The sequence below is a fragment of the Prodigiosinella confusarubida genome (genome assembly GCF_002847015.1).
Lineage (GTDB): Bacteria > Pseudomonadota > Gammaproteobacteria > Enterobacterales > Enterobacteriaceae > Prodigiosinella > Prodigiosinella aquatilis.
On sequence record NZ_CP025085.1, the window covers coordinates 2,880,827 to 2,938,497 of the forward strand.

Annotated in this window: 56 protein-coding genes and 5 pseudogenes (2 of these 61 running past the window's edge); 42 read left to right on the forward strand and 19 right to left on the reverse strand. The window is 51.6% G+C overall.

All coding sequences use genetic code 11. The annotated features are described in order from the left end of the window. Positions 1-257: pseudogene (locus tag CWC46_RS23660) on the forward strand (hypothetical protein); its annotated part reaches 145 nt to the left of the window's first position; the annotation flags it as partial. A gap of 5 nt (positions 258-262) precedes the next feature. Next, the gene (locus CWC46_RS12980; protein WP_021016146.1) at positions 263-643 is read left to right on the forward strand and encodes a CDI toxin immunity protein; all 381 of its coding nucleotides are present in this window, start codon (positions 263-265) and stop codon (positions 641-643) included. Between the two features lie 42 nt (positions 644-685). On the opposite strand, the gene CWC46_RS12985 is transcribed toward CWC46_RS12980, so the two are convergent. Both CWC46_RS12985 and CWC46_RS12990 read right to left on the reverse strand, forming a co-directional pair. Further along, positions 686-775 (reverse strand): SymE family type I addiction module toxin, encoded by a 90-nt coding sequence (locus CWC46_RS12985; protein WP_071790893.1) that lies wholly within the window; start codon positions 773-775, stop codon positions 686-688. Positions 776-936: 161 nt separating this feature from the next. Beyond that, positions 937-1,272 (reverse strand): SymE family type I addiction module toxin, encoded by a 336-nt coding sequence (locus tag CWC46_RS12990; protein WP_416354402.1) that lies wholly within the window; start codon positions 1,270-1,272, stop codon positions 937-939. On the opposite strand from CWC46_RS12990, the pseudogene CWC46_RS12995 reads away from it, so the two are divergent. From CWC46_RS12995 to CWC46_RS13005, 3 genes and pseudogenes are all read left to right on the forward strand, one after another. After that, positions 1,171-1,517, forward strand: a pseudogene (locus CWC46_RS12995) (tyrosine-type recombinase/integrase); the annotation flags it as partial. The gene CWC46_RS12990 and the pseudogene CWC46_RS12995 overlap by 102 nt on opposite strands. Positions 1,518-1,569: 52 nt before the next feature. Next, entirely contained in the window at positions 1,570-1,830 is a 261-nt protein-coding gene (locus CWC46_RS13000; protein WP_021016144.1) for a type II toxin-antitoxin system ParD family antitoxin, read from the forward strand. Then, complete coding sequence (locus CWC46_RS13005) at positions 1,830-2,153, forward strand: type II toxin-antitoxin system RelE/ParE family toxin (protein WP_021016143.1); 324 nt, start codon at positions 1,830-1,832, stop codon at positions 2,151-2,153. Before CWC46_RS13000 ends, CWC46_RS13005 begins: the two co-directional genes overlap by 1 nt. 373 nt (positions 2,154-2,526) lie before the next feature. On the opposite strand, the gene CWC46_RS23545 is transcribed toward CWC46_RS13005, so the two are convergent. Further along, complete coding sequence (locus tag CWC46_RS23545) at positions 2,527-2,691, reverse strand: type I toxin-antitoxin system SymE family toxin (RefSeq protein WP_237160183.1); 165 nt, start codon at positions 2,689-2,691, stop codon at positions 2,527-2,529. Positions 2,692-2,700: 9 nt separating this feature from the next. Then, a pseudogene (locus tag CWC46_RS23550) lies at positions 2,701-2,781 on the reverse strand (SymE family type I addiction module toxin); the annotation flags it as partial. Here CWC46_RS23550 and CWC46_RS13015 point away from each other — a divergent pair. Both CWC46_RS13015 and yqfB read left to right on the forward strand, forming a co-directional pair. Continuing rightward, a pseudogene (locus CWC46_RS13015) lies at positions 2,761-2,964 on the forward strand (site-specific tyrosine recombinase XerC); the annotation flags it as partial. The pseudogenes CWC46_RS23550 and CWC46_RS13015 sit on opposite strands and share 21 nt — an antisense overlap. A 234-nt stretch (positions 2,965-3,198) precedes the next feature. Next, positions 3,199-3,540: a N(4)-acetylcytidine aminohydrolase gene (gene yqfB, locus CWC46_RS13020; protein WP_416354403.1), complete on the forward strand. Its 342-nt coding sequence runs from the start codon at positions 3,199-3,201 to the stop codon at positions 3,538-3,540. Positions 3,541-3,627: 87 nt separating this feature from the next. Here the strand turns inward: yqfB and CWC46_RS13025 are convergent, their stop codons facing one another. After that, positions 3,628-4,725, reverse strand: a complete 1,098-nt coding sequence (locus CWC46_RS13025) for an NAD(P)/FAD-dependent oxidoreductase (protein WP_021016140.1) — start codon at positions 4,723-4,725, stop codon at positions 3,628-3,630. A 292-nt stretch (positions 4,726-5,017) separates the two neighbouring features. Here CWC46_RS13025 and CWC46_RS13030 point away from each other — a divergent pair, with 292 nt between their 5' ends. The 3 genes from CWC46_RS13030 (at position 5,018) to CWC46_RS13040 (ending at position 8,488) form a co-directional block, all read left to right on the forward strand. Next, complete coding sequence (locus CWC46_RS13030) at positions 5,018-5,743, forward strand: ABC transporter ATP-binding protein (protein WP_037381776.1); 726 nt, start codon at positions 5,018-5,020, stop codon at positions 5,741-5,743. An 82-nt stretch (positions 5,744-5,825) separates the two neighbouring features. Continuing rightward, positions 5,826-6,758: an extracellular solute-binding protein gene (locus tag CWC46_RS13035; protein WP_173861228.1), complete on the forward strand. Its 933-nt coding sequence runs from the start codon at positions 5,826-5,828 to the stop codon at positions 6,756-6,758. A 74-nt stretch (positions 6,759-6,832) separates the two neighbouring features. Next, complete coding sequence (locus CWC46_RS13040; RefSeq protein WP_021016136.1) at positions 6,833-8,488, forward strand: ABC transporter permease; 1,656 nt, start codon at positions 6,833-6,835, stop codon at positions 8,486-8,488. A 368-nt stretch (positions 8,489-8,856) separates the two neighbouring features. On the opposite strand, the gene CWC46_RS13045 is transcribed toward CWC46_RS13040, so the two are convergent. Further along, positions 8,857-9,135 carry a YrhK family protein gene (locus tag CWC46_RS13045; RefSeq protein WP_021016135.1) on the reverse strand — a complete coding sequence of 93 codons (279 nt, stop codon included), beginning with the start codon at positions 9,133-9,135 and terminating at the stop codon, positions 8,857-8,859. A gap of 297 nt (positions 9,136-9,432) precedes the next feature. Between CWC46_RS13045 and CWC46_RS23665 the strand changes: the two genes are divergently transcribed. The 11 genes from CWC46_RS23665 (at position 9,433) to CWC46_RS13095 (ending at position 18,075) form a co-directional block, all read left to right on the forward strand. Beyond that, positions 9,433-9,654, forward strand: a complete 222-nt coding sequence (locus CWC46_RS23665) for an asparagine synthase-related protein (RefSeq protein ID WP_416354404.1) — start codon at positions 9,433-9,435, stop codon at positions 9,652-9,654. 97 nt (positions 9,655-9,751) lie between these two features. Further along, positions 9,752-9,961: a GGDEF domain-containing protein gene (locus CWC46_RS23670; RefSeq protein WP_157831373.1), complete on the forward strand. Its 210-nt coding sequence runs from the start codon at positions 9,752-9,754 to the stop codon at positions 9,959-9,961. Positions 9,962-10,462: 501 nt separating this feature from the next. After that, positions 10,463-10,801 carry a PRD domain-containing protein gene (locus CWC46_RS13055; protein ID WP_021016134.1) on the forward strand — a complete coding sequence of 113 codons (339 nt, stop codon included), beginning with the start codon at positions 10,463-10,465 and terminating at the stop codon, positions 10,799-10,801. A 59-nt stretch (positions 10,802-10,860) separates the two neighbouring features. Next, positions 10,861-11,217, forward strand: a complete 357-nt coding sequence (locus CWC46_RS13060) for an SFCGS family glycine-rich protein (RefSeq protein WP_021016133.1) — start codon at positions 10,861-10,863, stop codon at positions 11,215-11,217. 2 nt (positions 11,218-11,219) lie between these two features. Next, positions 11,220-11,519 carry a DUF4312 family protein gene (locus CWC46_RS13065; protein WP_021016132.1) on the forward strand — a complete coding sequence of 100 codons (300 nt, stop codon included), beginning with the start codon at positions 11,220-11,222 and terminating at the stop codon, positions 11,517-11,519. Positions 11,520-11,552: 33 nt separating this feature from the next. Next, entirely contained in the window at positions 11,553-12,329 is a 777-nt protein-coding gene (locus CWC46_RS13070) for a DUF4311 domain-containing protein (protein ID WP_021016131.1), read from the forward strand. Between the two features lie 14 nt (positions 12,330-12,343). Then, positions 12,344-12,991, forward strand: coding sequence for a DUF4310 family protein (locus CWC46_RS13075; protein WP_021016130.1), 648 nt, complete (start codon positions 12,344-12,346; stop codon positions 12,989-12,991). Positions 12,992-13,047: 56 nt separating this feature from the next. Continuing rightward, on the forward strand, positions 13,048-14,181 hold the full coding sequence (locus tag CWC46_RS13080; protein ID WP_021016129.1) for an amidohydrolase/deacetylase family metallohydrolase: 1,134 nt from the start codon (positions 13,048-13,050) through the stop codon (positions 14,179-14,181). Next, on the forward strand, positions 14,165-15,286 hold the full coding sequence (locus tag CWC46_RS13085) for a DgaE family pyridoxal phosphate-dependent ammonia lyase (protein WP_021016128.1): 1,122 nt from the start codon (positions 14,165-14,167) through the stop codon (positions 15,284-15,286). The genes CWC46_RS13080 and CWC46_RS13085 overlap by 17 nt, the downstream gene beginning before the upstream one ends. Further along, positions 15,283-16,023: a 2-dehydro-3-deoxy-phosphogluconate aldolase gene (gene dagF, locus CWC46_RS13090; protein ID WP_021016127.1), complete on the forward strand. Its 741-nt coding sequence runs from the start codon at positions 15,283-15,285 to the stop codon at positions 16,021-16,023. The genes CWC46_RS13085 and dagF overlap by 4 nt, the downstream gene beginning before the upstream one ends. A 141-nt stretch (positions 16,024-16,164) precedes the next feature. After that, on the forward strand, positions 16,165-18,075 hold the full coding sequence (locus tag CWC46_RS13095) for a BglG family transcription antiterminator (RefSeq protein WP_021016126.1): 1,911 nt from the start codon (positions 16,165-16,167) through the stop codon (positions 18,073-18,075). Positions 18,076-18,196: 121 nt separating this feature from the next. Here CWC46_RS13095 and CWC46_RS13100 read toward each other — a convergent pair whose 3' ends face one another. After that, complete coding sequence (locus CWC46_RS13100; RefSeq protein WP_021016125.1) at positions 18,197-18,541, reverse strand: hypothetical protein; 345 nt, start codon at positions 18,539-18,541, stop codon at positions 18,197-18,199. 1 nt (position 18,542) lies between these two features. Continuing rightward, the gene (locus tag CWC46_RS13105; RefSeq protein WP_416354405.1) at positions 18,543-19,787 is read right to left on the reverse strand and encodes a pectate lyase; all 1,245 of its coding nucleotides are present in this window, start codon (positions 19,785-19,787) and stop codon (positions 18,543-18,545) included. Positions 19,788-20,431: 644 nt separating this feature from the next. On the opposite strand from CWC46_RS13105, the gene CWC46_RS13110 reads away from it, so the two are divergent. Beyond that, a complete protein-coding gene (locus CWC46_RS13110; RefSeq protein WP_021016123.1) occupies positions 20,432-25,441 on the forward strand; it encodes an AvrE-family type 3 secretion system effector in 5,010 nt (1,669 codons plus the stop codon). Between the two features lie 33 nt (positions 25,442-25,474). Next, a complete protein-coding gene (locus tag CWC46_RS13115) occupies positions 25,475-25,897 on the forward strand; it encodes a type III secretion system chaperone (protein ID WP_021016122.1) in 423 nt (140 codons plus the stop codon). 147 nt (positions 25,898-26,044) lie between these two features. Here the strand turns inward: CWC46_RS13115 and CWC46_RS13120 are convergent, their stop codons facing one another. The 5 genes from CWC46_RS13120 to CWC46_RS13140 form a co-directional block, all read right to left on the reverse strand. After that, on the reverse strand, positions 26,045-26,974 hold the full coding sequence (locus tag CWC46_RS13120; RefSeq protein WP_021016121.1) for a carbohydrate ABC transporter permease: 930 nt from the start codon (positions 26,972-26,974) through the stop codon (positions 26,045-26,047). 3 nt (positions 26,975-26,977) lie between these two features. Continuing rightward, a complete protein-coding gene (locus CWC46_RS13125) occupies positions 26,978-28,252 on the reverse strand; it encodes an extracellular solute-binding protein (protein WP_021016120.1) in 1,275 nt (424 codons plus the stop codon). 62 nt (positions 28,253-28,314) lie between these two features. Beyond that, on the reverse strand, positions 28,315-29,115 hold the full coding sequence (locus CWC46_RS13130) for a carbohydrate ABC transporter permease (protein ID WP_021016119.1): 801 nt from the start codon (positions 29,113-29,115) through the stop codon (positions 28,315-28,317). Positions 29,116-29,126: 11 nt separating this feature from the next. Further along, positions 29,127-30,251: an ABC transporter ATP-binding protein gene (locus CWC46_RS13135; protein WP_021016118.1), complete on the reverse strand. Its 1,125-nt coding sequence runs from the start codon at positions 30,249-30,251 to the stop codon at positions 29,127-29,129. A 125-nt stretch (positions 30,252-30,376) separates the two neighbouring features. Then, the gene (locus tag CWC46_RS13140) at positions 30,377-31,177 is read right to left on the reverse strand and encodes an SDR family NAD(P)-dependent oxidoreductase (RefSeq protein ID WP_021016117.1); all 801 of its coding nucleotides are present in this window, start codon (positions 31,175-31,177) and stop codon (positions 30,377-30,379) included. 215 nt (positions 31,178-31,392) lie between these two features. On the opposite strand from CWC46_RS13140, the gene CWC46_RS13145 reads away from it, so the two are divergent. The 12 genes from CWC46_RS13145 (at position 31,393) to CWC46_RS13200 (ending at position 45,611) form a co-directional block, all read left to right on the forward strand. Continuing rightward, entirely contained in the window at positions 31,393-32,193 is an 801-nt protein-coding gene (locus CWC46_RS13145; protein ID WP_021016116.1) for a BtpA/SgcQ family protein, read from the forward strand. A 24-nt stretch (positions 32,194-32,217) separates the two neighbouring features. Beyond that, on the forward strand, positions 32,218-33,735 hold the full coding sequence (locus tag CWC46_RS13150) for an FGGY-family carbohydrate kinase (RefSeq protein WP_021016115.1): 1,518 nt from the start codon (positions 32,218-32,220) through the stop codon (positions 33,733-33,735). Continuing rightward, complete coding sequence (locus CWC46_RS13155) at positions 33,725-34,357, forward strand: HAD family hydrolase (RefSeq protein ID WP_021016114.1); 633 nt, start codon at positions 33,725-33,727, stop codon at positions 34,355-34,357. Before CWC46_RS13150 ends, CWC46_RS13155 begins: the two co-directional genes overlap by 11 nt. A gap of 192 nt (positions 34,358-34,549) precedes the next feature. After that, the gene (locus tag CWC46_RS13160) at positions 34,550-35,401 is read left to right on the forward strand and encodes a DeoR/GlpR family DNA-binding transcription regulator (RefSeq protein ID WP_021016113.1); all 852 of its coding nucleotides are present in this window, start codon (positions 34,550-34,552) and stop codon (positions 35,399-35,401) included. Positions 35,402-35,737: 336 nt separating this feature from the next. Then, a complete protein-coding gene (locus CWC46_RS13165) occupies positions 35,738-37,462 on the forward strand; it encodes an ABC-F family ATP-binding cassette domain-containing protein (protein WP_021016112.1) in 1,725 nt (574 codons plus the stop codon). 371 nt (positions 37,463-37,833) lie between these two features. After that, on the forward strand, positions 37,834-38,556 hold the full coding sequence (locus CWC46_RS13170; RefSeq protein ID WP_021016110.1) for a FadR/GntR family transcriptional regulator: 723 nt from the start codon (positions 37,834-37,836) through the stop codon (positions 38,554-38,556). Beyond that, entirely contained in the window at positions 38,553-39,557 is a 1,005-nt protein-coding gene (locus CWC46_RS13175) for an ABC transporter ATP-binding protein (RefSeq protein WP_021016109.1), read from the forward strand. The genes CWC46_RS13170 and CWC46_RS13175 overlap by 4 nt, the downstream gene beginning before the upstream one ends. After that, positions 39,554-40,612, forward strand: coding sequence for an ABC transporter ATP-binding protein (locus tag CWC46_RS13180; RefSeq protein WP_021016108.1), 1,059 nt, complete (start codon positions 39,554-39,556; stop codon positions 40,610-40,612). Before CWC46_RS13175 ends, CWC46_RS13180 begins: the two co-directional genes overlap by 4 nt. 33 nt (positions 40,613-40,645) lie before the next feature. Continuing rightward, entirely contained in the window at positions 40,646-42,163 is a 1,518-nt protein-coding gene (locus CWC46_RS13185; RefSeq protein WP_021016107.1) for an ABC transporter substrate-binding protein, read from the forward strand. 15 nt (positions 42,164-42,178) lie between these two features. Further along, positions 42,179-43,120, forward strand: a complete 942-nt coding sequence (locus CWC46_RS13190; RefSeq protein ID WP_021016106.1) for an ABC transporter permease — start codon at positions 42,179-42,181, stop codon at positions 43,118-43,120. A gap of 2 nt (positions 43,121-43,122) precedes the next feature. Then, on the forward strand, positions 43,123-43,995 hold the full coding sequence (locus CWC46_RS13195; RefSeq protein WP_021016105.1) for an ABC transporter permease: 873 nt from the start codon (positions 43,123-43,125) through the stop codon (positions 43,993-43,995). 14 nt (positions 43,996-44,009) lie between these two features. Next, positions 44,010-45,611, forward strand: a complete 1,602-nt coding sequence (locus tag CWC46_RS13200) for a gamma-glutamyltransferase family protein (protein ID WP_021016104.1) — start codon at positions 44,010-44,012, stop codon at positions 45,609-45,611. A 124-nt stretch (positions 45,612-45,735) separates the two neighbouring features. Here the strand turns inward: CWC46_RS13200 and CWC46_RS13205 are convergent, their stop codons facing one another. The 6 genes from CWC46_RS13205 to CWC46_RS13230 all read right to left on the reverse strand — a co-directional run bounded on the left by CWC46_RS13205 (position 45,736) and on the right by CWC46_RS13230 (position 51,354). Further along, positions 45,736-46,215 carry an HTH domain-containing protein gene (locus CWC46_RS13205; protein ID WP_021016103.1) on the reverse strand — a complete coding sequence of 160 codons (480 nt, stop codon included), beginning with the start codon at positions 46,213-46,215 and terminating at the stop codon, positions 45,736-45,738. 111 nt (positions 46,216-46,326) lie between these two features. Then, positions 46,327-47,283, reverse strand: a complete 957-nt coding sequence (locus CWC46_RS13210; protein ID WP_021016102.1) for an HpcH/HpaI aldolase/citrate lyase family protein — start codon at positions 47,281-47,283, stop codon at positions 46,327-46,329. Beyond that, the gene (locus CWC46_RS13215; protein ID WP_021016101.1) at positions 47,283-48,362 is read right to left on the reverse strand and encodes a cysteine protease StiP family protein; all 1,080 of its coding nucleotides are present in this window, start codon (positions 48,360-48,362) and stop codon (positions 47,283-47,285) included. The genes CWC46_RS13210 and CWC46_RS13215 overlap by 1 nt, the downstream gene beginning before the upstream one ends. Position 48,363: 1 nt before the next feature. Then, entirely contained in the window at positions 48,364-49,137 is a 774-nt protein-coding gene (locus CWC46_RS13220; RefSeq protein ID WP_021016100.1) for an HAD family hydrolase, read from the reverse strand. Then, the gene (locus CWC46_RS13225) at positions 49,130-50,272 is read right to left on the reverse strand and encodes a phosphoribosyltransferase domain-containing protein (RefSeq protein WP_021016099.1); all 1,143 of its coding nucleotides are present in this window, start codon (positions 50,270-50,272) and stop codon (positions 49,130-49,132) included. Before CWC46_RS13225 ends, CWC46_RS13220 begins: the two co-directional genes overlap by 8 nt. After that, entirely contained in the window at positions 50,269-51,354 is a 1,086-nt protein-coding gene (locus CWC46_RS13230; RefSeq protein WP_021016098.1) for an ATP-grasp domain-containing protein, read from the reverse strand. Before CWC46_RS13230 ends, CWC46_RS13225 begins: the two co-directional genes overlap by 4 nt. 352 nt (positions 51,355-51,706) lie before the next feature. Between CWC46_RS13230 and CWC46_RS13235 the strand changes: the two genes are divergently transcribed. The 7 genes and pseudogenes from CWC46_RS13235 to CWC46_RS13270 all read left to right on the forward strand — a co-directional run. Beyond that, positions 51,707-52,297 (forward strand): TerD family protein, encoded by a 591-nt coding sequence (locus CWC46_RS13235; protein ID WP_021016097.1) that lies wholly within the window; start codon positions 51,707-51,709, stop codon positions 52,295-52,297. Beyond that, entirely contained in the window at positions 52,294-53,457 is a 1,164-nt protein-coding gene (locus tag CWC46_RS13240; RefSeq protein ID WP_021016096.1) for a TerD family protein, read from the forward strand. Before CWC46_RS13235 ends, CWC46_RS13240 begins: the two co-directional genes overlap by 4 nt. 24 nt (positions 53,458-53,481) lie before the next feature. Further along, on the forward strand, positions 53,482-53,937 hold the full coding sequence (locus CWC46_RS13245) for a tellurite resistance TerB family protein (RefSeq protein ID WP_021016095.1): 456 nt from the start codon (positions 53,482-53,484) through the stop codon (positions 53,935-53,937). A 27-nt stretch (positions 53,938-53,964) separates the two neighbouring features. Next, positions 53,965-55,008, forward strand: coding sequence for a TerC/Alx family metal homeostasis membrane protein (locus tag CWC46_RS13250; RefSeq protein WP_021016094.1), 1,044 nt, complete (start codon positions 53,965-53,967; stop codon positions 55,006-55,008). Between the two features lie 52 nt (positions 55,009-55,060). After that, complete coding sequence (locus CWC46_RS13255; protein ID WP_021016093.1) at positions 55,061-55,639, forward strand: TerD family protein; 579 nt, start codon at positions 55,061-55,063, stop codon at positions 55,637-55,639. 76 nt (positions 55,640-55,715) lie between these two features. Next, entirely contained in the window at positions 55,716-56,291 is a 576-nt protein-coding gene (locus tag CWC46_RS13260) for a TerD family protein (RefSeq protein ID WP_021016092.1), read from the forward strand. A gap of 287 nt (positions 56,292-56,578) precedes the next feature. Further along, positions 56,579-57,671, forward strand: a pseudogene (locus CWC46_RS13270) (vWA domain-containing protein) (it continues 162 nt past the right edge of the window).

The following is a 57,671-nucleotide window of genomic DNA, read 5'->3' on the forward strand; positions in this document are numbered from 1 at the left end:
TCGGTAACCTAAGTGCTGATTCTAAACCTGTGATTGGACGGTTGGAAGTAAGTGCTGGAAATGGGAAAGTTATTGGGCGGCAATCCAGCGATGGTAAGGTAGGTTGGCGTGTCGATTATGATCCTGAAAAAGGTACTCATATCAATACATGGGATTACTCTCAAGGTAAAGGACCGGGAAAAGCAATAAAGCAGGTAATACCATTTGAGGGTAATGAAAAATCTTTTGAAACGATATTGAAACAGCTAAACAGGTAAAGTAAATGACTTTATTTGAAGAGTGTAAAGAAGCACTTAGCGCCGATTTTAGTGTGCTTGATGGACAATCTCTGAAGGATGCTATGGATATTTTAAATGAATATCCATTTTCAAGTGGAGGAGTTGTTTGGTCAGAAATGAAGTCTTCAGATTATGAAAGCATTGATGATCTGTTAAGTGAGAACCTTATAAAAAAAAGTGATGTATTCGTTTTTGCAGATGATACTAGCATTCCTATCTTTAGAACGAAATTAAACTTGATTGCTGAGAATGTTTATGATGTTACAGCCTTGTCGCCAAAATTATTTATTTTTAATGATGAAGTAATATTACAACCTTTGTTCCCAACTGAAATGATTCGCTTAGGTATAAAGGCCAAGCTATAAAAAACGATCCCGGCCCCGCGCCGGGATCGCCGATTTTACCGTTCAAAATCTAATCTCAGCCTCAATCACCAATCTGTCTTTCTCCACGGTAATAATCATCGGCTGGTCGGTGTTAAAGCCGAGATCTTCCAGCCAACGTCCAAACGTGAACCGTTAATCAGACCCAACTGAGGGACAGGAAATGTTTTGTAGCCACAGCCACGCTGGCCGTGCCCCAAAACCACCCGGTCAGGGCCATGCCCCGACACCCCGCGCTAAAACAAAAACCCCCGGTATGGCCGGGGGGACGTCGGTCACTCGGTGAACCGCAGTCCACCGGGGTAATGGTTGAGCCAGTTGGCGGCGGCGTCCGGGTCAAAGGGTTCAATGCTGAGGCCTTCCAGACAGTGCCACAGCTCGCGGGTGTTCTGGGCGGTGATGACCATGCAGCCGGGCATGATGCGTATTTTTAACGGCATCCCGTCGGTAAATCCGGCCTCGGTGAGCCACTTCCCCTTGAGACTGATAGCCTGAAACCGGGCGCGTTCAGGCCGCAGCTGCTGGCCAATCCCGACATCAAGGCGCTGTTCGTGGCACTGGACGTGGTAGCGGGTCTGACGCCGAACGGTATCACCAACACTGTCGGGCATTACATCAGGGCGTCGGGAATAGCACCATGGGGAAGTTGTCACCTGTTCCGGCATGTAATGGCGACACAGATGCTGGAGAACGGCGCGGATATCCGGTGGATACAGGCGATGCTGGGCCATGCGAGTATCGAATCCACGAACTTTACACGCAAGTCTCGATCAGGGCGTTATCGGCGGTGCATGCGAGTACGCACCCGGCGGAACAGCGGACAGAAAACAGGCCGGACGTTGCCGAAGGAGAATGAAGCAGTATACTAACAGTTAATAACTGATAGTAATCCTGATGGAGAAATGACCATGCCAACCAGCATAGCACTCAGCCCTTACTTCGAAGCGTTCATCCGTGAACAGATAGAAAGCGGACGGTATAACAACACCAGTGAGGTGATCCGTGCAGGACTCAGAGCACTGGAAGAACGGGAGCAGCAGATGAAACTGGAATCGCTACAAAAAGCGGTCAGCGCAGGGATAAACAGCGGTGAAAGCAAAAACGCGGAGGAGGTGTTCGGCCGCCTGTCGCAGAAATACCGGCGTCAGGTCGAAGGCGGTAAAGCGTAATGAAATTGGGTATATCGCCTTTGGCAGAGCAGGATATGGAAGCCATCGGTGACTATATCGCGCAGGATAATCCGGTACGGGCAGTGAGCTTCACGGAAGAGTTGTACCAGCAATGCCTGCTGATAGCAGAGACACCGGTCATCTACAGAGAAAGGCCGGAGCTGGGGCAGTGCGTCAGAAGCTGTGCTTACGGACGCTATCTTATCGTGTTCAGAGTGCTTGATACAGAAGTGCGTGTAGAAAGGCTGCTGCATGGCTCACGGGATATTACCACGCTGTTCGCAGAGCCGGACGGAGCAGCAGAGCTGCCGGAAAACCCGTAAAGTTAGCGGTGCAATTGTGTTACGGAACCCCCAGCCTAGCTGGGGGTTTTCTATAGACAAAAAAATCCCGCCCTCAGTGGCGGGATTTTTGCTTCTACGACTTAAATCCGTCCACCTCCCGCCGCTGCAACCGAATAACATTGGTCGTGGCAGCGCGGATTCTCATTGTTCCGCAGAGTGAAGGTGGTTCGACTTGTCTCTTAAGCGGCCAACGTCCGAACGTGAACCGTCAATCAGACCCAACTGAGGGACAGGAAATGTTTTGTGGCCACAGCCCGCTGGCCGTGGTCCCCAAAACCATCCGGTCAGGGCCATGCCCCGACACCCCGCGCTAAAACAAACACCCCCGGTATGGCCGGGGGTGAGGGTGTGATTACTCGGCGAACTTCAGGCCGCCGGGGTAATGGGTGAGCCAGTTGGCGGCGACGTCGGGGTCAAAGGGTTCAATGCTGAGGCCTTCCAGACAGTGCCACAGCTCGCGGGTGTTCTGGGCGGTGATGACCATGCAGCCGGGCATGATGCGTATTTTTAACGGCATCCCGTCGGTAAATCCGGCCTCGGTGAGCCACTTCCCCTTGAGACTGATAGCCTGAAACCGGGCGCGTTCAGGCCGCAGCTGCTGGCCAATCCCGACATCAAGGCGCTGTTCGTGGCACTGGACGTGGTAGCGGGTCTGACGCCGAACGGTATCACCAACACTGTCGGGCATTACATCAGGGCATCGGGAATAGCACCATGGGGAAGTTGTCACCTGTTCCGGCATGTAATGGCGACACAGATGCTGGAGAACGGCGCGGATATCCGGTGGATACTGGTACGCTGGGCTGGAGCGATATCGGCAATAAAGCCGATTTCAGCGGTCAGCGACGGTACGCTGACAGTCCGTAATCAGGCGCAGCAGACGCAGGATGTGACGATGCTCAGCCACGACGTCGAACATGCCAACATATGTCTTGGCTAGACTTGGTTTTTTTGCCGGATTGCCGGATGCGCATTGCTGAGTATCGCTTGCTACTATGCACTATTTCGCGAGATTCGCTTTACAATGGAAAATATTCACAGCCAACCAAGAGATAGCTACGTGAAAAACATTACTTTCTATAGCCGTTTTGAAGCCGACATCATTGCAGGACGTAAAACCATCACCCTGCGCGATAAAAGCGACGCAGATTATGTACCGGGTGATAAGGTCAGGGTGGCTCGCTATGAAGATAACCAATTTTTTTGTGATATTACGGTAAAGTCGGTCAAGCCAATCAATTATGACTGCCTGGACGAATCGCACGCCAGGCAAGAAAACATGACCTTGCCAGAATTGAAAGCGGTGATCGCCGATATTTATCCCGGGATCACCGAACTTTATATGATTGAGTTTGAACGTTGCTAAGCTCAGGACTTATAGCAGCCAAGCCAAATGCGGCTATTCAAGCATTGATATCCTCAGACGCGCTTTCTATGGTGCTTGCAAACTACCTCAGTAAGCACGTTGTGGGCGGTAAGGTGACAACACTTCCATCGTTTGTCCCACTATTTCTTGTGTGACCAGTCGAGCCAGTAAAGGTGACAGGGTCACCCCGCTGTGTGTGACTACCGTATAATATCCCGTTACTCCCTCCGTCGGGCCAACAATTGGATAGCCATCGATCGGTAAAGCGCGGATACCCATACGTGCCTGATAATGCTCGGGTTTCAGCAAAGCAAGTTTTGGCCACACCGGGCTGGCCTTTTGCAGAATATCCTGAGCCAGCTCGTTTACCCGTGTAGCTGGCGTGCTTTCATCGATGTCATAAACGCCTTCATTGGGACAAATCAACGTGGCGCCATTACCATCAGGACGGCAATGGAATAGCGGCGTGGCCAACACGTGTTTCACCGGCGCATATTCGGCAGGAACGCTAATCAATATCCCGGTGGTAGGTGCTAATTTTGTTGCCAATGTATTGATATAAGGTGGTTTATCTGACCATCGACCGCTGGCATTGATAGTCATATCGGCAGAGTGAATATGGCCGTCAGCCGTTTTAACCCCCGTAACAACGTTCTTCTCATGTAGCACTTCAACGACTTTGCTGCCGGTCACTATTTTCGCCCCAACGCTCGCGCTGGACTGAAGAAGCAGCCGGATGTATTGCTGAGTATCAACCCAGCCTTCAGAGGGAAACCAACCAATGATGCCTTGTTCGCCATCAAGCCGCATATCCGGTTCGTACTGTTTTAATTGCGCGGCGCTGATCCATTCAGCGGGATAATTCAATTGCTGGAGTTCATTCAGATTATCCTTCATCGCTTGCTGCTGATCGGTCGCGCGCCATTCGAGGCAGCCGGTCAGATTAAGCCAGGGTGCATGCCCAAATCGTTCGGCTAATTCTCGGTGCGCCTGCATACCCGAAGCATTGAGTCGATGATAGGCAACTGGCGGCTTGTTATGGGAATTTATCCAGGCGAAGGAATTGGCGCTGGTACCTTTACCGGCATCAGAAGCATCAAACAACGTAACGGAAAGACCGGCCTGTGTCAGTTCCCAGGTAAGGGAAGCACCAATCATGCCTGCGCCAATAACGATGATTTTCATGAGCTCTCCAGAAAGTGATGGATCTGCGCGGCCCAGGTACCGCAACGAACATGACTAAAAAGACAAATGGTCTTATTAATCAATAAAGTAGACAATCAGTCCGCAGTGTGCAACTTTTTTATGCCTTTAAGCAGCTACCCAGATATCGTCATATTTGTGCAATAAACCATCACTAGACTCGCAGCTAACAATAAATCCCAAAGAGGATAGTACCCATGACTAAACCAGCCCCTTGGCCGGTGGCGCTCGCCCGTGCATCTAACCGCGGAATTCCCTTCGCTTTGGTCGCACAATGAGTGAAAACGGCTTCACGCCCCCTGCTGCGATCCGCGTAGAAAATGTTTTCCATTATTTCTCCGCCAATCCTGTATTGAACAATATCTGTCTTGAGGTGCCCAAAGGCACCATTATGGCGCTGCTTGGTCCTTCCGGCTGCGGTAAAAGCACGCTGTTAAAACTGCTGGCCGGACTGCTGCATCCTGGCGCTGGTCGCCTTTTTTTTGGCGAACAAAAAGTCGTCGATGGCCGTTTCAGCCTGCCGCCTGAAAAACGCGATCTGGGGATGGTTTTTCAAGACTATGCTCTATGGCCGCATATGACGGTGGCGCAAAATGTGGCATTTCCGTTGCGAATGCGTGGCGTCACGGCCAAATCACGTCGGTTGCGTGTATTGGAAGCTCTCGATCGCGTGGGGCTGGCCGACTTCTCTCAGCGTCAACCTGCAGAACTTTCGGGGGGTCAACAACAACGCGTGGCCTTGGCGCGCGCCATCATTGCCGAACCTCAAATTCTACTTTTCGATGAGCCGTTATCCAACCTTGATCGCAATCTGCGCGAAAGTCTTTGTGAAGAGATGGCGGCGTTATTACGGCAATTGGGCACCACCGCAGTATATGTCACTCATGACCCACATGAAGCACAAACTTTAGCTCACAGCATTGCCCATATGAATCAAGGCGCGATTGAACGAATCGATCAGCTGGACGTTGTTTCCCGAGTCACTCCTTTTGTTGCATAACCTTTAGTGGAACTACTAAATGAGCACATTTAAAAACAAAACTCGTCAACCTTCCTTTATCAAAACAGGTCTACTTACTGCAATGACGTTCACTTTTGCACTGGCAGCGGCTAACGCACAGGCGTTGACTGTCTATACCGCAGGCCCTGGTTCTCTGGCTAAAAAACTGGCGGCTGGTTATGAAAAACAAACTGGCGTTAAGGTCGAGGTTTTTCAGGCGACCACCGGCAAAGTCATGGCGCGTCTGGATGCCGAGCAAGCTAATCCACGCGCCGATGTGTTGATTTCCGCCTCCTGGGATACGGCTTCAAGTCTGGAGAAACGTGGCTGGCTGCTGCCTTATCAAAGCCCTAACGCTATGCATGTGCCGGCAGCTTTTAAAACGCCTTATTATGTCGCTCAGGGGATATCTGCGCTGGGTATTGTCTGGAACACCAAAAGCGGCACGCCGGAGCCAAAAGATTGGCAAGACCTCGCCCAACCGGCATTTAAAGATAAGGTCACTATGCCAGACCCTTCACTTTCCGGTGCCTCTTTGGATTTGTTGATAGGTTTGCAAAATGCATACAGTGAGCAAGCATGGAAACTGTTTGGCGCACTCAAGGCCAACGGTATGATCATTGCGGGGCCGAATGCCCAAGCGCTTACACCGGTCTTGCAGGGCGCAAAAGCCGCCGTGTTTGGCGCGGTTGACTATGTTGCGTATAACAGAATACACGCGGGGGAAGCAATTAAAGTGATTTTCCCTGCCAGTGGAACAGTGATCGCCCCACGTCCAATGATGATCCTTAAAAGCAGCAAGGAGCCGGCGCAGGCAAAAGCCTTTATCGACTATGTACTGTCTCCGGAAGGTCAGAAACTGGTCGCTGACACCTGGTTAATGCCAGCCCGAGATGATGTTGCTGCCAAACGGCCTCTGTTTAATTCACTAAAAATCTTACCCGCAGAAGCCGCTAATTCGGTCGATCGCAAGCTGGTTCTGGATAAATTTGCCACCCTGTTTGCCGCCAAATAAGTCGACAATAGCGCGTGTCTTTATCTTCCTTGTAATGAGCCGGCGGAACATCCCGTCGGCATAGGGCTTCTGAAATGAATAAAAATACGCTGCTACCCCTATTTACCGGCAGTGCTTTGCTGCTGTTGGTGGCGGTGCCTGTTACTTTTGTACTACTACAGGCCATTTTCCCCCATCTGGACAGTGGTTCCTTTGGCGCACCATTCAGCGCCTTTGCTCGCATTTTCCATGACTCACAGTTCCCCGTATTACTAAGTGGAACGCTTAAGCTCGGTCTCGGCGTGGCATTGGGCAGCGCGTTGGTGGGTATTCCGCTTGGCACCCTACGTGGCCTTTTTGCTCTACCTTGTGCCGCACTGTGGGATATGCTGTTTTTGATCCCTTTCCTGTTCCCGCCATATCTGGCTGCGCTTTCGTGGATGTTGGCGCTGCAATCACACGGTTACGTTCAACAACTGTTGTTGGTCGACTTCAACAACGTTCTGTTTTCTCTGCCAGGATTGGTGATGGTGATGACGCTGAATGTGTTCCCGGTGGTTTATTTTGCCGTTTCCCGCAGCATGGCAGCCAGCGGGAGCCGACTGGCGGACGTGGCGCGAGTACACGGAGCGGGTCCCTGGCGTGCATTTTTCAGCATCACGCTCCCGTTGGCACTGCCAGCGATGGCATCAAGCCTGTTACTGGCTTTTACTCTGGCAATTGAAGAATACGGCGTACCGGCCGCATTAGGCAGCCGCAGCGGGGTAGCGGTGCTGACTACCGGCATCGAACAACGTTTAGCCGACTGGCCTATTGATATGCCTGGTGCCGCGGGGCTTTCAGTCGTTCTGGTGGCCATTGCCTGCTGCGCCTACTGTGTACAACGCGCCATCATCGCCGGAAAAAATGTGGAGACAACCTCGGGAAAACCCACCGCTGTAGTGCCGAGATCTCTGGGTTATGGGCGTTACCCGGCTATTCTTCTGCTCAGCCTCGTTGCTTTGGTCTCTGTTGGCGTGCCGTTAGCCTCAATGCTGGCAACGGCTTTCACGCGCACGCTTTCTGGTGGGCTAACCTGGGACAACATCACCCTGAGGCATTTTATCGTGCTGTTTGATGTGCAGGGGGATGCCCTGGGCGCGCTGACAACCAGTCTCAGCCTGGCGATAATCACTGCCCTGATCGTTGGTGCTGTAGGTCTCCTCGCTGCCTGGCTTGTCGTCGCGCAACGCATCCGCTTTGCCGCCTGGATTGACGCACTGTCGCTGTTTCCCGCTGCCTTGCCGGGTATCGTCGTTGGCGTTGGCTTGATCCTTGCCTGGAATCGCAGTTTCTGGCCGGTTACGCCTTACAACACGTGGGGAATTCTGCTACTGGCATACTGCTGTCTGCTGTTGCCTTATCCTGTGCGCTATGTAAGCGCGGCGATCAAACAGATTGGTGAAAATCTGGAAGCTGCCGCCAGAGTACATGGTGCGAGTGCGGCGCAGGCATTGCGGTTAATTATGCTACCGTTGGTCTGGCCGAGTTTGTTGGCGGCGATGATGATGGTGTTCGCCGTGGCATCACGGGAGCTGGTCACGTCGCTCTTGCTTGCCCCCGCCGGGGTACAAACCGTTTCTGTGTTTGTCTGGCGACAGTTCGAGCAAGGCTCGGTGGGTGACGGTATGGCGATGGCGAGCCTGGCTGTTTTACTCACCTTGTCCGTGATGCTGTTTGCCGTCAGATTGCAAAACCGGCAACTTCGTTAAGTATATGCGCCGCCAGCAAATCGTTTATGCAGGGCCGGCAATGCACAATAAGGATACTTCTAATTCTGAATATCGCAGCCAGCAGTAGTTCCAATCAATTTTCTGTTCTAAATGAAATGATACCGCAGACGTGAAGATGGTATCACTGACATCGGAGCACAGCGTTCGGTGGCTCGGTCGGCGATAGCAGAGTTGCAGGCTGACGTGTACCAGAAAGCTCGGAAATAGATTGAGCGGAGAGGGAAGCGTTCAAGCCAGAGGTAATCTGATAGCCATCTGTATCAATAACCGGTAATGGTTGGTATCAGGATACGCCATTGGCGAAAAGCCGCTATCTTCTCACCAGTCGCTACTTAATCGCACATTCTCTAAGGAGAGTCTGCTGGCGCATTCTGTATTTTCTGGTAAATATTCCTGACATGGATAAGCCCTGCCAGTTTGATTGCCGGTTTTAGCATCAGTTGCGCACTGCCGACGATAAAAAGCCAAGTACCATCAATCACTAAGGTATTATCTAAAAAAAACACGCTGCCAACCAGAAACCATAACGCAATAAAAAAGTCATTTAGTGCCCCCAAAGCTTCATAGCGATGCTTAATAGCAAGATGTTCTCCCGCTACAGAAAACACGGTTCTATCAGTTAACATAATGGCTCCATCTGTGTTGTAGCGTTTTATACGAAGTGGGTGGTCATAATGAAACCACGTCGCTTTACTGGGTGCATGAGTGCTCTTCTGCGTGAAGGAAAATTGATAGTTCAGGTCTGATAGTGCCAGTGAAGCGTTGTTTTCAGTGGTTCTGGCAGGGTGTTGTCATCATGCCTCATTTCTGCCCACGAGTTGTTGACCATATAAGGACGTCCCGCGTTGTGCAAGTGCTGAATTAAGTCCCTGTATGCATTTATCCCAGAGTGCTTAAGAGCCACGTTGATCTCTGCCACTCTTTTGCGTGCGGTTTTGCAACGGTTGTTATCGGAGAGTTCTTTTTCTATTGCAGCAGGATTCAGCGGTGGCCTGGATTCAAGTATTGTCGCGGCGATAGTGGCTCAATGCGGTTATCGTGTTCATACCTATGGGTTGTTTATGAGCGCTGAATTTTTTTATATTTTTCCTCTGAGATTTACCTCGCTATTATTTGGACCTTTACCATATCAGGACTGCCGTTAAGAGATGGATTACTTGCTGCTTTTACGACACTGATATATACCTTTTTCATGGCATTCATGAGCCATATGGTGCCAGGTTTCCTGCTCCTTCATTTATTGTGGACTGGCTCGATATTGGCCATTTTAAACAAGTCAATGACGAATATGGTCATGCCATAGGAGATAACGTATTAATATATTTTAGCTCGTTAATAAAAAATCATATTTGTCGAAATGACTACGTCTTACGAATGGGAGGAGAAGCATTCTGTATTTTGCTAACCAATACTAACCTGTCTGAAGCTACTACCGTCGTAAAAAATACATGATGCTACAAATACCCATCTGACTCCCATCGTAGGATATAAAACGGCGAGTATAGGGGCAGCGCAATATTATTTTGGGAAAACATTAAAAATGTACTAAACAATGTTGATATGACCATGGAACACGCTAAAAAAATGGTCAAAATACTTATCAGATATTCTCATTTGAGGGGGCGGTTGTAAAAATCTTCGGTGAAGACGCATGTCAGTGACGCCTTTTTTATCATACTTCCTTATCCGCTTTACTGGTTTTTCCCGCCATTTTCCCACCAGGGATTTATTATCATAAAAATAGGTAGAGTGTCATAACCGTTTAAGATAGATGGATTTTCTCTGTAATGATCTGAATGATCACCACTGGTGAGGGAGATAACTTATTCTTATTATTGTTCAATTTCCACTTTAAAGTGGAAAAAGTGTGTCTACAAACCTTACCGTGTCGGGGTTAGTTTATTTTCAACGCTAATTATTAATATTGTTCGTCACGGGAACAGGAGTATTGCGGTGAGTAATGGAGCGGTAACGGTAAATAACGTAGTGAGTCCCGAAAGTATTCAGATATTAGCAGACAACGTGATGGTGCAGATTGGTGATCTGTTTACCGCTAAAGCGATTCATCCAAACGCCGTACAGCAACAGATGTTGGCTTCCCATGTCCAGGCGATGGCGCGGCGTTCACTAACCGGTGAGTCCCTGCCAGATGTCGATGCGGAGCTGTTTGAGGAGATCTCCACCGATTCCATGCAACTGGCAGCCGAGGTCGTGGCGCTGTTCGGTAATCTTCCTGTTGAAGAGTCGTGGCTGCTTTCGGTGCATTTTGAGGTCGCCAGGGAAAATAAATAACGCGAGCAACATGGCCGCGTAGTCCCTGATTTTTGAACCAACATATTAAGGAACACAACATGGTAACCGTAGTCATTGGTGATCGTTTAGGTAAAGGTCAAAAAGTTGCCATCGGCGTAGAAAAAGCCGGCGGTCGGGCAGTGGTCGTACCGGGGGTCGCGGCAGACATGAAGCTTGGTGATGTCATGAAAGCGGAAAACGCCGATTTTGGCATCTCCTTCTGCGGTAGCGGTGGTGCCGGCGCGATTACTGCACAGAATAAATATGGCTATAAAGCGAAACACGGCATGCGCTCTATTGATGAGGGGGTCACCGCGATTAATGACGGCGCCACGGTGCTGGGTTTTGGCTTCATGGATAAAGAGGAATTGGGTGAACGGCTGGTACAGGCCTGGAACAAGAAATACGGCAGCTAACCATGAAAGAACAATTCACCACCATGGTGAAGGTCAGCGGTAAAGGCGACAGTAAAGCGAAAGCCTTTGCCGATGCACTCAGCCAGGTACAGAACCAGGTGCTTCGAAACACCAATAAGATTCTGCTGCGTATTGAACCACAAAACGTGAAGGTGATTCGTGCGCAGGAGAGTGTGAGAAAGGAGCGCTTTCTGTTCTTCTTTCTGGCGCGTGAGCGGCGGAGCTACAGCGTGGAGCTGGAGATTACCGTCAACGTTACCGTAATTGATACTGATAAGGTGACATTTACGGCGGCGAAATAAAAACGTTAGGCGATAAGACGAAAGGAAAAACTGATGTTTTTAATAATTTTGTTCAAGTCGTTAATCATCGGCGGGTTAGTGGGTGTGGGTGTCGGCGCAGGGGCCGCACGCATGTTTCACGCACCGACCACGCAGGGGATGGGCGCATTTCGTACACTAGGTGAATTAAACTCATGTGAGGGCGATCCGGCTTCTCATTTCTCTTTTGGACTGGGTTTTTTCTTCAATGCCTGGGCGTCCTCAGTGGCGGCCGGCGCTTTTACGCAGGATGTTGATCATCGCATTATCCCCCATTGGGGTGCGGCGGCCTTGATGGTGAAAAACCGTAACGTGGCTGAAACCCTGTACGATCCGAAAAAAATGGCTATTGCCTGCGGCCTCATCGGCATGGTTGTGGTGGCCTTTCTCAACACCACGGCTTCTGCTGTACCGGCTGCGCTACAGGTTACAGCGGTGAAGGTGCTGGTGCCGGCGGCTAACCTGCTGGTGAATACCGTTATGCCGGTGATTTTCTGGCTGGCGGCGATCGATGCGGGTAAAAAATCGGGTTTCTGGGCCACGATTTTCGGCGGTCTGGCGCAGATGATCATGGGGAATGCCGTACCGGGACTGGTACTGGGTATTCTGATCGGCAAAGGGGTGGAAGAGAGCGGATGGCATAAGGTCACTCAGGTGATGATGTGCGCCATCATTCTGCTGTTTGTCTTGAGCGGCTTCTTCCGCGGCTTTGATATGAAACTGCTGCAATCTTTCCATTTGGGCATTCCGGGCTGGCTGGATCTGATTCACCACTCCCTGAGCGGTAAATAACGAGGACAATGACAATGGACGAAACAAAAAGCGGTTTTTGGTATGCCGACTGGTCTTTTCCCATCTTTGTCGGCTTGATCTCCTCCGGAGTGTTTGCCGGTACACACATGTATTACCTGTATGGTATCGGTGCTTTTAATGAAGTGGCTTTTGTCTCCATGCTGCGTTCCGGTATCTCGACCGGCGTGTATGGCGCGGTAGCGGCATTCGGCGCCAGTTTCCTGTTTGCCCGCATCATCGAAGGTTCGCTGGTGGGGATCCTCGATATTGGCGGCGCGATCCAGACCGGCGTCGGTCTGGGCGTTCCGGCGCTCTTGCTTGGCGCGGGCATCGTATTTCCGGTGGCCAACTTTGCCGCATCACTGGTGACGGGTCTGCTGCTGGGGCTGGCAATCGGTTACATCATCATTTTGGCGCGTAAATTCACCATCAATCAGAGTGATTCCACTTACGGTGCAGATGTGATGATGGGGGCGGGTAACGCTTCGGGCCGTTTTCTCGGGCCGTTGATCATCCTTTCTGCCATGACTGCCTCCATTCCTATCGGTCTGGGAGCGTTGGCGGGCGCGCTGGTGTTCTATCTGTGGAGCAAGCCTATCACCGGTGGCGCGATCCTCGGTGCCATGATCCTGGGTGCCATCTTCCCGATTACCATTAGCTAAGTTGTCCTTGTGGTCTGCCCTGGGTGGGCAAACCACTGTTCAAGGAGTTATAGATCATGTTCGATCTCATTATCCGGCGTGCGCGTCTGACCGATGAACAACAGGTCGATATTGCTATCCATGACGGTAAAATTGTCGCCGTCGGACAGGTAGTGGGAACGGCGAAATGCGAGCGGGATCTGGCGGGACGCTACTATCTGAGTGCCGGCTGGATTGATTCCCATGTGCATTGTTACCCCAAATCGCCGATTTATCATGATGAGGCGGATCGCATTGGCGTCAGTACCGGTGTGACGACGGTGATTGATGCGGGTAGCACTGGCGCGAACGATATTGATGATTTTTATGCCATTACCCGCAGTGCCGCCACGCAGGTGTATGCGCTGCTGAATATCGCCCGTACCGGCATTGTGACGCAAAACGAACTGGCGGATATGCAACAGATTGATCCGCTGGCGGTGCGCGATGCCGTGCAGCGTCTACCGGATTTTATCGTCGGTATCAAAGCGCGGATGAGCAGCAGTGTGGTGGGTGAAAACGGCATTAAACCGTTGCAGCGCGCAAAGGCTATCCAGCAGGAGATCGGCGGTCTGCCGTTGATGGTTCACATCGGCAATAATCCTCCCGATCTTGATGAAATCGCCGGGTTGCTGACTGCCGGCGACATTATCACTCATTGTTATAACGGCAAGCCGAACCGCATCCTTACCCCGGCAGGCACATTGCGGGAGGCCGTTAAACAGGCGATTGAGCGTGGTGTCCGGCTGGATGTCGGCCACGGTAACGCCAGTTTCAGTTTTGAGGTAGCGCGTATCGCCATCGCACAGGGCATTCTGCCTGACACCATCAGTTCGGATATTTATTGCCGTAACCGCATCCACGGTCCGGTGCGTAACCTTGCACATGTGATGTCGAAATTCTTCAGCATCGGCATGACGTTGCCGCAGGTTATTGACCGAGTTACCTGGCGGGCTGCCGATGGTCTGCGCCTGCAAAACAAAGGTCGTCTCGAGGTGGGTCTTGATGCTGATCTGACCATTTTTACTGTTAAACAGGGCGCTTGTCCGTTCATTGATTCCGAAGGGGAACATGTGCAGGGCGAGAAATATCTGATGCCGCTGGCGGTGGTTGCCGCCGGCCAGTGGATAGTGACCGACGAAGGGAAAACAAACGATGTGTTCGGTGTATGAAAAATATGGTTTAAAACAGGTTATCAACGCCTCCGGGCGGATGACCATCCTCGGTGTTTCCACACCGTCCGCCGATGTGGTGGATACTGTGCGGTACGGTCTTAATCACTATTTTGAAATGAAAGATCTGGTGAATAAGACCGGCGCTTATATCGCCGGGTTGTTGAATGTGGAAAACGCGGTGGTGGTCTCCTGTGCTTCTGCGGGCATTGCCCAGTCGGTCGCGGCGGTGATCGTCAAAGATAATGACTGGCTACTGGATAACCTGCATGCTTCACCACTGACCGTGGCGCATGACATTGTGTTGCCGAAAGGTCACAACGTGAACTTCGGCGCGCCAGTTGGCACCATGGTGGCGCTGGGTGGCGGTCGACTGGTGGAGGCAGGTTATGCCAATGAATGTTCGCCGGAACAACTTTCTGCGGCAATTACCTTGCAAACCGCAGCAATCCTCTATATCAAATCCCACCACTGTGTCCAGAAAAGCCACCTCAGCGTGGCGCAGGCGGCCGTCGTGGCGGCTGAACACGGTGTACCGTTAATCGTTGATGCGGCGGCGGAAGAGGATTTGCAGGGTTATTACCGTGCTGGTGCCGATTTGGTTATTTACAGCGGGGCGAAAGCCATCGAAGGGCCAACCAGCGGTCTGGTGATCGGTAAGCATCACTATGTTGAGTGGGTGAAACGCCAATCAACCGGGATTGGTCGCGCGATGAAAGTGGGTAAAGAAGGTATTCTGGGCCTGACGCAGGCGATTGAAAACTACCTGACCCAGCAGAAAGTGACCGGTGCGCAGATGGTGGAAAAAATGACCCCCTTTATCGCTGATCTCAATAGCCTGCAAGGTGTCCGTGCCCGCGTGGTGTGGGATGCCGCTGGACGCGATATTGCCCGTACTGAAATTCATTTCGACGAAGCGGTGATTGGCCGTACCACTGGCGAGGTGGTGCTGGCGTTGAAAACCGGTGATATCGCCATCTATTTCCGCGGCTACAAAGCTAATGAAAGCATTATTGAAGTCGATGTGCGCAGTGTTACTCCAGATCAGCTAGATACCATTTTTATTTGCATGAAGACTTTATTAACAGGAGATAAAAGCGCATGACGTTGACACCCAAATTCTATAATGATCGTGTGTGCCTGAATGTGCTGGCGGGCTCCAAACAAAATGCGCGTGACATATGGCTGGCTGCCGATGGGTATGTGCTGGTGGGGGTGTTGTCGAAAAATTATGACAGTGTCGACGCCGCCGTGGCGGATATGCTCGACTATGCCCAACTGATCGATAATGCCATTTCCGTTGGGTTGGGTGCGGGTGATCCGAATCAGTCGTTGATGGTGAGTGAAATTGCTCGTCAGATTCAGCCACAGCATGTTAATCAGGTATTCACCGGCGTGGGGACCAGCCGGGCATTGCTGAGGCAATCGCAGACGGTGGTGAATGGACTGGTATCACCAACCGGTACAGTTGGAATGGTGAAAATTTCCACTGGTCCGTTGAGTTCTCTGGCGCCTGACGGTGTTGTTCCAATAGAGACTGCCATTGCGTTACTGAAAGATATGGGCGGCAGTTCAATCAAATATTTCCCGATGGGCGGGCTGAAATCGATTGACGAGTTCACCGCGGTGGCACAAGCCTGCGCCAGGCATGATTTCTGGCTGGAGCCGACAGGTGGTATCAGTCTGGATAATTATGCCGAGATTCTTAAGGTGGCACTGGATGCCGGTGTGAGCAAAATCATTCCGCATATTTACAGCTCAATTATTGATCCAGCGTCTGGTAACACACGGCCTGATGATGTTCGAGCGTTATTGACGATGACTCAACAGCTACTGGCATAACAAACGTGTTGTATAACCCTGGGCGGCCAACTTTATGGTTCGGAGGAAACAGATGGATAACGGGCAATTCTCTGGTTTGCCGGGAATGAAGATGGCCGCTGCCAATCATATGTATAAATTCGTAACATGGGATCAAATCACGTGAGATTTCCCAACCAACGATTGGCGCAGTTGTTTGATGCCTTGAGAAATGAACCTCTGCCGCAGGGAGAGTTGGCACGGCGTTTTGCCGTGTCGACACGCACTGTACGTACTGATATCACGTCGCTCAACGAGTTGCTGGCGGATCACGGCGCGAGTTTCGTGCTCAATCGTGGTGAAGGTTACCAGCTAAAAATTATTGATTCAGCGCGTTACGATGACTGGTTACAAGCGTCGCCATCTCGGTTGAATGTGCCGCGAACTTCGGCAGAGCGCGTACATTATCTGTTAATGCGTTTTCTGACCTCCGCTTTCTCTCTTAAACTGGAAGATGTGGCGGACGAATGGTTTGTCAGCCGGGCGACACTGCAAAATGATATGGCTGAAGTGCGGGAATGGTTGAACCGTTACAGTCTGTCACTTGAGGCCAGACCTCGCTACGGCATGAAACTGTTTGGCGGCGAAGTCTCAATTCGTACCTGTCTGACCGATCTGCTGTACCAGATTGAGCAGAATAATAACGATAACCCACTGCTCAGTGCTGATGTGCTCGACCGTGGTATGGTGTCGATGTTACAGCCGTTGCTACATCAATGTCTTTCTCGCAGTTCAATTCGCATGACGGACGACGGGGAGCGCTATCTGCAACTTTACTGCGCTGTGACGATACGGCGCATCAACGAAGGGTATCCACTTTCCGATTTCGTTGCTGAAGGGGTTGATGAGGATGTGTGCCATGCGGCACAAGATATCATCCAGGTCATGCGGTCGTTGACCAGTAAACCGATTTCTCTGCCGGAAGAGGCCTATCTGCGGGTGAACATTGCTGCACGCCGTGTGCAGGAAATTACACCGAGCGCCATCAGTGCTGACGACAGTAATTCCCTGGTGGATTACATCCTCAGTTACATCAACAAACACTACAATTTCAACCTGCAAAATGATCCACAACTGCGCGCTGACCTGTTTACCCATGTCAAAACCATGATTACCCGCGTGCGCTATCAGATTCATATTCCCAATCCACTGCTGGCCAACATCAAGCAGCACTATCCTATGGCTTACGACGTGACGCTGGCGGCGGTTTCCAGTTGGGGCAAATATACGCCTTATGTCATCAGTGAAAATGAGATCGGTTTTCTGGTCTTACATATTGGCGTTGGTTTGGAGCGCCACTACAACGTCGGTTATCAGCGCCATCCTCAGGTGTTATTGGTTTGTGACACTGGAAATTCTACCATCCGCATGATTCAGGCCGTGTTGATGCGTAAGTATCCGCAAATTGTGGTGAACACCGTTAGCTCGCCGCGGGAATATCAGGCGATGCCGAGCATTGAAGCTGATTTTGTTATTTCAACCACCCGCTTGAACGAAAAAGATAAACCGGTGGTGGTGATATCGCCATTTCCTACCGGCTACCAACTGGAACAGATCGGTAAGCTGGTACTGGTGGATCGCACCAGGCCGTACATGCTGGAGCGGTTTTTTGACGCACAGCACTTTCACATTATCAATACGCCGATGGATCAATCGCAATTGTTCCGCTTGCTGTGTGATCAGCTTGAGCGGGAAGGGTATGTCGACGCGGCATTTTATCCTTCGGTGGAAGAGCGAGAAGCTATCGTCAGTACCATGCTGGGTGAAGGGATTGCATTACCGCACTCGCTGGGATTGTTAGCAAAAAAAACCGTGGTGTTTACCGTATTGGCGCCGCAGGGCATTGCCTGGGGCGATGAAACCGCTTATGTTATTTTCTTGTTGGCGATCAGCAAAACCGAGTACGAAGAAGCCATGGCGATCTACGATCTGTTTGTCACTTTTATGCGGGAGCGGGCGATGACACGTTTGCGCGAAAGCCCCGATTTTGCCAGTTTTAAAGCGGTCGCGATGGATTGTCTCAGTCGGTTGTAGCCTCAGTATTATCGCCACTTATCTGGTTGTTTCCCGAACATCGGCAACCTGCATATCGCGTGTTACACAATAAGAAAAGCCAGCGATTATTGCTGGCTTTGGTGTGTAGATGGCGCTCATGTCACAGCACTTGTCGCTGCTTCTGTAAGGTTATTAGCTGGTCGGCAATAGAACGGATAACCCAGAAAGCTGTTTGTCCGATATCACTGCTTAAACCAGGCGAAACATTATTATCCTCATTTTTCAGAAAATCATTCTCCAGCGAATCAACAAAAGCATCAAAGTTAAACTGACCTGTTCGTGGCTGATCTTTCTTACTGAGCACCAGATTTAATCGACCACTAACCATTTGGATGGCTTGCTCAAAAGCCTGACGTTGTGCCGGGGTAATGTATCCCCCGCGATGAACAAGCTCGACCCAACGGGGTGGTGATTCCACATCGTGTTTACTTACACCTCTATGCATATTATTTCACCTGTAGATGGGTTGATTCAGGAACCTTGTAGTGATTTTTCACGTTGTTAAGGGTGGCATTGCTCACATCGACATTCAGACCTTCACTGTCACTTTTCACGAAGGAGAACTTGCCGTTTTCCGCATCGATGTTGCTCAGGTTCAGATTCCAATTGCCTTGCTGGCCACCGTTCGTCCGGACAAAGGTTCCGAAGTCTTTCGCCTTGAAGTTATCAACGTTGAAGTTGGCATCGGCATTTAACTGGAAGATTTTGTCAGACGCGCCCTGAGCACTGCTATTGGTGATGTTGACATTCGCCGGTTTACCACCGACGTTATCTTTCACGGTTAATGCGTCTTCACCAACGTTGGTCCAGTGCACGTTGTCAATGTTGGCATCACCATGCAGATGAATGCCGTCCGCCCCGTTATCCCCCAAAATAACGTTCTTAACGGAACCGCCATCAGCGACTTCAAACAGCGGTTTCTGTCCTTCTTTCTGGTCTCCCGTTCCTAATTCCGGGCCTGCGGTATAAGTTTTACCTTTGCCATCAAAGACTTCACCGGCACCTACCTTGATAGGTTCATGGAGCACGATAGCATTGGTATTATCTGCCGTGGGGAAGGATACATCGTCAAGACCGCGGGTACCGCCAGTAGCCCCGATTCCGGTCGAGGATGTCGGTGAAGTGGCGCCACCTGAAAATGAAGTATCACCGCCCACGGAAGGTGTATCTCCACCCATGCCACCACCACCCACGGAAGGTGTACCGCCGCCAGTGCCGCCACCACCCACGGAAGGTGTACCGCCGCCAGTGCCGCCACCACCCACGGAAGGTGTACCGCCGCCAATGCCGCCACCGCCTGCGGACGGTGTACCGCCACCACTGCCGCCACCCGAGGTTGTCGGCGTAGACATACCACCAGAGTCATCTGATCCGCTCTGTGGGTCACCAAACTGGCTCTTTTGGTTGTCCATCAGACGGGATAATAGCTCCAGTATCATCATCAGTAATTTGTTATCACTGATTTGTCCACCACCATCCTGCGTAGGAGAAATGCTGTTATTCAGTGCACTTTCACCAGTATCTTGTAACAGTGAACGGCTGAGATCTTGCGGGTTCTGTGTATTTCCTTGTGTGCCGGACAGCGGTGAGGTGCCGGTGTTGTTGACCAGACTATCTGCTGTGTTTTGGCCATTCGGTGTGCTTTGACTACTTTGTGCGCCTTGGCCGTTTTGTGTCCCTTGCTTTGGCATCAATACATCCAACACCTTCGCTAACAGATCGGTTAAACTGCCGCTGCTTTGGCCATTTTGACCGAGCCCGCTGCTCTGATCTAAACCACTTCCGAGTCCATTGCCACTTCCGAGTCCACTACCACTGCCAAGCCCACTACCACCGCTGCCCAATGCATCACTACTGCGGCTCAATGGGTTGGTCGCGCCATTCTGATTACTGCTGTTACCCAGCATGTTGGGCAACAACGCAGCCAGGATGGTTGCCAGCGCTTCAACTACCTGCGATTCCTGGGAGGTTGATTTACTCTGCGAAAGACCACCGCCAAGGCCGGTATTGTTGTTCAGACCCCCCACATTGCCAAGGCCGCCTGGCCCTGATGAGCTCATACCGGCACTGGGAAGTGTCAATGAAAGATTAATGTCAGCCATAAATTCGCCTTTTTAAACAAAGAAGCAGATGCGCGTTCGTGAAAACGCGGTATGTGTAAAACGAGCAAAACGCGCTTGCTCGCTGCTTTTATGTAAAAAAAATGGCCGGTAGGTTCCTGTTTCAGGACAGATAAGTAACAACACTATTTTTTATCCGACGGGAACCAATAGTCATCGACTGACACTTATCAGACAAATCACCCCCTAATCCATGTCAGCGACGGGAGTCAGTTATGTTGGGCAATATCAATAATATTCAACATCAGCAACCTGTAGAGGAAATTCAGCCTGCTTCATCTCAGAGCACCCCGTTGACTCAGGGGAGAACAGCGCTAACACCGCAGAAAGGGGCGGCTTCTTTGGAAAAGGAAGGTATGCACAGTGTCAGCATGCCGAAGGTCAGTCAGCAAATGCAATTGCCTGAAAATAAGGGGATGCAGCGTGGCCGATTTTCTAATCTGAAAGGGGCTTGGACGGAATTACTGAAGGGCGAAAAGTCAGATAACACAGTTGGCACGCATCAATCTGAAAAATCGGGAAAGCCGGGAATAGTTGCCAGCATTTCAGGTGTGCAGAAAAAATCCTCGACGAGTCTGGGTAGCCTGATGATGGCTGACCGGACAAACGCTACCTTGTTGCGGGGCGTAGCGTCGCCGGTAACGCTGGATAGCAAAGGCAGGCTCGAGCTTGGTGCTGGTATTACTGATAGTGTGAAAACTTTGTTGCAGCAAACGCTGGGCAAACACGACCAGCCATTTATTGCGGCGTATTCCAGTCCAGATAACCTGCAACATGTGTTGATGGACAAAAGCGGGAACCTGTTTAGTCTGCAACAACACGATAACGGATTTACCGCCTTGCATAGTAGCCAACCCAGCGAGGCGAAATATGCACTGGATCAGAAGCTGGATAAAAAAGGCGGGACGTTTGCGTTACAGGTGGACAAAGGTAGTGCGCAAATCACCTTACAGGTGCAGCCCAGGAGTGGTGTACCTGTAAAGTTGCAGGAAACATTATCACTGCCGGGGAAACTTCATCATTCACTGTTGACCGGAATTTATCAGCAACCGGAAACGGCCAGCCAGGGCGGTGGGGAGAGTCTGCGACTGCATGAAAACACGCTGTTTGCGTTAAATGATGTGACGGGTGAATGGCAGAAAAAAAATGATGAATCCTATAACCATCTTTCCCGTCAGGCTGACGGCAATCTTTACGCCATAAAAGACGTTCATACGCTACGCAATCTCTCTGATGGAGAGGAGTCAGTAAAGTTCGATGACAAAATAAAATCCTATGCTGCTAATACACAAGGACAAGTGGCGCTACTTACGGCAAAAGAAATCGGCTTACCGCAACTACGTTTATTGCGTTCAACCAGTGCACCACCGGATTTGCATCAATCAATAAAATTCAAGCTGGAGGGTACACAAGCGCTGGAGCGTGGCAGTGAGCATGTTAATGCCACTGCCGTTGGACTGGCAGAACAAAAAATTTTTATTGCGGATGATAAGGGCGATGTTTTTACCGGGAGCTTACCCCAAGCCGGCGATCATATGGTGCAATTACAGCGACATGTCAGCGTAGATCTGGATGCCTTATTGGGCGTTGATCACAAGGTTCAGGGGTTTGTAAACGATGAGCAGGGGAAAATTCATGCGCAGGTGAGCGATGCGACCGGACAAAAACATCTGGCCCCGATGGGCGATAATCCGCAGGCCGGATTCAAACCAGGTTGGAATCTGAGTGATTCACTGACGGTAGATAATAAAAAAGGGTTGGATCAAGCACCGCCTTCTGCACATGAAATGCTGGACATGGGGCGCCTGGGCACCATGGCCTTGCATGAAGGCAAAGTGCATTACATGGACAATACCACCCAGAGCTGGACGAAAACGGATGTGGGGGCCAGTCAATTAAAACGAGGATTGGATAACCAGGCTTATGTGCTTGATGGCGGTCAGGTCAAAAAGCTTTCTATCAATCAACAAGCTGACAGCGTCCAGCATGGACACAACAATGTGTTTGCTTTTAGCCAGGCCCGCAATACTCCCTCTGCGGGAGAAGCACTGCCGGGGTTAGAGAAAGACAGTGGTGTTATCTCCATGGCGGTGATTAATGCCAACAAATACATTTCCGCTAATAGTAAAGGTGAACTTCAGTTACATCAGCTAAAACCGGGCATGGATAGAATTGCCGTCCCTTCCCAGTCATTGCCCACGGCCGGGCTTGAAGGGGATGTTAAAGATCTGACGTTGGATAAAGATCACAATCTGTTTGCGCTGAATAAAGAGGGTCGAATATTCACACTGGCGAGTCACGATTGGCAGGGTGAGGCCCAAACCCGCAGCACGGCCCGTTGGCAACCGGTAGAGACACCGGCAGAGGGCAAAATCGATCGACTTGGCAGCACTAAAAATCATGAAGTCCTTGCTTCGACAATCGATGGATCCGGGCACAACTTAACCCCCGGTGGGTGGAAAGCGAAAAGTGGCGGGAACCAGACTACGACAGCGCCGCAACCTCGTGAGGCAGAAACGGTTTACAACCGTCTGGCTGACGCGACCAAAACGGTACGTCTGCCCGGAACGGGCGTGACACTGACCGGCTCGGCCCAGATATTTGGCAAGATGTCACAGGAAAGCGCCAAGCTGGAAAGTAAATTCACTGATCGTGTGCGTGCTCATGTATTTGGACTTATCAAGGAAACGCCTGAAAACATCGGGGACAGTATTAAACACCACTTTACCGGTCGGGAGGGTTTGCAACCGCTTTATGATACCCAGGCCTCTCTGTTTAAACAGTTGGAAAGTGCCAATGCACCCTATAACCGCACCAAACCCCCTGTAGCTGAGGATTTGAAAACCAAACTGGATATGCTTGATCTGGGTGAACAGGGGAAAGCGTTGCATGAAGAACTAAAGTCTTTCCATAACGATCTGGAAACCAGTTCGGCCAGGTCGGCGCTGATGCTGGGTAAACATCAGGGACTGGTGAAAGACGATGGCCGGATTAATCATGATTTTACGCCGTCCGCCATTAAATCACTGGTGCAGGGGATTAATCCGCAGCGTTCCGGTAAAAATCTCAGCGAAGCGTTGATAACAGCCATATTGGTTAATCCGCCGTCACAAAACAGTAAGGCTATCAGTCTACTTAAACAGTTTGTGATGAAAAATGTGGATATGAGCTACCAAAGTGACAAGGTGGCGACCAGCTCGCATCGTGATATTCATGACCCGATGGCGTTGACCAAATCCCGTCTGGTACTGGATACCCTCACCGTGGGCGATCTGCATAAGGTTACTGACCAACTGGCAACATTGTCAGGGAAAAATCCCACTGCTGCGGATTTGCAACCGATGAAAGACGCGTTGACTCAACTGCGTGATCAGCAATATGGCGGCAATGAAGTGAAAAAAGTGACTGACATGGGCTTTACCAACTTCAAAACATTAGAAGCTGATTATGATGCGATCAGATCCTTTGCCAAAGCATTCCAGAATGAAAACCACGCCGTTAGTGTGACGTCACGCACCGCATTGCAGGCTGACTCCCAAAAAGAATTGCTGCAAAAAATGAAAGACACCATTTTGTCGCTGAATAATGGGGAGAATCTGAGCTTTAGCCGTAACTATAACGGCGGGTTAAGTACGGTCTATGTGCCGGCACTGAAAAGTCTTCCCGTTCCCATCGTCCCAGGAGGTGGGTTGACGGGTGACAGAACCTATAACCTGAGCTTTACCCGCAGTGATAATGGAATCAATGTCAACTTTGGCCGGAACGGCGGAGTGACTGCCAAAGCTTCGGTGGGAACCGGTTATCAACCCATTGATACCCAAAAAACTGTCGCGTTGGATAAGGAACATAACCTCACGTTCGATCTGCGCGCTGGTGCCAGCGTTGCTGCCAGTGCGGGTTCCGTATCACAGAATGGGCTGACATTTACCCTGTCTGAAGACGAGTTGCCTGAGTTCATCGATTCGCTGTCAAAAGGCATGCTTAATCCGATGACGTTGGCAGAGAAAGGGACTCAGCATCTGGTACAAGAAGGTTTTTCAATGAGTTTTAACGTTGATGCTGGTGCCACACTGGATGGACGAGCTGGTGTAAATCTTACTAATACCGGGGCTTCACCTGACTCAGTAACAGCCAGGGCGTCGGTCGGCATCAGTGTTGGCAGTAACCTGTTATCGGCCACCCATGAACACAGCACGTTGCGAGGCGAGTTTACCGAAAAAAATTCGACGACCAACAATCGGGCCCGTTTCTTTAATCAGGCGTCGGCTGGTGCTAACGCCGGCTTGTATGTGGGGATGGCGCATTCCGATAAAAATGGGGTATGGCCGATAGGAACGGCAACCGGGGTTTCTGGGACCATCTCGGTTGATGCCAAAACCAACCATAGCATCACTATGCAGGTGAAAGCGGCGGAGCCATTACAGCGTAAAGAGGTGGAAAAATTGATTACATCATTAGGGAAAGCGTTTAGTGACCCGGAAACTGCTCAAGTGCTGAAAGGCATAAACACCTTGACGGATACCGATGAAAAACTGGCCATTTTGAACAAACACTGTGCAGTCAAAACCCCTGATGATGACGCTCAGTATGCGGCGTTGCAAAGTCTGAAACAAAGCACCGGTCAGCATGAAACCGCCAAAAAACAGGGGATTGTACTGTCCGGATCCAGCTATGTCACGACGTATACCAACCTGTCGAAGCTCGACAGTAATGGCATTCTGCATGCGTTACACCGTCTGGTTAGCGATAATTTACCGCCAACTAATGCGGACCGGATTAAGGGTTTTATGAATGAAAACCCGGCATTAAAAGCAGTGATTAACCATATGCAAACGCTAGGTAATGCAACCGCCAGTGTCACGCTGGAATTAAAAGATGATGTAAAAGCGAAGGTAGAAAAAGGCATTCAGGAAAGCAGCCTGGGCAAGAAGGATCTGGAGGGTATTTTCAAAGACAGTAATAACCTGCGAATAGCCTCTATCGAACTTAACCAGACAGTAAGCAAAAAAGAGGGATTGACGATCCCCATGCCACTACTCGGCGGTGCCAGCAGTGCCAATGTTTCCATGAGCAAACTGTTGGGGAAAGTTAACTTCAGCTACGGACAGAATCAGGAGACGCCGCGCAACTATAGTCTGGAAGGCAGCATTGCCAAAGCGGCACCAGAAGTCGCGAATGCACTGCATGATTTGCAAAAAGAAAGCATTGAGCTTGCTAAAAACTAAGTGGCTTCAGGGGCTATCAACAGGAGAGAAATGATGACATCAGCACAACAGAGAGCGGCTCATTTGCTGCATTACTTTGGCCGTTCCTGCCGGACGGAAATCACGCTTAATGAGGGTATTTGTGTTCTGCTTGGCGATGATGGTCAGGAAGCCGCAGTCATTGAAGTACCGGAACATGGCGATAGTCTACTGGTTCATTGCCAGATACTGAACCTGCAAGGGGAAGAGAACCCGGTTGTTTATAAATTGATGCTGCAACTGAACTTTGAAATGGCGGCGATGCGCGGCTGCTGGCTGGCGCTGGATGAATATTACAATCTACGTCTTTGCGCCCAACATTCACTGGCAACCCTGGATGAAGCCAGGTTTAGCGCTATCTTGTCCGGTTTTATTCAGCAGGTGAAAGAGACGCAGAGTTTTATCGCTTCATTATTGGAAAAAACACGAGCAGCCTGAGAATCGCCATCAGGTCTCGTATCACCCGATACCTGGCGAATAGTATTGTTGGATTTCGTCACCGGATGATGTTCCCGTGATGAAATCCAACCTCTTCCTGCAAGGGTTTATCTCCAGAATGCCCTGGTGCGCTCAGCGTTAGTGCTTTCACTGTCGACGTCGTTCAAGCATGGCGAAAAAGATAACTGACATGATTAAAACGATCAGTAAAAGCATTAGCGCGGCGGCGGCACCTTCGTTGATGGTCAGCCCGAGGAAAGCGCGGCGATAGGCAAAGAAACTCAGCACTTCGGTTGCCGACCCCGGACCGCCTCGCGTCAGGATATAGGGAAGATCATAGGTTCTTAGCTCATTAATCAACTGGATAACCACGGCGATGGCGGAGACAGGACGTAACATCGGCAGCGTGATATACCAAAACTGCTGCCATCGGCGTGCGCCGTCAATCTCCGCCGCCTCGTAGGGATCCTTGGGTAAGGCTGCCAGACCGGCAGCCAGGATCAGCACGACAAATGAGACCTGTTGCCAGATATCAATACCGGCCATGGTCCAGAACGCCAGCGTCGGGTTGCCCAGCCAATCCAGAGCGGGTAGACCGGCGCTTTGCAGCATGTGGTTAACTATCCCGAGGTTCGGTTGCAGCAGCATACGCCATATCAGCGCCACACTGACCGGCGACATCGCCATCGGGATAGTCAGAAGGGCAAAATAGACCGGGCGCATTTTAACCACCCGGTTGAGCATCAATGCTATGCCCAGACCAATGATAAATTCGCCGGATACAGTCAACACCGAATACCGTATAGTCAGCCAGGCCGCAGACCAGAACGCCTCATCACTGAGGACAGAGATGATGTTTTCCAACCCGGTAAAGGGCGCCATATGCGGAGCCAGCAACGTGTAGGATGAAAAGGCCAGCATGATGGCATACACCACCGGAAAACCAAGCACAATAGCTAACGTCGTCATGCCCGGCGCGGCGAATGCCCATCCTGTCAGACGAAAACGGTCAATGCGGGAAAGCTGACCGGGCTTGATGGTATTCGCCGTTGAATAAGAGGTTCTGATCGGCATCATCACTTATTTCTTCATCAGTTTTTTAAGTTGATCGGCGGATTGCGTCAGTGCGTCATCGATCGTGCTGCTACCGCCAGCGACCTGGGACAACGCCGTGCCCAATACGTCTTCATATTTAGCTGAATAGGTAAAAATCGGGAATGATTTACCGGAAGCCACTACTTTTTCTGCATCAGCGTAGTAAGGGTATTTTGCCAATACGCTGGCATCTTTATAGACATCCGCACGTACCGGCGCATGTCCTTCAAGTGCCCGAGCGGTACTGATGTCTTTGCTTTGCACCCACTGAATAAACGTCCAGGCGGCGGCTTTTTCTTTATCCGTGGTGTTCTTGGGTATGCCCCATCCCCAGCCGCCGCTCTCGCCGTGTCCACCTGGCATGGTGCTTAGCGCCAGTTTCCCCGCCACCGCCGGACAGGTTTTCGGATTGTCGAGCGTCGGCAGCATCCACCAGTAAGAGACCATGCTGAAAGCCTTGCCGCTGCACATCAGACGAATGGTATCGTCCAGGGTGGCGGACAAGGCGCCGGTTTGTGCTCCGTTTTTGATGGCATCGACGTAAAGGCCCATGGCTTTTTTGCCCGCGGCGTTGTCGAGCACTACCTTATTATCGGCATTCAGATAGTCGCCGCCCGCGCTAAACAGGTAATTGGAGAATTCCATACTGTTTGGATCGCCGCGCTGTCCCTGCATGGCAGCGCCAGGGTTGCCCGTTTGCTGTTTGATGAATTTCACCAGGGTGACATAGTCATCAAGCGTTTTTGGCAGTTCCAGCGGTTTGTTGAAGGTGGCCTGGTATTTGGCCTGCAAGTGCTTATCTTTAAGCATATCGGTACGGTAAATCATCCCCATGGAGTAGTTATACATCGGGATAAGCTCGATCTTTTTCGGGTCGGTATTGAGCAGTTTTACCGTTGATGGAATGAATGCCGATATATCAAAGCCCGATTTTTTCACCCTGGGCGTCAGATCGGTCAGCCAGTTGGCGCGAGAGAACTCCCCGGCCCACAGAAAATCCACTTCAAGCAGGTTATAGTAGCTCTGTGGCGAGATAAGCTGTGGAACCAGCTTGTCGTGCATATCGCCGTAACCGATTTTTTCAAACTCCACTTTGATGTGATATTTGTTCTCGAATTCAGGCAACATTTTTTCGATAATAGTGGTTTCGGGAACATCTTCCATCAGGGCCCGTAATACGATCTCTTTTGCCTGCGCCGTTGAGCAAAGCCCTGACAAAATCAAACCGGATAACAATGCTGTCTTTGTCTTGTTAAACATAAATAACTCCTGGTATATGAATGCCGGGATGCTAACGGCGGTGGTTACAAAAGCGCGTCTGGTTATTTCACACCACCAAAGGTCAACCCTTTGACGATGTAGCGCTGGATAAAATGTGAAGCGATAATCAGCGGCAGAATGGCCAATACTATGCCGGCCGAGACTTTACCTATCTGTATGCCATTCGAGGTTTGTAAGGCGGCAAGCGCCACTGGTATGGTGGCGGTTTGCGGGCCGCTCAGCACCAAGGCAAAGAGAAACTCGTTCCAGGACAGGATAAAACCAAGCACCCCCGCGGCGGCCAGACCCGGCAGTGAGACCGGCAGTACAATATGCCAGAATGCCCCCCAGGCGGTGGCGCCATCGGTCATCGCCGCCCATTCAAGATCGACCGGTATCCCCTCGAAGAACCCCATTAAAATCCAGGTCAGGAAGGGCAGGTTGAGTGCGGTATAAACCAGGGTCAGACCGATCAGTGAATTGGTCAGTCCCAGTGAGCGCAGCACCGCGAAGGCCGGTAGAACCAACGCTACGGCTGGCAGCATCTGTGTGGCCAGCATGATAAATCGGGCCGACTTACCGCCAGTCTTGAAGCGGGCAAAGGCATAACCAGTCGCTGCGGCAAACGGCATTGCCAGCAAAACAGAACAAAAGGAAACGATCAGGCTGTTGCCGTAATGGGTGAGAAAATGGTTGCTTCCTATCAAACCTACATAATTTTCAGCAGAGAAACCCGGAAAGATATCGCTGCTGTAGGACATTGATTCCGGCACCAGGCTGGTGCGGACGATCCAGATAATAGGGGCGACCACCAGAAGGCAGGCGAAGATCAGGCCAAGATGCAATCCAAATTTACGTAACATGTCGGGAGCCCTCAGTTCTGCGGATGAGAAATAGGGTGACGTGGCACCACATTCCCTGAATCCGGATCAAAAAGGTGCAGCGGATTGGGATCCATATAGACGGTAATAGCGTCATCGATTCGTGGTCGGCTATGTTGATCCAGTCGGACGATGACCGGTATGCCATCTATCATGCCGCTGACGATATTATCGGCCCCAAGGGACTCGACCGAGGTAACGTTCAGGTTCACCGGCTGCCAGTAGGGTTGACGCTGATGCGCATGAAAATCTTCCGGGCGAATACCCATAATCATCTTCCTCCCCCGAAGGTGTGCATAATCGGCATACATGTGATCAGCAACTTTCAGCATTGGACCGTCTTTGAGTTGTAACCATAATGTGCTGTCGATTTCGGTAACGGTGCAGGCCAGCAGATTGATGGGTGGGGAGGAAAGAAACCTGGCCACGAAGGTGTTAACCGGATTTTCATAAACCTCCAGTGGCGCGCCGATCTGTATCAGATAGCCATCACGCATAATGCAGATACGATCCGCCATCGTCATGGCTTCAACCTGATCATGGGTGACATAAATCATGGTTTTGCCGAGCCGCCGATGTAGTTTAATTAGCTCACGGCGCATTTCCGCACGTAATTGGGCATCCAGGTTGGAGAGTGGTTCGTCCAGTAAGAAGGCCTGTGGTTCACGCACAATGGCGCGCCCCAGGGCGACACGTTGGCGCTGGCCACCGGATAGCGCTGCCGGTTTGCGGTGAAGCAGCTTATCCAGACCCAGTAACGCCGCGCTTTCAGCGATTTTCGATTCGATGACGTCTTTTGGCGTTCCGCGCATCTTCAGGCCAAAAGCCATATTCTCCGCCACCGTCATATGCGGGTAGAGCGCGTAGCTCTGAAAGACAACCGCAATATTGCGGTCGCGTGGCGCGACATTGTTCATATTTTGCCCATCGATCAGTAAAGCGCCTTCACTGATGCTTTCCAGACCAGCAATCATCCGCAACGTAGTCGATTTCCCGCAACCAGAAGGACCGAGGAAAATGACAAATTCCCCATCGCGAATTTTCAAATTCACATCACGTACACTGTACTGACTGTTGTTATAGGCTTTTGAAACGCTCTGCAACTCAATGGATGCCATGCTCTTATACCTCTGTCATACCCGTGATGTTCAGGCCGACCGGGCTTCCGATCCTGCCTGATAATGTTGATGAATCCAGTTTGATGTCAGACATGGCTGTCAACGTGTTGTTTGTATTTGTGCGTTTAACCGGTGTATACACCACCGGTCACGTTAACACCCTGGCCCGTCATGAAACGGGCGGCATCTGAACTCAGAAACGCCACCACATCGGCGACATCTTCCGGCGTCTGAAGCCGGCCGAGCGGTGTCTGACGGATATAATCCTGAACAACCTGTTCGGGTGATATACCACGCAGTGTAGCTTCCCATTCGACTTCTCGTGTTTGCATGCCGGTTTTAACAAATCCCGGGCAAACAGCGTTCACGCGAATGCCCTCAACAGCCAGCTCGCGAGCCAAAGCCTGAGTCCAGCCCAATACCGCGAATTTGCTGGCGGAGTAATGTGCCAGCAATGGTGCGCCAACTTTCGCGGCCAGTGACGCGGTATTCACGATAACGCCCTGTTTTTGCTGTACGAACTGACGAGCGGCTATCTGATTGGTAAGAAAAATACCGCGAATATTGACATCGAAGTTGAAATCCCACTCTTCATCGGTGATATCCAGCGCACGCTGCATGGTGGAAACGCCCGCATTGGCTATTAACAGTTGATAACCACCAAGCATTGCCGTTACCTGGGAAAATCCCTCGATAACCGACTGACGGGAACGCACATCAATGCCGAAAGAGAAACAGTGGTCACCTAATGATGCAGCCGCGTTTTTGGCCGCCATGTCGTTTATATCGCCGATGGCGACAGTCATTCCCTGAGCCAGTAACGTGCGGGCAATTGCCAGCCCGATACCGGTGGCGCCGCCAGTGACAATCGCCGTTTTCCCCTTCAATCCTGGGTAATATCCAGGCACTGCTAATACGTTGTTCATCGTTTTTTCCTCCGGTGATGATTATTTATTACACTATTAAAACGGACAAATCAAAACAAAATTAACTTGATTAAAACATTTATCTTCATATTATGTGTTAATTATGTTTGTATTTGTTTACATTATCCATGATCGCACGGTATGGCGTATGCGATCCGTGTCAGCTAATTCCTTAAGGGACTGACCAGTCCCCTGTTAACTATCTGGAGTACGTCATGATTTTCGATTTTTTCGGTAGCAAGAAAAAAGCAGTTATCGCTATGGCTCACATTGGTGCGCTGCCTGGAACGCCGCTTTATAACGCCGACGGAGGTATTAACCGGCTTATCGACGATGTGCTAAGCGATGTGGAGAAGTTACAAGAGGGCGGGGTCGACGCCATTATGTTTGGCAATGAGAACGATCGTCCGTACGTATTTAACGCCGCGTTGGAAGGCGTCGCGGCGATGTCAGCTATTGTTCAGGCGGTAAAACCGGTGTTGAAAGTGCCATTTGGTGTTAACTATCTGTGGGACCCGAAAGCCAGTGTCGCTATTGGCGCCACCACTGGGGCCAGCTTCGTACGTGAAATTTTCACTGGCGTGTTCGCCTCTGATATGGGGGTCTGGGCTCCAGATTGCGCCGCCGCATCCCGACTGCGTCACAACCTGGGGCGCGATGACATGAAGCTGCTTTTCAATATTAACGCGGAGTTCGCGCACTCACTCGATAGCCGTCCCATCGAGTTACGCGCACGCAGTGCCGTATTCTCCTCAATGGCTGATGCTATTCTGGTTTCCGGTCCCATCACCGGCGAACCGGCGGATCAATCCAACCTGCGTAAAGTGTGCGAAACGGTGCAGGATGTACCGGTATTTGCCAACACTGGCACTAACATTGATAACGTCAGTGATATCCTGAAAATGGCCGCTGGCGTGATTATCGGCACGCACTTTAAAGTTGATGGATGTACGTGGAACACCGTAGACGGTGATCGTGTGAAACGGTTTATGGATGTGGTTGAACGTCAACGTTAATAGCCAGCAAATACAGGAGGTTGTATGAGCTGTTTACTGGGTATTGATATTGGAACGACATCGACTATCGGCATACTGATTCGTTTACCGGATCACGTGCTGGGCATTGTCTCCCGTCCGGTGACGTTGTCCTCCCCGAAACCGGGATGGACGGAAGAGTCTCCTGACGAATGGTGGAAAAACCTGGGGGAAATCACTCGGGAGCTGCTGCAAAAAAACGACGTTGTACCCGCAGACATTGCCGGAATTGGCGTTACCGGCATGCTGCCAGCAATTGTTTTGCTTGATGATAGTGGCCAGTTGCTGCGCCCCAGTATTCAGCAAAGTGACGGGCGTTGTGGCGAGCAGGTGGATCAGATGCGTGGGGAAGTGGATGCTGATGCGTTTATCCGTCAGGCGGGGAATGGTATCAACCAGCAACTGGCTGGTGCCAAAATTCGCTGGCTGGAGCAATATGAACCCGATGTGTTTGCGCGTATCGCCACCGTGTTCGGCTCCTATGATTTTATTAACTGGAAGCTGACTGGTGAGCGATGCATTGAGCAAAACTGGGCGCTGGAAGCCGGTCTGGTCAATGTAGTCACCGATGAGATTGACGACCAACTGGTGAGCTTCGCACATTTACACCGTGATGCAGTGCCCCGACTGGTCAAATCTGATCAGATCATCGGTGCAGTGACAGAAGAGGCGGCGCGTTGCACCGGGCTGATGGCCGGTACGCCAGTTGTTGGCGGCGCGGCTGATATGATAGCGTCGGCACTAGGCGCGGGTGTGACACATCCGGGCGATATTCTGCTGAAATTTGGTGGCTCGGTTGATGTATTGACCGCATCATCAACGATTCGACCCGACCCGCGGCTGTATCTTGATTACCATCTTATCCCGGGGCTTTATATGCCCAATGGTTGTATGTCTACCGGTGGATCCGCCCTGAACTGGTTCGCGGATAATTTTGCGGGTCAGCATCTGGCCACCGCGACAGCGCAAGGGCTGTCCCTCCATCAGTATCTCGACACACTGGCCGCAGCTCAACCGGCAGGTTCGGACGGATTGCTGTGCTTGCCCTATTTCCTGGGAGAAAAAACCCCATTACACGATCCGCTGGCTCGTGGGGTGTTTTTCGGGCTGACGCTATCACACAATGGCGGCCATTTCTGGCGTGCACTGCTTGAGGCATATGCTTATGCCATCTACCATCATATAGAGACGCTGCGTGATATCGGCTATCCGGTTACGCGTTTTATCGTCTCGGATGGAGGTTCCCACAGTCGGCTATGGATGCAAATTGTCGCTGATGTGCTGATGGTTCCGCTCCAGCGCCTTAGTGGACATCCCGGCTCCTGTCTTGGGGCGGCCTGGACTGCGGCGATGGGTGTCGGGGTCAGCGAAGACTGGAACGGTGCCAGTGAATTTGTTCACTTCAGCGAGGTTATTATGCCGAATCCTGATAATGAGGTCTGCTATCGTGAGGGGTATCGGCTGTTCAGAGCGCTGTATGAAAGTTGCAAACCGCTCACGCATCGAGGGTTTAATGAAATTTAAAGCTGTTGCCTGGGATGTGGACGGTACGCTGGTTGATAGTGAACCGCTGCATCATCGTGCATTACTGGCCGTGTGCTCACGCTATGGGGTCGATCTCAGTGATATTACAGAGTCTCGCTTTTGCGGTGTGCACATCAACGATGTTTGGCACATATTACGCGCGCGCCTGCCTGAGGATCTGGCTCAACAGGAGTGGTTGACCGCTATTGAAGATTATTACATCGCTCGCAGCGATGAATTGGTGCCGATAGCGCATGGAAAGGACGCTATTGTCACACTCAGAAATAACGGTATTCGGCAGGCCAGTGTCTCCAATTCATCTCGACGTATTGTGGAGGCTAATCTGCGCACCATCGGGGTGCTGGACATGATGGAATTTTTAGTGACGTTGGATGATGTCAGCGCGGGCAAACCTGATCCCGAACCTTACCGCCTGGCGACGACGCTTTTCGATTTGACGCCGGGCGACGTGCTGGCGGTGGAAGACAGTGTAACCGGCGTTTTGGGGGCTTGTGCCGCCGGGCTGACTGTCGTCAGTTATACTCAAGGCGCGCCTTTGCATCCCGGCAGCATTGCCGTTAAGGACCTGAGTAACATCACTGCGCTCGTTTTATCAGAATGATCTATTTGCCCCATTCCGAGTTGTATGCATCAGGATGGGGCAATTTCCGCACCAGAATCTTCCATCTCTCGCCATAAATCAAACAAAAACGAACATTTTTTGGTTTTAAAAAATGTTAATCTACCATAGAATTAAATGCCCGGAGAGCGGCATTCAAATAACGTCGCCGCTCATTTCTAACGGATTTGATGAATGACCGAGAGGCATATCGCAGTGGCAGGTGATGAATTTAAGGAAAATGGCGGCTCTGTCCGTCCGCGCTACCTTTCTCAGGAGAGAAAAAATCATATTCTGGAAGCGTTGATTGGGAAGGGTAGCGTTACGGTTAGCGATGTTTCCAAAACACTGAACGTATCAGAAATGACAGTGCGACGTGACCTGATAGAGCTGGAAACTGAAGGCCGGCTGTTGCGCGTTCATGGTGGCGCGGTGCTGCCCGCAACAGAAAGTCAGACAGTTATGGATAATGAGCCAGCCAACTTTGAGGAGCGACTGCAACTGCGTGCTGACGCCAAGTCGAGGATTGCGTCGGCAGCGGCGGTAATTGCCAGCCGACACCTAACCATCGCGCTGGATATTGGTACCACGACTCTGATGTTGGCGGAACGCCTTCTCCATTGCGGCAGAATGAAAATCTTCACCAACAGCATCCGGGTGGCTTATATTTTGGGCCAGCGCGATGCATTGCCTGATGTTTATCTGGCCGGTGGCTTGGTTCGGCAGGACGAAATGGCCATTGTGGGCCCTTCAGCACTCGCACAGTTCGAACAGCTCTGGTTTGATGTATCGTTTACCAGCGTTGCGGGGTTGACCGGTGCGGGATTGTACGACAGTTCTTTTGAAGAAACGGAAATGAAGCGCGTTTACCTGCGGCGTTCAGGTTACAAAGTCGTGCTGTGTGATTCAGCCAAGTTCCAGCATATGTCGCTAGTACATATCGCTTCGTTGCAGAATATAGATATGCTGATCACGGATATTGCACCACCGCCAGCGCTGGCGACGGCGCTTGATGTCGCTAAGGTTGAGGTATTGATTGCGAAATAGACTTGGCCCCCATTTTGCAATCCAGTCTGAGCGTAGTTATGGTTATGGCCATCATTTGGCGGGAGCAGGGCATAGTGGCAAGAAGCAAATATTGTCGCTACAATCCCTTTGTCCATTAACTAACGGAATACAAGGAGGATCACTATGCTGCGCTGTGAATTGTTTAACACTTCACATCCTTTTGGTAATTGCCATAGCTCAAGCGTTATCGGTATCGTGCTGCGATAACTTCGGCTTGAGCGAAGCAAACCACTAATCTCCTTCCCTCGGGCTTACCGGGTTATCGTCAGCGATGTTTGACGAGGTACTGCTGTACCTATAACTTTTGAGTAAGCAATGAGCACTTTACTAACTGCACAATCTCTCTGTGTTGATACGCCTTTCGGTCCACTGCTGACTGATATCTCCCTCACCTTGAGTAAAGGCGACCGCCTGGGACTTATCGGTCATAACGGTTGTGGTAAAAGTACACTGTTAAAACTGCTCGACGGCACGCTCTCGCCGACTAGTGGCTGCGTGACCAAGGCAAACCACTGTCTGTTGGCCCGCGTTGAGCAACATTTTCCGATGGCGTTGCATTCTCTGACCATGCTGGATGCGGTTCTGATACAGCTCTCTGAGGCTGAGCGAGCCAGCGAAGGTTGGCGGGCGGAAGCTTTACTCGCCAGCATGGGTTTTAGCGATCAGGACTGGCGTCTCGCCGCTGGAACCTTAAGTGGTGGGCAGCATACCCGTTTGTTGCTGGCCAGGGCGTTAATCAGCACACCGGATTTGTTGTTGCTTGATGAACCGAGCAATCATCTGGATTTACCAACATTATTGTGGCTTGAACAGTTCCTGCAACAATGGAACGGCAGCTTTGTGCTGGTCTCTCATGACAGTCAACTGCTGGATAACGTCACGAACGGCAGTTATATCCTGCGTGATCAGACTTTGCACTTTTTTGCACTGCCTTGTACCGCCGCGCGTAACGCTCTGGCCGAACGTGACCGCAGCGACGCGTTGCGGCAAAAAGCGGAGCAAAAAGAGATCGATCGCATCACCGCCAGCGCTAAACGGCTGGCGATATGGGGCCAAGTCTACGATAACGAAGATTTGGCACGCAAAGCCAAGCAAATGGAAAAGCAGATTGGACGCCTAAAGCAGGAACAAACAGACGTGACGGCTGGCAGCCAGTGGCAGCTGACGCTGCATGGTGAAGCCCTGCCAGCCGATCGTTTGTTGGAAATGAAAAACCTACAAGTGAGTCCATCGCCTGACAGTTCAACGCTTTTTACCTTGCCCTTACAGCGCGTGAAAAGTGGTGATCGGGTGGCCGTTATCGGTCGTAACGGCTGTGGTAAGTCTTCATTATTGCGTCTGTTATGGCGACAGTATCAGCAACCGGTTGGTGGCGATGCCATTCGCCTGCATCCGCGGGTCGATATGGGCTATTACGACCAAACGCTGCATCAGCTGCGTGATGAGGACACACTGCTCAATGCTTTGGAACCTTTCGCTCCGCGAGTACATGATAGAAAAATGGCGCTTATCAGTGCCGGTTTTCCATGGGAGCGTCATCAGCAGACTGTTGATACTTTAAGCGGTGGCGAGCGCTCAAGATTACTGTTTGTGGGACTGTCTCTGGCGCGCTATTCGTTGTTAATGCTGGATGAGCCAACCAACCACCTGGATATTGAAGGCAAAGGGGCGCTGGTGCAGACGCTGCAAACTTTTGCCGGTGGTGTGTTATTGGTGACACATGACCGGGTGTTGATGAGCCAGAGTTGCAATCGCTTCTGGCTGATTGATAACGGTATGCTGAGCGAGTGGCATGACCTTGATCGCGTATATGAACGCTTAAGCACCCTATCTCCCATCTCTGTTGAGGCAGTAAGTCCAATACCACCAGTGATAAAGGATGCCTGTCATAATGAGGATAGGCTACTGGAGCGATTGATCGAGCTTGAGAAGACGCTGGCAGATGATCTGTCTCGCAAGGAGAAACATCAAAAACCGGCATTGCAAGTACAGTGGCGTAAGGAGATAGCAACGATCAAAACGCGACTGGCGCTGGAGTAATAAAATGTCCCCCTCGAGTAGAGGGGGATTCATCTATGTTGTACTCCATTCGGAGACTACACAGAATCGAAAACAGGCTCTCTGCCTTTCTGCACCATCATCCTTTTATCGCTTGATTTCCTTGCTCCAGCACTGTGCACATGCATTGCATGAGGACGGTGCTGTTATTCAGGTCGGCTATCAATAGGTAGCAAGCTTTCCCTTACTTTTCATCACGCTATCGAAATCAGCCATAGCTTTTTCTGAACCAATAAACAATTGGTTCGAAATTTGCCTGTTATTTATACATACGGAAACGGTGATAACACATTGAGAAGTCGAAAAATGCGTAATGACGGGATGAAATAAGACAAAGGGGGAATGAACCAATTATGACTGGTTCTTATGGTCTGAGGGCGAATTCCAGTTCCGCACTGGAAAAAATGCGTCAGCTGATTCAACAGCATGACGACCGACCTGATCAGCCGCTGCCGACCGAGCGCGAGCTGGCGGAGCTGTTTGGTGTCGGGCGGCGAGAGATCCGGCGGGCGCTGGATGTGCTGGAAGAGGAAGGACGTATCTGGCGCAAGCAGGGCAAAGGGACTTTTGTCGGCCCGGCAGCGCCGGTACAACCGCTGGTACTACAGGATCTGCCGCAGCAGTCGAATTTGCTGGAGGTCATGGAAGCCCGTTTGCAACTGGAGCCGGGATTGGCGCGATTGGCGGCGTTACGGGCCAGTAAAGAGCAAATTGCGTTGATGTCGCGTTTACAGGAACGTATGCAACCGATCGCGCCGGACGATGGCGACCAACATGAGCTGTGGGACAGCGCTTTTCACCGTGCTATTGCGGAAGCGGCAGGCAATCGTCTGATGCTGAGTTTGTTTGACGCCATTGACGCCATTCGGCGTGAACCGGACTGGCAGCATCTGCGCATTCAAGCGCGTACGCCATCGCGTCTTGTTCACTACGACCAGCATCATCAGCGACTGGTGCGGCATATCGCTGCTCGTCAGCCAACGGAGGCCGCCGCAGCTATGCGAGAACATCTGTTGTCGTTGCAACAGGCGTTAATGGATGCGATTCACTGCAATGATGATGAGGAACAATTATGACGCATCCTAACCCGGTGCCGGTTCTGCACCTGCGTAATCTACAGGTGCAGTTTCAGGGTTCTCCCGTCACGGTTCTGGATGGCATCACTCTGACATTACAGGCGGGGGAGACGCTGGCGTTGGTGGGGGAGTCCGGCTGCGGTAAGAGTATCACCTCGCTGGCGCTGATGGGGCTATTGCCGACCAGTGCACATATCATCAGCGGAGAAATGGTCTTCAACGGGCAGGATCTACGTGCGCTACAGGCCCGGCAATACGCCGATTTACGCGGTAATCAGTTGGCGATGGTATTTCAGGAGCCGATGACTTCGCTTAATCCGGCGTTCACTCTTGGCGATCAGTTGAGTGAGGCGGTGTTACGACATCATGCGGTTAGCCACCGAGAGGCGATGGAACGGGCGCGGGCGATGTTGCAGAAAGTACAGATTCCGGCGGCGGAGATGCGTCTGCGTTCCTATCCACACCAGTTGTCTGGCGGCATGCGTCAGCGAGTGATGATCGCCATGGCATTGATCAACCGACCCACGCTGCTGATTGCCGATGAGCCGACCACCGCGTTGGATGTCACCATCCAGGCGCAGATTCTGGCGCTGTTGCGACAACTACAGCAGGAAACCGGCACCGCGGTGCTGATGATCACCCACGATTTGGGCGTGGTGGCGGAAGTGGCGCAACGAGTCGCGGTGATGTACGCCGGGCAGGTGGTGGAAACCGGCCTGGTAGCCGACATCTTTGACGATCCACAACATCCTTACACGATTGGACTGATGGGGGCGATCCCCAGTATGGGAACACGCCAGCACGCGCTGTCCACTATTCCCGGACAGGTGCCGTTGCCGGAAGCGATGCCAGCGGGGTGCAGGTTTGCCACCCGTTGCCCGTTTGCGCTGAAGGGGTGCCATCAGGAAAAACCACCGCTGCACAGTGTGAGCGATCAGCACGCGGTGGCTTGCTTCCGTGCCCCGCTGGAAACCCATGTCACCCCGGAGATAAACCCATGACCCAACTGATTCTCGAATGTCGCGATCTCAGCAAAACGTTCCCCGGACCGGCGCGACTGTTCCAGCGTAATCAAGAGGTGACGGCGGTAGATCGCATTTCACTACAGGTCAGGGTCGGGGAGACGTTGGCGATTGTCGGTGAATCCGGATCGGGCAAGTCTACGTTAGGACGGCTGTTGCTGCGCTTGTTGCCTGCTTCCGCCGGGCAAGTGTTATATCAGGGGGAGGAAATCACCCATGCCAGCGGTGCGCGCCTCAACCAGTTACGCCGAGAACTGCAAATTATCTTTCAGGACCCGTTTGCTTCGCTCAATCCGCGTATGACCGTAGAAAGCCTGGTGGGCGAACCGCTGTGGCTGCACGAATCGCTGTCGCGGGCGGAGCGCCGGCCACGGGTGGATGCATTGTTGCGTACGGTCGGGTTACCGTCAGCATGGGCGTCACGTTATCCACACGAGTTTTCCGGTGGACAGCGCCAGCGTATCGGTATCGCCCGGGCGTTAGCCTCCGGCCCCAGACTGCTACTGGGCGACGAACCGGTTTCTGCGCTGGATGTGTCGGTGCAAGCGCAGGTGGTGAATCTGCTGGAGAACCTGAAAACCCAGTTTGGGCTGACGCTGATTATCGTGGCACATGGATTGGCAGTGATCCGCCATATGAGCGATCGGGTCGCAGTGATGTATCTCGGTCAGATCATTGAGCTGGCGCCGGTGGACGATCTGTTCAATGCGCCGCTACATCCCTATACCCAGGCGTTGATGGCGTCGGCACCCCGATTGCAGCCCGGTAGCGACAGAGTATTGCCGGTGTTGCAAGGGGATCTGCCCAACCCTGCCGCGCCGCCGACGGGGTGTCGTTTTCATACCCGATGCCCCCACGTTCGTGACGAGTGCCGTCAGCGTGAGCCGATCGCACAGATATTACCTGGCGGACGGCTGGTCGCCTGCCATCGTTGGCGGGAACTGCAAACTGACCGTGGCGTTATCACTATCGCACCGCCGTCTGCCGCTTTTTTACGCCGTCGCTCGCTGTTCGAGCAGGCGGTTCGTCAGTAATCGCAACCTTAACCCGTTTGGAGAAGCATAGTGATGAAAGCCCGTCATACCCTGTTGAGTATACTCGGTGGCATGCTGCTGCTGGGCACCGGTGCGGCCGCACAGGCCGAGAGCATTATCCGTATCGGGCTGGGGGCCGATCCAGACATGCTGGACCCTCATCTGGCGCGCACCTACTACGGCCGTTTTGTGTTTGCGGCGATGTGTGACCGTCTGGTGGATGTGGACAAAAATCTGAAGGTCGTGCCGGGACTGGCGACTGACTGGTCATGGAGCGCCGATGGTAAGACGTTGACCATGAACCTGCGCCATGGTGTCACCTTCCAGGATGGTGAGAAATTCGACGCGCAGTCGGTGAAGTTCAACATCAATCGGGCGATGACGCTGCCGGGGTCGCTGCGTAAAAGCGAACTGTCTTCTGTGGCGCGTATCGAGGTGACCGGGCCATATCAGGTGATGTTTCACCTTAAAAACCCGGATGCCGCGTTGCTCAGTCAGTTGACCGATCGTGCCGGAGCCATGCTGGCACCGCAAGCGGCAGCCAAACCGGATTTTGCCATGCATCCAGTCTGTTCCGGGCCATATGCCTTTGAAAGCCGCGTTCAGCAGGATCGCATTGTACTTAAGCGTTTTAATAACTACTGGAACAAAGCGGCCTACCATTTTGACAAAGTGATCTTCCTGCCAATTCCAGATGCCTCGGTGCGGTTGGCGAATCTGCGCGCGGGTGATCTGGATTTGACCGAAGGCATCAGACCTAGCGACGTGAAGACGGTGGCATCCAATCCGGCTCTGCGCTTGGAGAAAGTCACCGGACTGGGGTATCAAGGCATTACCTTTAACATTGCCAACGGCAAGACGAATACGGCTAATCCCTTTGCCAAAGATGCCCGGGTGCGTGAAGCCTTCTCGCTGGCTATTGACCGAGAAGCGCTGAATCAGGTGGTGTTTGAAGGGTTGTTCACGCCGGCCAATCAGGCGTTTTCACCGGTCAGCCCGTACCATGTCAACCTCCCGGTGGCGGCACGAAATGTGGAAAAAGCCAAAGCGTTGCTGGCGGCGGCTGGCGTGAAACCACCGGTTAATGTGACGCTGCTGGTAACCAATAATCCTACCGCACAGCAGGTCGGACAGGTGATTCAGGCCATGGCTGGCGAGGCCGGGTTCAATGTGACCTTGCAGATGAGCGAGTTCGCCACCTTGCTGGATCGCCAGCAACGCGGCGATTTTCAGATTAGCTTGTCGGGCTGGTCCGGTCGGCCAGATCCAGATGGCAATATTTTCTCCTTCATCTATAGCAAAGGTGGGTTGAATGATGGTCACTACAGCAATCCGCTCGTGGATAGCTGGCTGATCGAAGCGCGTCAGGCTAACGATGTGGCGAAGCGTCAAGCATTGTATGCCAAGGTAGTGACCCAGCTACAGACAGATATGCCGTTGGCCTACCTCTATTTCGAGCCGCGTATTTTTGGTATGACCAAAAAACTCACCGGATTTACGCCATCACCGGACGGACTGGTGCGGCTTGCCGGTGTAAAAATGGCGCCGTGATGGCGGGGAGCGACCATGCTTGAGTTGATTGGGAAGCGTCTGTTGCTGGCAATCCCCACGCTGTTACTGGTGAGTATCATGGTGTTTGCTTTGCAGAAACTGCTGCCGGGCGATCCGGTGCTGGCGATGGCGGGTGAGGAGCGGGATCCCGCGGTGATCGCGCAACTTAGGGAAGCTTATCATCTAAATGATCCCCTCTCGTCGCAGTACCTTTACTGGATAGAGGATGCACTACAGGGAAATTTGGGAATATCGCTACGCACCAAAGAGCCGGTAACGACGTTGATTGCCAGTAAGTTGCCAGTGACGCTGGAGTTGTCGCTGCTGGCGATGCTGGTGGCGCTGACGATGGGTATCAGTGCCGGCATTATCGCGGCGGTACGCAAGGACAGCTGGGTCGATCGCACTACCAATCTGCTGGCGCTTTCCGGCATATCGGTACCGCATTTCTGGCTGGGGATCTTACTGATTATGCTGTTTTCAGTGCACCTGCAATGGTTGCCGGCCTCCGGTTATGTGCCGCCGGGAGAGGATCTGGCGCAGAACCTCAAAACATTACTACTGCCAGCGCTGGTGTTAGGCACCGGGTTGGCGGCGACGTTGATGCGCCATACCCGGGCGGCGATGATCGACGTGTTGCAGGCAGATTACATCCGTACCGCCCGTGCCAAGGGATTGCTGCCGGGTAGGGTGATTCTCAAGCATGCGTTTCGCAACGCGCTGGTGCCGGTGATCACCCTGACCACGTTATTGTTTGGTGAACTACTGGGTGGGGCGGTGCTCACTGAGCAGGTATTCACCCTACCTGGTTTTGGCAAGATGATTGTCGATGCGGTGTTCAATCGGGATTATGCGGTAGTGCAGGGGGTGGTGATGGTGGTGGCGATCAGTTTCCTGTTACTCAACCTACTGGCGGACGTGCTGTACCTGCTGATTAACCCGAAAATGCGAGGCTGACGATGAGTGATGCGCTGGTTTCCTATAACGCTGTGCTGCGCAAACCGCGCAGTAGGGTGCTTGGCAAGTTTTTGCGCAATAAAAGTGCGCTGGCGGGAGCGGTGATTGTCACGCTGTTTATAACGCTGGCACTGCTGGCCCCCTGGTTGGCGCCGTTTGATCCGATTAAGACCAACTTTTTAGCGGTGCGCAAGCCGCCATCGACGTTGTACTGGTTGGGTACTGATGAGCTAGGGCGCGATATCCTCTCCCGTCTGATTTGGGGAGCGCGAACCTCATTACTGGCCGGGGGGGTCTCGGTGATGATTGCGCTGGTGATCGGCGTGCCGCTGGGACTGATTGCCGGTTACTGGCAGAAGCTGTGGGATGGTGTGATTTCACGGGTGATTGAAGCACTGTTGGCATGTCCGTTCCTGATTCTGGCGATTGCGTTGGGGGCATTTCTTGGCCCCAGCCTTAGTAATGCCATGATCGCCATCGGGTTGTCGGCGATGCCGATTTTTGCTCGTCTGACCCGCGGGCAGGTAATGGCGATCCGTAACGAAGAGTATATCGATAGCGCACGGGCTATCGGTCTGCCAGACCGCTGGATTGTGTTGCGCTACGTATTGCCGAATGTGTTATCGCCGATTCTGGTGCAGGCGACGCTGGCGATTGCGGCGGCGATCATCACCGAGGCCAGCCTGTCATTTCTTGGTCTGGGACAGCAGCCGCCTGCGCCGTCGTGGGGCGCGATGTTGAATACGGCCAAAGGCTATATGGAACAGTCTCCCTGGATGTCGGTGTTTCCGGGGCTGGCTATTTTTCTCACGGTGCAGGGTTTCAACCTGCTGGGTGATGGACTGCGAGATGCGCTTGATCCGCGTAACGACTGATAAAAGGAACCAAAATGAGTGGAGCTGTTGATTTTTCCGTAGGGTATCCGTCCTGGCGTGTACCGATGATGGGGGATAACGCGGTGGCAACGTCGCAACCGCTGGCGGCACAGGCTGGGTTGCGCATGTTGCTGGCCGGTGGTAACGCCGTAGATGCGGCGATCGCCACCGCCATGACGCTGACGGTGGTGGAGCCGACGGGGAATGGTCTTGGCAGTGATGCGTTCGCCATCGTCTGGGACGGGCAGCAACTGCATGCGCTCAATGCCTCGGGTCGGTCTCCGGCTGCCTGGTCACCCGAGCGCTTTTCTCACCTGACAAAGATGCCTGAAAAGGGTTGGGAGTCGGTGATTGTGCCGGGTGTGGTTTCCGCCTGGGTGGCGCTGGCGGAACGTTTTGGTTCATTACCACTGACCACGCTGGCGCAACCGGCAATCGAGTATGCCCGCCAGGGTTTTCCGGTGTCGCCGCTGATCGCGCATCTGTGGCAGCGTGGTTATGACAAGTTGCATGATCAGCCCGGTTTCAGTGCCTGTTTTGCGCCGCAAGGTTGTGTACCACGAGCGGGCGAGATCTTCCGTAATCCCGATCTGGCGGATTCGCTGGAAAAAATCGCTGCCACCAACGGCGAAACTTTTTACCGCGGAGAGCTGGCTCATAAGATCGCCGCGTTTGCCGATGAACATCAGGCGGCATTGACGCTGGCGGATTTGAGCCGCCACCGTGCCGATTGGGTGCCGACACTGTCCCGGTCGTTTGCCGGTGGCTCGGTGCATGAATTACCGCCCAACGGACAAGGTATTGCGACATTGATCGCGCTCGGCATTCTCGAACAGTGGGATATCGGTCGCTACGTGCCGGACTCCGTACAGTGGCTGCACCTGTCGATTGAAGCCATGAAACTGGCGCTGGCGGATCTGGATCGTTATGTGGCGGATGCCGAACACATGGCATTCCCGGCTGAAAAATTGCTGTGTGATGACTATCTTAAACAGCGCGCGGCGCTGATTGATCTGCAACAGGCCGGTGATTTCACCTTTGGCGCCCCCAACCAGAGCGGTACGGTATATCTGTCTACCGCCGATGCCAGTGGCATGATGGTGTCGTTTATTCAGTCCAACTATATGGGATTCGGCTCCGGAGTGGTGGTGCCTGGCACCGGCATCAGCTTGCAAAATCGCGGCGCGGGGTTTGTGCTGGAGGAAGGACATCCGAACCAGGTGGCGGGCGGAAAACGTGCTTTCCACACCATTATTCCGGCGTTTGCACTGGATACGCACGGCCAGCCACTGATGTCGTTTGGTGTGATGGGGGGACCGATGCAGGCGCAGGGACATTTGCAGATGGCATTGCGCATCATGTTGCACGGTCAGAACCCGCAGGCGGCGATTGATGCGCCACGCTGGCGGGTGGAACAGGGGCGTCGGGTGGTAGTGGAGCCGTCGCTGGCACGTAATACACTGGCAGCGCTGCGCGACATGGGTCATGACGTGGTGGTGGAAGATCCGCTGCAAACCTACAGTTTTGGCGGTGCGCAAGTAGTGATGCGCAATCCGCACGGCGGTTATATTGCCGCCACCGAAAGCCGCAAGGATGGTCAGGCGTTGGTGTTCTGACGTGTTATCCGATGGGGTCTGACGTTGAGCTCGCCGTTAAGTGTCAAGCCAACGTCGCCGGGTGTCCAGAAGACTAACCTTCAGGGCACGCCGCGTCATCTATCTTGACGGAGAGAGCTCAACGTTACTTTTGCGCCTGTTGACCCTTTGGTATTAGTGAAGAGGATAACGCTGCAATATGTTGGTCTACTAACAGTTCCACGACATCGCTGCGGGTGGTGTTGGCGAGAATGGCCAATTGGTCGATTCTTCTTAACACTGACATCCGTAGAGAGAGCGAGACAGATTTCTTTTTTTCTTTGTCCAGAGATACTTGTCTCACGACATCTCCTGACTTTGGCTCTCCACTCGCGGTTAATACATCATTCATCCATTTTAAGGCTTTTTTATCCAGCAGCGTTGACTCGATAAGTTGATAAGTATGCGTCGCCTTACTGTATTTTATATCGGCTGAATAACTGTCTCGTAGCTCTTTCAGGGCACGCGTTAATGTGGGTTCTGAACAGGCAAGCTGAGTGATGATTTTCTTCGCCGATACAGGGTGCCTGGAACTCAACAGGATCGCCAATCGGAAAATGCGTGCTTGTCGGGTGCTGAGTTGCATGATTATTCAGTGCCTGTCGTCAATTTAAGGGGAGTGCTGTTGCTCATATTCAGGTATACATCTGGAGTGATGCTGAGCGCTTTTCGGAATATGAATTTCACTTGTCTATCCTCAGCTTTGATTTGTTAACGTGATGAACCTGACGCCATCTTGCGCGCTATCCGGGGCAATGCCGTAAATCTGTGCCTGTTCGAGGATGCGTGCGGCCCAGCGGCGGTGGGTCGCCGGTTCACACATCGCGCCCTGTGATTTGAAAACAGCCTGGCTGGAGTTAAGGATCCGCAGGGCATCTGCATGATCAGCGGATGACACCATGAGCGCCTGTTCGATCTTGGCGATTTGATTTGGGTGAATGGCCGTCTTGCCTACCAGTCCGTGCGCCATGTCGAGCGCCAGCTCACGCTCCATCACTTCATGGTCATCAATATGTTCACACACCGGTGAGGTCAGGGCGAAGTCACGTGAACCGAACACCGCCACCAGCATTTTAATGACATATCCCATAGGGCTGTCATACAGCGTGAGATAGCGTGGACGGCGTAGCGAGATGACATTCATCAGGTCATTGCCACCGATACGCAATGCGATGATTCGATCATGACAAGGATGGTCTACCAGCACCGTGGCCAGCTTACGCATTTGTACTACATCAAAGACATCTTCGGTCTCCAGTGTTGGCATCATGCACAGGTGCGTGTCCTTTACGATAGCCCACCACACTGGCAGGGAAGCCAGGGTGAATTTGGGGAGCACCAGTCCGTCAATCGGAGTGAGACTTTCTGTTTCAGTCAGTAGCTTACCCATTTCAGCATGGCGCGGACGGATAAACACCAGCGGCCATTCGGCACCATAACCAGCCTCTTTCGCACGGGTTAGCGCTGACAGCACTTGCTTTACGTTGTGCAGGGCAACAGGCACGTCCGTTTCACTGACGGCATCCTCAAGACAGATGACGATAGAGCGTAGCCCCTCAATTTCATTATTCAACACACATTGGGTGATGTCAGTGCGCGTCGCAGGCATGTAGAGTGTGGCGCCCAGCCGATAAGGAGATAGTCTCTTTGTCATCAGTGAACCTTCTTAATAATGGTGACAGCGCGGTATTGTCCGATACGGTTACCCACTTCAGTGATGGTGATGTTCTTTTCGCGGGCCAGATATACCAGCAGGGCCACATCAGGATCATTTACTGAACGAACCAGCACGTGTTCCGGAACCCGGCGCAATACGGCACGCGTCGCTTCTGCAATACCGGGTTTAATTCGATTTATACTGGAAATATGGTACTCCTCGGTCAGCGCCGTAATGACTTGCTCGCTCTGCACTTTCAGGTGCGCATAATTTTCTGGCTCCCACTGGCTGGGGGCAATCGCTTTAACATCGAGTTTTTCGCGACAATCCGCCACCGTATCAACCAACTGCCGGCTACATTCGAACGGGCTAAGGTGGTTGCACTTCACACAGCCGTGCAGACCTTCTGACGACCAGATAGAACGCGAGATGAGCCCGGATACGGGGGCTCCCATGATACCGAACGGGATCAGCCAATCATCGTCACTGGCAGCCAGCCACGAACATCCGCACGGATCAGCCAGCACCACCAATCGTGGTTGAAACGGGTAACCCGGACGCCCGGACAGCGACTGTTGTAGCTGACGGGTAATCGCGCCTTTTCCCGTCCAGCCGTCAACAAACACTACCCCATCGGTGCCGTGCTGTGCCTCGATCCAATCCATAGCGGTTTCATCAATACCCCGGTCGCGGATGATGCTTATCCCGTAATGATGTGAGCGCTTTCCCATTGCCCGCAACGTCTGGTGCAACATGACGCCCAAAGGGACGCCAGCACGCACCAGGCTGACCAAGACAATCGGTGTATCGCCAAAACGGTTCACCAATGCCTTGGCCAGCATAACCACTTCAGTCGCCAGCCGAACGGCTCCTTGATCGAGCGCTCGCGCAAACAGATCCAGATGCCAGTCCGTCGGCTCGGGTTCTTGACTCAACATGTCTGAGTAATGCCTGGCGCCAGACTGAATAAGTTGCTCCTTCATCTCGACCGGCGTCATTTCCATTTCCACCAGTTTGAGCAGAAAGTGAACGTCATTCGGGAGATATGAGCCAGAAAACGGGGTGAATGCTTGCATATTATTCCTCTCCGAAAATGTGGGTGCTGATCTGCCTGGCGAACTGGCTTTGTTGTGGCATCCCAAACCAGTTGCACAGCTTCATGAACCGATGGTCGCTGAGGCTATCTCCCAGCCCAATGACCGGAAACACGCCGCGTTCTGCCCGCAGCTTATTGAGCAGGAATTGTGTGGCGAGGCCTTTTTCTACGGGCATGGGTAACCACGCAATATTGTTGCTGTTGCGATGGATGTAAAACCCTTCGGATGAGAACTTGCCTTCGATTTCATCGCCGAGGGTGTACAGCTCTTCGAGTCGGGTACTGTCAGTGTGTTTCATCACCAGATACACGGGTGTATCGTTGTATTCGTAGTTGATCCGCGCCCAGCCGTTGACATTACGTTCTGCCATTAGCGTGGTGATGCCACGTTGTAGGTCGAGCAGACGTTCACGGTATACCGCCAGACTGGCCAACATGTGCGCTTTCCATTCCTCGTCAGGATCTCCTTCTGGCGTGAGGATCACCGCACCGTGAGTCGTAATAGACCATGAGTGAAAAGGGATAGTGACGCGGCTTATCTCTTCGGTGCCACGGGCCGTCACTGGAATAACGTCAGCATGTTCAAGCAACCAGTCCACCAGCATAGACTGCTCTTCACTCATAAAGCTGCGTGGGGTCATGGAGCGATCTAATGCACCCGGACGGAAAGGTTTCTGCGCCAGTTCATCGACCATCTTGCGACGCGTCTGAAACAGGGTGTCATCGAGATCTGAAAGAATAACGGGCTTATTCATAGGAGATGACTTCTACTGTAGGGGCAACACGGTTAAGCGCGTCCAGCAGCGACGGATCGACACTGTCGACCGGTGTTTCGACACACAGCAGAATTCGGTCAAACAGCTGGTGGGCAACGTTATACACAAAGTTAGGAATACCCAAGCCATAGTTATCTGCGAAGGCAATGGTCGATTCAATGGCAAATCCGGTAGCAATTGGCGACCGGGTCGTACAGCTGAATTTGACCTGCGCCCCTGCGTTTTCGAGACGTTCGGCCAGCAGTAATGGTTCCCAGACAAACTCCCCGGATCCCAGCACCAGGATCTTTTCTCCAGATGATGTTGTAATAGCATTGCCCAGATCGCGTGCTGGTGCTGCCATCCCAAGGCGACCCCAACTCTGTTTGCCGGTGATCGGTACGCTTCCGGTGGCCGTCTTGCTAATGCAAGGCATGATTGGGATAGGGGCGTTGGGATTTTTCTCCCAATGCCAGTCGCCCTGAATGAGAGAGACCGTGGTCACGGGTAGCGGGCATTGTGCCTCAATTGCATTGCCGCTCCAGTCGGTCAACGTCACGGTTACAACGCGCTCCAGTTGTGTCAGGCCGGCATGCACACGCAGCGACTCCAGCAGATTAATGAAAGTATTGCCAGTGGTGGCTTCGTCATCCACCAGCACCAGGCTGCGTGCATCGCGCACGCGAGCACGCAATATCGGGTCGGTAGGGTGATAAAGAAGGTGATCCGTAGCGTGGCTGTGGTTTTCTTTAAATTCACACAGCAGTTCACCCTTCATCGGATGACGTGTGGAGCTCAAATACACTGAGTGCTCAACGTGACGCATTGCTTCATCAAAGACGCCGGCACCCAACCCCACGGCGGTTTCCGCCATGCCAATAAAGAGTACCGGTCCAGGCAGGTCAGACGGAATTTGCTGCGCCAACTGCCGATAGGCCGAACGTATGGTAAAGGGGGATACCGGGATATGCCTCCCCAACACTTTACTGACGAATAAAAATGCGCGCTTTGGGTTCCGGCGCTCAGCAATATCAAATAAGGTATCCAGAGAATGTGTGCCGCCAGTCGGAGTGACGGTCAGCGTACCGCTGGAGAGCTCCCGGCGATAGACAGGGAGTGCATTGAAAGTACTCATGTATCACCTTTACTAAAGGATAGATTATTCAGTGTCGGGTTGTAGACCACCACATCGATGAATGAGCGCACGACAGCGGGGATGAAATTACCCGTTGTCTCGGCGATAACAGCTTTCGACTCTTCGATAAAACCGAGCTGGCGCATGACAAATAGGCCCGACAGATTTACGCCGCTATGGCGGGTATAACCAATGCCGCCTGATGGACGCAGGTTGATTTCAAGTAACACTGGCGCGCCATTGTCATTGTCTCGGGTCTGAACATTCACCAGACCATCAGCTTGCATAAGCTCAGCACAAGACTTTCCTAGTTCATAGGCAGGGCCTGATTGCTCAAGATATTGCAGAGCACCTTCTTTACGGCGGGCGACTGCCGCGATGACCTTTCCCCGCTCCACCAGCATGTCGACCGAGTACTCAGGGCCAGGCAGGTAGGGCATTAACACTAACGGTTCGAGGGCGTCCTGTTGCTCTAGCGCATGCAGGTAAATCTCAGGGTGTACTTCGCGGCTATCAGGATGTGTGAATGCTGCCATTGCACTGGCATTGTCATCAAAATGCCAGAATCCCATGCCATAAATACCGGTGACGGGTTTCACACAGAGCAATTTTTTACCGGAAGGAGAATGCCTATTAGTTTCAATATGATAACGCAATTCTTTGGCTGTCTCCACGCGAATGGACGGCACAACCGGGAGACCATGCTCTTTCATGAAATTGGCGAACTTGACCTTATCATTGGCCAGCTCAAACATAGCGGTGCTTGTGGCGCCGGTTGTCAACGCGACGCCCAAAACCTCGATATCCTGACGGTGTGTTTCGAACCACTGGCAGTTACGTCCCGTATGGATGACGCTAACGCCATAGCGTTTCACGGTTGCAGTAATAAAGGCCAGACGCTGCTCATCTTCATGAGGCTCGATCAACGCAATATCAGCTAGAGAAAGTATTTCATTTCGACTGTGGCGATGAGATGCAATAAGAGTGACGTTTTTATTAAATTTTTTACAATAATCTTTAATGCCTAAAATAATATCACGTTGTGATGACAAACCTTCCATTATCCAAATTACATGACTCATCGGTTTTTATATTCCAATAATGAGAGGTGAGGGAAAATCAATCTACGAGTCTAAGTAGACATTTTACTCATGTCAATCATGATATGATTTTTATGGCTGCGTGAATTATTACAAAACAATTCTTATATTTTCTGAAAAAATATGTCAGTTAGTGTAAAAAATAAAATAAAAATCAATTTAAAACAATGTGTTAAAAATTAACATACAAAAGAAGACTAAATTGTGGGTTGTGTGGTAACTGCATCATGATATGATTTTTTCAGTGTATGAATTCAAAAATTTAAGAAATAATGGCTCACCCTATCGCTGAAGGAATAAATAATGACTCAATCTATATCTGAAGGAATAAATAATGGTTTCATTAAGTAAAAACCAAACCGTTTCACTCAGCAAAAAAACATCTTCTCTAAATCAACTTCAATTTGGTTTGGGGTGGGATCCATTAAAGAAGAAAAAAGGGTTATTAAGCAGTCTGTTTGGCGGTGGTAGCGACTCAATTGATTTAGACGCGGGTTGCGTTTTGTTAGACAGCACGGGAAAAGCCCTCGATACTATTTGGTTTAGAAAACTGAAATCAAATTGTGGCTCCGTTGTGCATTTGGGGGACAACCTGACCGGTGAAGGTGAGGGCGACGACGAAGTGATCACCGTAGACTTGGTCCACTTGCCATTGCAAGTCGAGTATCTCGCGTTCACGGTAAACAGCTTCCGGGGCCAGACTTTCAATGAAGTCGATAACGCGTTCTGCCGTGTGGTCGATCAGGCTGGGGAAGAACTTGCACGTTACCAACTGACTGAGCAGGGATCTCACACGGGTATCATCATTGCCTCTCTGTATCGTAATGGTGGCAACTGGGATTTCACCGCTCACGGTAAAGCCTCAAGCGGCCGCACCATTGATAATATGCAGGCAGATATCGTTGCAACGGTGGTGCGCCAATGACGATGACGCCAGGGGGGAATGCCCCCGTACCTTCACAACTGCTGACCGTTCGTGTTATCTCCGGCGTTCCGGTCGACGCCTCTGCGTTCCGTCTCTATGCTTCAGGTAAAGTGCAGGGCGATGCCGACATGGTGTTTTACGGCCAGCCGGTGAATGACGATACGTCTGTTCGGCTCTCCGGGGCTGGAACGGATACCGCGTTTACCGTCGATATCAGCCGCTTGCGGCCAGAAGTGCAAAAGTTAGCGTTTACGGCTACTTGTGACGGTAATTTGACGCTGTCGGGCCTTAAGCACCTCTCCGTGCAAGTTGAATTGAACGGCAGCGTATTGCTCGTGGGAAACGTCGATATTCTCGGGCGTCAGGAAGCGGCGCTGATCCTGGGTGAACTCTATCGACGAAATACGGAGTGGAAATTCCGCTTTATCGCTCAAGGTTTCAACGGCGGGCTTAAACCCCTGGCTGAACATTTTGGCGTTGATATCAGTGACTCTCCGGCACCCACCGGTACGCCGAGCCCCGCGCCAGCCCCTGCACCGGAACCTGCAAAAATCAGCCTGAGCAAAGTGTCTCTGACCAAAGAGAAACCGGCTATCAGCCTTGCCAAGCGAGATAATTTCGGCCGAATCCGAATCAACCTCAACTGGAATCAGGGCGACGGTTCTTCTGGTAGTTTGCTCGGCATGTTCAGTAAATCCAAAGGTATTGATCTCGATTTGGGGGCGTTTGTTGAACAACAAAGCGGTACAAAAGATGTCATTCAGGCATTGGGTAATCGATTTGGGGCATTTGACCGTGAACCGTTCGTTGAGTTGCAAGGTGATGACCGCACCGGTCAGGTCAGCGACGGTGAATGGCTGCACATCAATGGTCGTGAATGGAAAAATATTCGACAAGTTCTAATTTTTGCCTTCATCTATGAGGGTGTGGCGAGCTGGGATAAAACAGACGGTGTGGTGACAATCCATATGCCCGATCAACCCCCGATCGAGTCTCGTTTAACGGAAGGATCTAACCGCCATAGCATGTGTGCGATTGCGCGCTTGGTGAATGAGAACGGGGCAATAAAGGTTGAGCGTATCAACCAGTTCTTCAGTGGCCATCGGGAGATGGATAAAGCATTTGGCTGGGGTTTCCATTGGACTGCTGGTTCTAAATAATTATTTAAAATAAGAGGATTAGACATGGGTATCTTCGACAAAGTTAAAGACGCAATCAATGCCGGTCGTAGTGAGTTGACCAAACAGGTCGGGCGTTATAAGAACAAAAAGTTCATGCAGGGTACGGTGGCCGTGTGTGCTCGGATCGCTGTAGCCAGCGATGGGGTCAGTGCCGAAGAAAAGCAAAAGATGATCGGCTTTCTTCAGGCTTCACCTGAGTTAAAAGTATTTGAAACTAAAGAAGTCATCGAATTCTTTAACGAACTGGTGACCAGCTTTAACTTTGACTATGACATTGGTAAAGGCGAAACCATGAAATACATTCTGGCACTGAAAGATCAGCCAGAAGCCGCTCAGTTGGCTGTTCGTGTCGGGATCGCTGTTGCCAAAAGCGATGGTAACTTCGATCAGGATGAGCAAAGTGCGGTTCGCGAAATTGCCGTGGCGCTTGGCTTTACCGCAGCGGAATTTGGTCTCTAACTTCAATACATTGGCTTAAGGGCTATTATGGTATCCACGCATATTGGTTTCCCGGCTGAAACCGTTACGGTTTTTGTTGTTCTGGCTATCGGGGCCATTTTTGTCGACTTGTTCATGCACCGTCATGACGAGCCGATTTCATTAAAAAGCGCGGCGCTATGGACAGTTTTCTGGATCGCCATTTCCATGCTATTTGCCGGTTTTCTCTACATTCATCATGGTGCTGAAGTGGCAAGCCTGTTTGTTACCGGGTATGCATTGGAGAAAGTCCTGTCGATTGACAACCTGTTTGTAATGATGGCTATCTTCTCGTGGTTTTCAATACCGGATAACTACCGGCATCGCGTTCTGTACCTGGGGGTCATCGGCGCCATCGTGTTCCGGGGCATCTTTGTTACCATCGGGGCCGGGTTGTTAACATTGGGGCCGTGGGTCGACATTGTCTTTGCGCTGGTCGTTGCCTGGACCGCCGTGATGATGCTCAAAAAAAGTGGCGACGACGAGGCTATTGAAGATTATTCACAGCACATTGCCTACCGACTCGTGAAGCGTTTCTTCCCTATTTGGCCCAAATTAAAAGGGCACAGTTTTCTGTTGAGCCAGAAGGAAGTAAATGCCGAGCTCGCCAAACCGGAAAACAAAGATATCAATGTCGGGCGTGCAGGAAAGGCACTCCTTTACGCGACTCCGCTGATGCTCTGTCTGGCGGTAGTTGAACTATCTGACGTGATGTTTGCCTTTGACTCTGTTCCGGCTGTCATTGCAGTGAGTCGTGAACCACTGATCGTATATAGCGCCATGATGTTCGCCATCCTTGGTCTGCGTACCATGTACTTTGTTCTGGAAGCACTCAAACAATACCTGGTTCATCTTGAAAAAGCGGTCATCGTGCTGCTGTTCTTCATCGCGGTGAAACTGGGTCTTAATGCAACCGACCACCTGTGGCATCACGGCTACGAAATATCTGCCAATGTGAGTCTACTGGTAGTTCTAGGGGTTCTGGCTCTGGGTATTATTATCAGTGTGCTGTTCCCCGGTAAACCTGAAGCTGAGGAAGGAAAAGCGGGCTAATCCCCCTTATCACTCCACTCTGAATATCAACGTTAATATTGAGGATGTAATTATGGGAGTTTCTCTTTCTAAAGGTGGTAATGTTTCTTTAAGCAAAGAAGCACCAACAATGAAAAATATGTTGGTGGGTCTGGGCTGGGATGCTCGCTCAACCGACGGACAGGATTTTGACCTTGATGCGTCAGCGTTTCTGCTTGCCAGCAGTGGCAAGGTACGCGGAGATGCAGACTTCATTTTCTATAATAATCTGAAATCATCCGATGGTTCCGTTCTGCACACGGGTGATAACCGCACGGGTGAAGGCGATGGTGATGATGAAGCACTGAAGATCAAACTCGACCAGATCCCGGCAGACGTAGATAAGATCGTATTCGTGGTCACCATCCACGATGCGACGGCTCGTCGCCAGAGCTTCGGCCAGGTTTCTGGCGCCTTCATTCGCTTGGTAAATGACGATAATCACGTTGAAGTCGCTCGCTATGATCTGACTGAAGATGCGTCAACAGAAACCGCGATGTTGTTTGGTGAGTTATATCGCCATGGCACCGAGTGGAAATTCCGTGCAGTAGGCCAGGGCTATGCGGGTGGTCTGAACTCCGTGTGTGCACAGTACGGTATCAACGCGTCTTAATCGCGGCAAAGTAAAACGTAGCAGGTGGTGTTTTGCTGCCTGCGCTAACGAGTATTTCAGATTGCAGGAGTTTTGAATGGCAGTTTCTCTGATTAAAGGCGGCAACGTATCCTTAACTAAAGAAGCACCAACCATGAATGTGGCAATGGTAGGTCTGGGCTGGGATGCTCGCGTGACTGATGGCGCTGAATTTGACCTTGACGCTTCCGTGTTTATGGTTGGCGAAAGCGGTGAGGTCGTCTCGGACGCAGGCTTCATTTTCTTTAATAACAAAACGAGTGCATGTGGCTCTGTTACCCATATGGGAGACAACCGTACCGGTGAAGGTGAAGGTGATGATGAACAGGTGAAAATTGACCTGGCCAAGGTCCCTGCCGATGTCAAAAAACTGGTGTTCGCTGTTACCATTTATGATGCAGAAGCCCGTAAGCAAAACTTTGGCATGGTCAGCAACAGCTATATGCGAGTGTTTAATAACGACAATAGCACCGAAATTGCCCGTTTCGACCTGTCTGAAGATGCATCCACCGAAACTGCCATGGTATTTGGTGAACTGTATCGCCATAACGCAGAATGGAAATTCAAAGCTGTCGGTCAAGGCTTCGCCGGCGGCCTGTCCGCACTGGCATCTCAACACGGCGTGAACATCTGATTTCTGCTCATGTTTGCCAGAGCCCCGGTGGTAGAACATCGGGGCTTTTTTTATAAAAATAAAAAATATTCTCGGTATACATATGCAAAAGAAAAAAACGAGGAAGGGGCGGCTTTAATCCTCCTCATTATTGGCGTGCTGGTGTTTATTCCCTTCATAATATTGGCCTATCTCCATTATAGAAAAATGAAAATGAGTGTCTGGCGGCGTTACAACAGTGTATTAAGTTTCGTGTCACGCGTGATTTAGGGTATTAATCATTCGCTGAATAAACAGGACTGTCTGATATGGAATTACAATCCGGGCAAAATATTGCGTTAAAACAAAATTCATTGCGCATCTATGTGGTGTATCCAAAAACAGCAACATTTCGCAGTGATATTGATGCTTCCGCATTTATGCTCTCGACCCAGAATAAGGTCAGAGGGGACAACGATTTCATTTTCTTCAATCAGCCCTCTGCTCCGAATGGCAGCCTTAACCTTTCTTCATCTGGCGAAAGTAGCCTGTTCACACTGGACCTGAACCGGATCGATAACGATATCGCGAAGATAGCCATTACGCTGGTGATAGATGGTGGCGATTCTGTCTCAGGCTTGCATCGCATCCAGCTCAATGTCGAGGGTGTGGCGACGTTCAATGTTCCTCCTCTGGATGGACGAACTGAAAAGGCACTGATACTTGGTGAGGTCTATCGGCACAATGCAGGCTGGAAGTTTCGAGCACTGGGGCAGGGTTTTAACGGCGGTCTCGAACCACTGGCGATTAATTATGGTGTCGACGTGTCATCCCCTGTAGTAGCGCCTGCTCCCGCAAAGCCACCTGTCAGTTTAGAAAAACGTATCCAGGAAAAAGCGCCACGCCTTGTTAGTCTGGCTAAAAATGCCAGCGTCAGCCTGATTAAACACAATCTGCAATCGCTAAAAGCGAAAGTCGCTTTCGTTCTGGATGCTTCGGGTTCCATGACCAGTGAGTTTAAGAAAGGTCATGTTCAGGCAGTGCTGGATCGTATAGCTGTACTGGCGGTTCAATTTGACAATGACGGTTCCATGGATGTATGGGGCTTTGCTGAGAAGCACCGTAAGTATGAAGATGTGACGCTGGATAATCTTGAGGGCTACATTGAGAGGATCCAGAAAGTTGGCAAGCATGGCATGCGGGAGTTATTACCGGGACTTGGTGGAACCAATAACGAGCCGCCATGTATGACAGGAATTATCGATTTCTTTGAAAATAGTGAATTACCTGTCTATGTGGTCTTCATTACTGGCTGATGGTGGAATCAGTAAAACGAAAGCTATTAAAGATGCAATTCGCCGTTCGGCAAATCACGCCATCTTCTGGAAATTTATAGGCTTGGGCGGCAGTAATTACGGCATC

Coding starts and splice junctions, on each gene's coding strand:
- CWC46_RS12980 (WP_021016146.1), top strand. CDS start 263: ATGACTTTATTTGAAGAGTGTAAAGAAGCACTTAGCGCCGATTTTAGT.
- CWC46_RS12990 (WP_416354402.1), bottom strand. CDS start 1,272: ATGCCCGACAGTGTTGGTGATACCGTTCGGCGTCAGACCCGCTACCAC.
- CWC46_RS13000 (WP_021016144.1), top strand. CDS start 1,570: ATGCCAACCAGCATAGCACTCAGCCCTTACTTCGAAGCGTTCATCCGT.
- CWC46_RS13005 (WP_021016143.1), top strand. CDS start 1,830: ATGAAATTGGGTATATCGCCTTTGGCAGAGCAGGATATGGAAGCCATC.
- CWC46_RS23545 (WP_237160183.1), bottom strand. CDS start 2,691: ATGCCGTTAAAAATACGCATCATGCCCGGCTGCATGGTCATCACCGCC.
- yqfB (WP_416354403.1), top strand. CDS start 3,199: ATGGAAAATATTCACAGCCAACCAAGAGATAGCTACGTGAAAAACATT.
- CWC46_RS13025 (WP_021016140.1), bottom strand. CDS start 4,725: ATGAAAATCATCGTTATTGGCGCAGGCATGATTGGTGCTTCCCTTACC.
- CWC46_RS13030 (WP_037381776.1), top strand. CDS start 5,018: ATGAGTGAAAACGGCTTCACGCCCCCTGCTGCGATCCGCGTAGAAAAT.
- CWC46_RS13035 (WP_173861228.1), top strand. CDS start 5,826: ATGACGTTCACTTTTGCACTGGCAGCGGCTAACGCACAGGCGTTGACT.
- CWC46_RS13040 (WP_021016136.1), top strand. CDS start 6,833: ATGAATAAAAATACGCTGCTACCCCTATTTACCGGCAGTGCTTTGCTG.
- CWC46_RS13045 (WP_021016135.1), bottom strand. CDS start 9,135: ATGTTAACTGATAGAACCGTGTTTTCTGTAGCGGGAGAACATCTTGCT.
- CWC46_RS13060 (WP_021016133.1), top strand. CDS start 10,861: ATGGTAACCGTAGTCATTGGTGATCGTTTAGGTAAAGGTCAAAAAGTT.
- CWC46_RS13065 (WP_021016132.1), top strand. CDS start 11,220: ATGAAAGAACAATTCACCACCATGGTGAAGGTCAGCGGTAAAGGCGAC.
- CWC46_RS13070 (WP_021016131.1), top strand. CDS start 11,553: ATGTTTTTAATAATTTTGTTCAAGTCGTTAATCATCGGCGGGTTAGTG.
- CWC46_RS13075 (WP_021016130.1), top strand. CDS start 12,344: ATGGACGAAACAAAAAGCGGTTTTTGGTATGCCGACTGGTCTTTTCCC.
- CWC46_RS13080 (WP_021016129.1), top strand. CDS start 13,048: ATGTTCGATCTCATTATCCGGCGTGCGCGTCTGACCGATGAACAACAG.
- CWC46_RS13085 (WP_021016128.1), top strand. CDS start 14,165: ATGTGTTCGGTGTATGAAAAATATGGTTTAAAACAGGTTATCAACGCC.
- dagF (WP_021016127.1), top strand. CDS start 15,283: ATGACGTTGACACCCAAATTCTATAATGATCGTGTGTGCCTGAATGTG.
- CWC46_RS13100 (WP_021016125.1), bottom strand. CDS start 18,541: ATGCATAGAGGTGTAAGTAAACACGATGTGGAATCACCACCCCGTTGG.
- CWC46_RS13105 (WP_416354405.1), bottom strand. CDS start 19,787: ATGCCAAAGCAAGGGACACAAAACGGCCAAGGCGCACAAAGTAGTCAA.
- CWC46_RS13110 (WP_021016123.1), top strand. CDS start 20,432: ATGTTGGGCAATATCAATAATATTCAACATCAGCAACCTGTAGAGGAA.
- CWC46_RS13115 (WP_021016122.1), top strand. CDS start 25,475: ATGACATCAGCACAACAGAGAGCGGCTCATTTGCTGCATTACTTTGGC.
- CWC46_RS13120 (WP_021016121.1), bottom strand. CDS start 26,974: ATGATGCCGATCAGAACCTCTTATTCAACGGCGAATACCATCAAGCCC.
- CWC46_RS13125 (WP_021016120.1), bottom strand. CDS start 28,252: ATGTTTAACAAGACAAAGACAGCATTGTTATCCGGTTTGATTTTGTCA.
- CWC46_RS13130 (WP_021016119.1), bottom strand. CDS start 29,115: ATGTTACGTAAATTTGGATTGCATCTTGGCCTGATCTTCGCCTGCCTT.
- CWC46_RS13135 (WP_021016118.1), bottom strand. CDS start 30,251: ATGGCATCCATTGAGTTGCAGAGCGTTTCAAAAGCCTATAACAACAGT.
- CWC46_RS13140 (WP_021016117.1), bottom strand. CDS start 31,177: ATGAACAACGTATTAGCAGTGCCTGGATATTACCCAGGATTGAAGGGG.
- CWC46_RS13145 (WP_021016116.1), top strand. CDS start 31,393: ATGATTTTCGATTTTTTCGGTAGCAAGAAAAAAGCAGTTATCGCTATG.
- CWC46_RS13150 (WP_021016115.1), top strand. CDS start 32,218: ATGAGCTGTTTACTGGGTATTGATATTGGAACGACATCGACTATCGGC.
- CWC46_RS13155 (WP_021016114.1), top strand. CDS start 33,725: ATGAAATTTAAAGCTGTTGCCTGGGATGTGGACGGTACGCTGGTTGAT.
- CWC46_RS13160 (WP_021016113.1), top strand. CDS start 34,550: ATGACCGAGAGGCATATCGCAGTGGCAGGTGATGAATTTAAGGAAAAT.
- CWC46_RS13165 (WP_021016112.1), top strand. CDS start 35,738: ATGAGCACTTTACTAACTGCACAATCTCTCTGTGTTGATACGCCTTTC.
- CWC46_RS13170 (WP_021016110.1), top strand. CDS start 37,834: ATGACTGGTTCTTATGGTCTGAGGGCGAATTCCAGTTCCGCACTGGAA.
- CWC46_RS13175 (WP_021016109.1), top strand. CDS start 38,553: ATGACGCATCCTAACCCGGTGCCGGTTCTGCACCTGCGTAATCTACAG.
- CWC46_RS13180 (WP_021016108.1), top strand. CDS start 39,554: ATGACCCAACTGATTCTCGAATGTCGCGATCTCAGCAAAACGTTCCCC.
- CWC46_RS13185 (WP_021016107.1), top strand. CDS start 40,646: ATGAAAGCCCGTCATACCCTGTTGAGTATACTCGGTGGCATGCTGCTG.
- CWC46_RS13190 (WP_021016106.1), top strand. CDS start 42,179: ATGCTTGAGTTGATTGGGAAGCGTCTGTTGCTGGCAATCCCCACGCTG.
- CWC46_RS13195 (WP_021016105.1), top strand. CDS start 43,123: ATGAGTGATGCGCTGGTTTCCTATAACGCTGTGCTGCGCAAACCGCGC.
- CWC46_RS13200 (WP_021016104.1), top strand. CDS start 44,010: ATGAGTGGAGCTGTTGATTTTTCCGTAGGGTATCCGTCCTGGCGTGTA.
- CWC46_RS13205 (WP_021016103.1), bottom strand. CDS start 46,215: ATGCAACTCAGCACCCGACAAGCACGCATTTTCCGATTGGCGATCCTG.
- CWC46_RS13210 (WP_021016102.1), bottom strand. CDS start 47,283: ATGACAAAGAGACTATCTCCTTATCGGCTGGGCGCCACACTCTACATG.
- CWC46_RS13215 (WP_021016101.1), bottom strand. CDS start 48,362: ATGCAAGCATTCACCCCGTTTTCTGGCTCATATCTCCCGAATGACGTT.
- CWC46_RS13220 (WP_021016100.1), bottom strand. CDS start 49,137: ATGAATAAGCCCGTTATTCTTTCAGATCTCGATGACACCCTGTTTCAG.
- CWC46_RS13225 (WP_021016099.1), bottom strand. CDS start 50,272: ATGAGTACTTTCAATGCACTCCCTGTCTATCGCCGGGAGCTCTCCAGC.
- CWC46_RS13230 (WP_021016098.1), bottom strand. CDS start 51,354: ATGAGTCATGTAATTTGGATAATGGAAGGTTTGTCATCACAACGTGAT.
- CWC46_RS13235 (WP_021016097.1), top strand. CDS start 51,707: ATGGTTTCATTAAGTAAAAACCAAACCGTTTCACTCAGCAAAAAAACA.
- CWC46_RS13240 (WP_021016096.1), top strand. CDS start 52,294: ATGACGATGACGCCAGGGGGGAATGCCCCCGTACCTTCACAACTGCTG.
- CWC46_RS13245 (WP_021016095.1), top strand. CDS start 53,482: ATGGGTATCTTCGACAAAGTTAAAGACGCAATCAATGCCGGTCGTAGT.
- CWC46_RS13250 (WP_021016094.1), top strand. CDS start 53,965: ATGGTATCCACGCATATTGGTTTCCCGGCTGAAACCGTTACGGTTTTT.
- CWC46_RS13255 (WP_021016093.1), top strand. CDS start 55,061: ATGGGAGTTTCTCTTTCTAAAGGTGGTAATGTTTCTTTAAGCAAAGAA.
- CWC46_RS13260 (WP_021016092.1), top strand. CDS start 55,716: ATGGCAGTTTCTCTGATTAAAGGCGGCAACGTATCCTTAACTAAAGAA.